The 53,483-nt window shown below is 66.8% G+C and carries 60 protein-coding genes (2 of these 60 running past the window's edge); 34 read left to right on the forward strand and 26 right to left on the reverse strand.

The window, feature by feature from the left end:
- From mutM to G7Y82_RS02735, 6 genes are all read right to left on the reverse strand, one after another.
- Positions 1–160 carry the 5' end (the start) of a bifunctional DNA-formamidopyrimidine glycosylase/DNA-(apurinic or apyrimidinic site) lyase gene (gene mutM, locus G7Y82_RS02710; RefSeq protein WP_168146448.1) on the reverse strand. Its footprint begins 659 nt before the window's first position, so the window shows 160 of its 819 coding nt (coding positions 1–160); the start codon lies at positions 158–160; its stop codon lies beyond the left edge, outside the window.
- Positions 161–265: 105 nt separating this feature from the next.
- Entirely contained in the window at positions 266–1,192 is a 927-nt protein-coding gene (locus G7Y82_RS02715) for a DUF4340 domain-containing protein (RefSeq protein WP_168146449.1), read from the reverse strand.
- A gap of 14 nt (positions 1,193–1,206) precedes the next feature.
- Positions 1,207–2,565, reverse strand: a complete 1,359-nt coding sequence (locus G7Y82_RS02720; protein ID WP_168146450.1) for a GldG family protein — start codon at positions 2,563–2,565, stop codon at positions 1,207–1,209.
- 21 nt (positions 2,566–2,586) lie between these two features.
- Complete coding sequence (locus G7Y82_RS02725) at positions 2,587–3,330, reverse strand: ABC transporter permease (RefSeq protein ID WP_168146451.1); 744 nt, start codon at positions 3,328–3,330, stop codon at positions 2,587–2,589.
- On the reverse strand, positions 3,327–4,283 hold the full coding sequence (locus G7Y82_RS02730; RefSeq protein WP_240954011.1) for an ABC transporter ATP-binding protein: 957 nt from the start codon (positions 4,281–4,283) through the stop codon (positions 3,327–3,329). The genes G7Y82_RS02725 and G7Y82_RS02730 overlap by 4 nt, the downstream gene beginning before the upstream one ends.
- A gap of 147 nt (positions 4,284–4,430) precedes the next feature.
- A complete protein-coding gene (locus tag G7Y82_RS02735) occupies positions 4,431–5,324 on the reverse strand; it encodes a lysophospholipid acyltransferase family protein (RefSeq protein ID WP_168146452.1) in 894 nt (297 codons plus the stop codon).
- Between the two features lie 69 nt (positions 5,325–5,393).
- On the opposite strand from G7Y82_RS02735, the gene dtd reads away from it, so the two are divergent.
- The 3 genes from dtd (at position 5,394) to G7Y82_RS02750 (ending at position 7,139) form a co-directional block, all read left to right on the forward strand.
- The gene (gene dtd / locus G7Y82_RS02740; protein ID WP_168146453.1) at positions 5,394–5,831 is read left to right on the forward strand and encodes a D-aminoacyl-tRNA deacylase; all 438 of its coding nucleotides are present in this window, start codon (positions 5,394–5,396) and stop codon (positions 5,829–5,831) included.
- A gap of 141 nt (positions 5,832–5,972) precedes the next feature.
- Complete coding sequence (locus G7Y82_RS02745; RefSeq protein ID WP_168146454.1) at positions 5,973–6,452, forward strand: c-type cytochrome; 480 nt, start codon at positions 5,973–5,975, stop codon at positions 6,450–6,452.
- A 24-nt stretch (positions 6,453–6,476) separates the two neighbouring features.
- Positions 6,477–7,139 carry a cytochrome b/b6 domain-containing protein gene (locus G7Y82_RS02750; protein WP_206370235.1) on the forward strand — a complete coding sequence of 221 codons (663 nt, stop codon included), beginning with the start codon at positions 6,477–6,479 and terminating at the stop codon, positions 7,137–7,139.
- A gap of 16 nt (positions 7,140–7,155) precedes the next feature.
- Here G7Y82_RS02750 and G7Y82_RS02755 read toward each other — a convergent pair whose 3' ends face one another.
- Positions 7,156–8,142: an LLM class flavin-dependent oxidoreductase gene (locus G7Y82_RS02755; RefSeq protein ID WP_168146455.1), complete on the reverse strand. Its 987-nt coding sequence runs from the start codon at positions 8,140–8,142 to the stop codon at positions 7,156–7,158.
- A 133-nt stretch (positions 8,143–8,275) separates the two neighbouring features.
- Here G7Y82_RS02755 and hisB point away from each other — a divergent pair, with 133 nt between their 5' ends.
- From hisB to G7Y82_RS02820, 13 genes are all read left to right on the forward strand, one after another.
- Positions 8,276–8,869: an imidazoleglycerol-phosphate dehydratase HisB gene (hisB, locus tag G7Y82_RS02760; RefSeq protein WP_168146456.1), complete on the forward strand. Its 594-nt coding sequence runs from the start codon at positions 8,276–8,278 to the stop codon at positions 8,867–8,869.
- 75 nt (positions 8,870–8,944) lie between these two features.
- Positions 8,945–9,586: an imidazole glycerol phosphate synthase subunit HisH gene (gene hisH / locus G7Y82_RS02765; protein WP_168146457.1), complete on the forward strand. Its 642-nt coding sequence runs from the start codon at positions 8,945–8,947 to the stop codon at positions 9,584–9,586.
- A 169-nt stretch (positions 9,587–9,755) separates the two neighbouring features.
- Positions 9,756–10,481, forward strand: coding sequence for a 1-(5-phosphoribosyl)-5-[(5-phosphoribosylamino)methylideneamino]imidazole-4-carboxamide isomerase (hisA, locus tag G7Y82_RS02770; RefSeq protein ID WP_168146458.1), 726 nt, complete (start codon positions 9,756–9,758; stop codon positions 10,479–10,481).
- A 47-nt stretch (positions 10,482–10,528) separates the two neighbouring features.
- A complete protein-coding gene (gene hisF, locus G7Y82_RS02775; RefSeq protein ID WP_168146459.1) occupies positions 10,529–11,299 on the forward strand; it encodes an imidazole glycerol phosphate synthase subunit HisF in 771 nt (256 codons plus the stop codon).
- 65 nt (positions 11,300–11,364) lie between these two features.
- The gene (locus G7Y82_RS02780; RefSeq protein WP_168146460.1) at positions 11,365–11,694 is read left to right on the forward strand and encodes a phosphoribosyl-ATP diphosphatase; all 330 of its coding nucleotides are present in this window, start codon (positions 11,365–11,367) and stop codon (positions 11,692–11,694) included.
- Positions 11,695–11,708: 14 nt separating this feature from the next.
- Positions 11,709–11,936: a Sec-independent protein translocase subunit TatA gene (tatA, locus tag G7Y82_RS02785; protein WP_168146461.1), complete on the forward strand. Its 228-nt coding sequence runs from the start codon at positions 11,709–11,711 to the stop codon at positions 11,934–11,936.
- Between the two features lie 25 nt (positions 11,937–11,961).
- A complete protein-coding gene (tatB, locus tag G7Y82_RS02790) occupies positions 11,962–12,336 on the forward strand; it encodes a Sec-independent protein translocase protein TatB (RefSeq protein ID WP_168146462.1) in 375 nt (124 codons plus the stop codon).
- Entirely contained in the window at positions 12,333–13,097 is a 765-nt protein-coding gene (gene tatC / locus G7Y82_RS02795; RefSeq protein ID WP_366515599.1) for a twin-arginine translocase subunit TatC, read from the forward strand. The genes tatB and tatC overlap by 4 nt, the downstream gene beginning before the upstream one ends.
- 5 nt (positions 13,098–13,102) lie before the next feature.
- Positions 13,103–13,801, forward strand: coding sequence for a response regulator transcription factor (locus tag G7Y82_RS02800; protein ID WP_168146463.1), 699 nt, complete (start codon positions 13,103–13,105; stop codon positions 13,799–13,801).
- Positions 13,785–15,038 (forward strand): sensor histidine kinase, encoded by a 1,254-nt coding sequence (locus G7Y82_RS02805; RefSeq protein WP_168146464.1) that lies wholly within the window; start codon positions 13,785–13,787, stop codon positions 15,036–15,038. The genes G7Y82_RS02800 and G7Y82_RS02805 overlap by 17 nt, the downstream gene beginning before the upstream one ends.
- Before the next feature lie 106 nt (positions 15,039–15,144).
- A complete protein-coding gene (locus G7Y82_RS02810) occupies positions 15,145–15,429 on the forward strand; it encodes a hypothetical protein (protein ID WP_168146465.1) in 285 nt (94 codons plus the stop codon).
- A 6-nt stretch (positions 15,430–15,435) separates the two neighbouring features.
- A complete protein-coding gene (locus G7Y82_RS02815; protein ID WP_168146466.1) occupies positions 15,436–17,031 on the forward strand; it encodes a PepSY-associated TM helix domain-containing protein in 1,596 nt (531 codons plus the stop codon).
- Complete coding sequence (locus G7Y82_RS02820) at positions 17,028–17,315, forward strand: hypothetical protein (protein ID WP_168146467.1); 288 nt, start codon at positions 17,028–17,030, stop codon at positions 17,313–17,315. The genes G7Y82_RS02815 and G7Y82_RS02820 overlap by 4 nt, the downstream gene beginning before the upstream one ends.
- A gap of 3 nt (positions 17,316–17,318) precedes the next feature.
- Here G7Y82_RS02820 and aroE read toward each other — a convergent pair whose 3' ends face one another.
- From aroE to hemB, 3 genes are all read right to left on the reverse strand, one after another.
- Positions 17,319–18,131: a shikimate dehydrogenase gene (gene aroE, locus G7Y82_RS02825; RefSeq protein WP_168146468.1), complete on the reverse strand. Its 813-nt coding sequence runs from the start codon at positions 18,129–18,131 to the stop codon at positions 17,319–17,321.
- Entirely contained in the window at positions 18,128–18,859 is a 732-nt protein-coding gene (locus tag G7Y82_RS02830) for a glutathione S-transferase family protein (RefSeq protein ID WP_168146469.1), read from the reverse strand. Before G7Y82_RS02830 ends, aroE begins: the two co-directional genes overlap by 4 nt.
- A 99-nt stretch (positions 18,860–18,958) precedes the next feature.
- Positions 18,959–19,951 carry a porphobilinogen synthase gene (gene hemB / locus G7Y82_RS02835; protein WP_168146470.1) on the reverse strand — a complete coding sequence of 331 codons (993 nt, stop codon included), beginning with the start codon at positions 19,949–19,951 and terminating at the stop codon, positions 18,959–18,961.
- Between the two features lie 135 nt (positions 19,952–20,086).
- Between hemB and G7Y82_RS02840 the strand changes: the two genes are divergently transcribed.
- Together G7Y82_RS02840 and G7Y82_RS02845 are read left to right on the forward strand one after the other, a co-directional pair.
- Entirely contained in the window at positions 20,087–20,644 is a 558-nt protein-coding gene (locus tag G7Y82_RS02840; protein WP_168146471.1) for a sigma-70 family RNA polymerase sigma factor, read from the forward strand.
- Complete coding sequence (locus G7Y82_RS02845; RefSeq protein WP_168146472.1) at positions 20,641–21,378, forward strand: anti-sigma factor; 738 nt, start codon at positions 20,641–20,643, stop codon at positions 21,376–21,378. The genes G7Y82_RS02840 and G7Y82_RS02845 overlap by 4 nt, the downstream gene beginning before the upstream one ends.
- Positions 21,379–21,385: 7 nt before the next feature.
- On the opposite strand, the gene G7Y82_RS02850 is transcribed toward G7Y82_RS02845, so the two are convergent.
- Complete coding sequence (locus tag G7Y82_RS02850; protein ID WP_168146473.1) at positions 21,386–22,822, reverse strand: MFS transporter; 1,437 nt, start codon at positions 22,820–22,822, stop codon at positions 21,386–21,388.
- Between the two features lie 213 nt (positions 22,823–23,035).
- On the opposite strand from G7Y82_RS02850, the gene glpK reads away from it, so the two are divergent.
- Positions 23,036–24,508, forward strand: a complete 1,473-nt coding sequence (gene glpK, locus G7Y82_RS02855) for a glycerol kinase GlpK (RefSeq protein ID WP_168146474.1) — start codon at positions 23,036–23,038, stop codon at positions 24,506–24,508.
- Between the two features lie 15 nt (positions 24,509–24,523).
- On the opposite strand, the gene G7Y82_RS02860 is transcribed toward glpK, so the two are convergent.
- Entirely contained in the window at positions 24,524–25,150 is a 627-nt protein-coding gene (locus tag G7Y82_RS02860; RefSeq protein ID WP_168146475.1) for a PadR family transcriptional regulator, read from the reverse strand.
- Positions 25,151–25,233: 83 nt separating this feature from the next.
- On the opposite strand from G7Y82_RS02860, the gene G7Y82_RS02865 reads away from it, so the two are divergent.
- Positions 25,234–26,061, forward strand: a complete 828-nt coding sequence (locus G7Y82_RS02865; protein WP_168146476.1) for a siderophore-interacting protein — start codon at positions 25,234–25,236, stop codon at positions 26,059–26,061.
- A 22-nt stretch (positions 26,062–26,083) separates the two neighbouring features.
- Here G7Y82_RS02865 and G7Y82_RS02870 read toward each other — a convergent pair whose 3' ends face one another.
- From G7Y82_RS02870 to G7Y82_RS02885, 4 genes are all read right to left on the reverse strand, one after another.
- Entirely contained in the window at positions 26,084–28,429 is a 2,346-nt protein-coding gene (locus G7Y82_RS02870) for an MMPL family transporter (protein ID WP_168146477.1), read from the reverse strand.
- Positions 28,430–28,437: 8 nt separating this feature from the next.
- Positions 28,438–29,097 (reverse strand): outer membrane lipoprotein carrier protein LolA, encoded by a 660-nt coding sequence (locus G7Y82_RS02875; protein ID WP_168146478.1) that lies wholly within the window; start codon positions 29,095–29,097, stop codon positions 28,438–28,440.
- A 156-nt stretch (positions 29,098–29,253) separates the two neighbouring features.
- Positions 29,254–30,258, reverse strand: a complete 1,005-nt coding sequence (locus G7Y82_RS02880; RefSeq protein ID WP_168146479.1) for a chorismate transformation FkbO/Hyg5 family protein — start codon at positions 30,256–30,258, stop codon at positions 29,254–29,256.
- A gap of 92 nt (positions 30,259–30,350) precedes the next feature.
- A complete protein-coding gene (locus G7Y82_RS02885) occupies positions 30,351–30,920 on the reverse strand; it encodes a hypothetical protein (protein WP_168146480.1) in 570 nt (189 codons plus the stop codon).
- 180 nt (positions 30,921–31,100) lie between these two features.
- On the opposite strand from G7Y82_RS02885, the gene G7Y82_RS02890 reads away from it, so the two are divergent.
- Together G7Y82_RS02890 and G7Y82_RS02895 are read left to right on the forward strand one after the other, a co-directional pair.
- Positions 31,101–31,589, forward strand: coding sequence for a DUF4442 domain-containing protein (locus G7Y82_RS02890; RefSeq protein ID WP_168146481.1), 489 nt, complete (start codon positions 31,101–31,103; stop codon positions 31,587–31,589).
- Positions 31,590–31,673: 84 nt separating this feature from the next.
- Positions 31,674–32,111 (forward strand): DUF3465 domain-containing protein, encoded by a 438-nt coding sequence (locus G7Y82_RS02895; protein ID WP_168146482.1) that lies wholly within the window; start codon positions 31,674–31,676, stop codon positions 32,109–32,111.
- A 9-nt stretch (positions 32,112–32,120) separates the two neighbouring features.
- Here the strand turns inward: G7Y82_RS02895 and G7Y82_RS02900 are convergent, their stop codons facing one another.
- From G7Y82_RS02900 to G7Y82_RS02910, 3 genes are read right to left on the reverse strand one after another with little or no spacing between them, the layout of a single operon-like run.
- A complete protein-coding gene (locus G7Y82_RS02900) occupies positions 32,121–32,807 on the reverse strand; it encodes an RES family NAD+ phosphorylase (protein ID WP_168146483.1) in 687 nt (228 codons plus the stop codon).
- Positions 32,807–33,241 carry an antitoxin Xre/MbcA/ParS toxin-binding domain-containing protein gene (locus tag G7Y82_RS02905; protein ID WP_168146484.1) on the reverse strand — a complete coding sequence of 145 codons (435 nt, stop codon included), beginning with the start codon at positions 33,239–33,241 and terminating at the stop codon, positions 32,807–32,809. The genes G7Y82_RS02900 and G7Y82_RS02905 overlap by 1 nt, the downstream gene beginning before the upstream one ends.
- 55 nt (positions 33,242–33,296) lie before the next feature.
- Complete coding sequence (locus tag G7Y82_RS02910) at positions 33,297–34,259, reverse strand: magnesium transporter CorA family protein (RefSeq protein WP_168146485.1); 963 nt, start codon at positions 34,257–34,259, stop codon at positions 33,297–33,299.
- Between the two features lie 150 nt (positions 34,260–34,409).
- Here G7Y82_RS02910 and G7Y82_RS02915 point away from each other — a divergent pair, with 150 nt between their 5' ends.
- Positions 34,410–35,093: a PadR family transcriptional regulator gene (locus G7Y82_RS02915; protein ID WP_168146486.1), complete on the forward strand. Its 684-nt coding sequence runs from the start codon at positions 34,410–34,412 to the stop codon at positions 35,091–35,093.
- A gap of 163 nt (positions 35,094–35,256) precedes the next feature.
- Here the strand turns inward: G7Y82_RS02915 and G7Y82_RS02920 are convergent, their stop codons facing one another.
- Positions 35,257–36,234 (reverse strand): malate dehydrogenase, encoded by a 978-nt coding sequence (locus tag G7Y82_RS02920; protein ID WP_168146487.1) that lies wholly within the window; start codon positions 36,232–36,234, stop codon positions 35,257–35,259.
- A 261-nt stretch (positions 36,235–36,495) separates the two neighbouring features.
- Here G7Y82_RS02920 and G7Y82_RS02925 point away from each other — a divergent pair, with 261 nt between their 5' ends.
- A complete protein-coding gene (locus tag G7Y82_RS02925) occupies positions 36,496–37,956 on the forward strand; it encodes a DUF4331 domain-containing protein (RefSeq protein ID WP_206370241.1) in 1,461 nt (486 codons plus the stop codon).
- An 11-nt stretch (positions 37,957–37,967) separates the two neighbouring features.
- A complete protein-coding gene (locus G7Y82_RS02930; RefSeq protein WP_168146488.1) occupies positions 37,968–38,222 on the forward strand; it encodes a hypothetical protein in 255 nt (84 codons plus the stop codon).
- An 81-nt stretch (positions 38,223–38,303) separates the two neighbouring features.
- Here G7Y82_RS02930 and G7Y82_RS02935 read toward each other — a convergent pair whose 3' ends face one another.
- The 3 genes from G7Y82_RS02935 to G7Y82_RS02945 form a co-directional block, all read right to left on the reverse strand.
- A complete protein-coding gene (locus G7Y82_RS02935; RefSeq protein WP_168146489.1) occupies positions 38,304–39,437 on the reverse strand; it encodes a HupE/UreJ family protein in 1,134 nt (377 codons plus the stop codon).
- A complete protein-coding gene (locus G7Y82_RS02940) occupies positions 39,434–40,627 on the reverse strand; it encodes a hypothetical protein (RefSeq protein WP_168146490.1) in 1,194 nt (397 codons plus the stop codon). The genes G7Y82_RS02935 and G7Y82_RS02940 overlap by 4 nt, the downstream gene beginning before the upstream one ends.
- 93 nt (positions 40,628–40,720) lie before the next feature.
- A complete protein-coding gene (locus G7Y82_RS02945) occupies positions 40,721–43,207 on the reverse strand; it encodes an ABC transporter permease (RefSeq protein ID WP_168146491.1) in 2,487 nt (828 codons plus the stop codon).
- Between the two features lie 89 nt (positions 43,208–43,296).
- Between G7Y82_RS02945 and opgC the strand changes: the two genes are divergently transcribed.
- Entirely contained in the window at positions 43,297–44,394 is a 1,098-nt protein-coding gene (gene opgC, locus G7Y82_RS02950) for an OpgC domain-containing protein (protein ID WP_168146492.1), read from the forward strand.
- 17 nt (positions 44,395–44,411) lie between these two features.
- On the opposite strand, the gene G7Y82_RS02955 is transcribed toward opgC, so the two are convergent.
- Positions 44,412–45,086: an ABC transporter ATP-binding protein gene (locus G7Y82_RS02955; protein WP_168146493.1), complete on the reverse strand. Its 675-nt coding sequence runs from the start codon at positions 45,084–45,086 to the stop codon at positions 44,412–44,414.
- On the opposite strand from G7Y82_RS02955, the gene G7Y82_RS02960 reads away from it, so the two are divergent.
- From G7Y82_RS02960 to G7Y82_RS02985, 6 genes are all read left to right on the forward strand, one after another.
- Positions 45,085–45,714 carry an arylesterase gene (locus G7Y82_RS02960; protein ID WP_168146494.1) on the forward strand — a complete coding sequence of 210 codons (630 nt, stop codon included), beginning with the start codon at positions 45,085–45,087 and terminating at the stop codon, positions 45,712–45,714. The two genes, G7Y82_RS02955 and G7Y82_RS02960, sit on opposite strands and share 2 nt — an antisense overlap.
- Positions 45,715–45,780: 66 nt before the next feature.
- Positions 45,781–47,058, forward strand: coding sequence for an NAD(P)/FAD-dependent oxidoreductase (locus G7Y82_RS02965; RefSeq protein WP_168146495.1), 1,278 nt, complete (start codon positions 45,781–45,783; stop codon positions 47,056–47,058).
- A 2-nt stretch (positions 47,059–47,060) separates the two neighbouring features.
- Positions 47,061–47,825: a DUF1365 domain-containing protein gene (locus G7Y82_RS02970; RefSeq protein ID WP_168146496.1), complete on the forward strand. Its 765-nt coding sequence runs from the start codon at positions 47,061–47,063 to the stop codon at positions 47,823–47,825.
- 30 nt (positions 47,826–47,855) lie between these two features.
- Entirely contained in the window at positions 47,856–49,115 is a 1,260-nt protein-coding gene (locus tag G7Y82_RS02975) for an SAM-dependent methyltransferase (RefSeq protein ID WP_168146497.1), read from the forward strand.
- A 22-nt stretch (positions 49,116–49,137) separates the two neighbouring features.
- On the forward strand, positions 49,138–49,476 hold the full coding sequence (locus G7Y82_RS02980) for a DUF1475 family protein (protein WP_240954012.1): 339 nt from the start codon (positions 49,138–49,140) through the stop codon (positions 49,474–49,476).
- 8 nt (positions 49,477–49,484) lie between these two features.
- Positions 49,485–49,976 (forward strand): DUF2062 domain-containing protein, encoded by a 492-nt coding sequence (locus G7Y82_RS02985; protein ID WP_168146498.1) that lies wholly within the window; start codon positions 49,485–49,487, stop codon positions 49,974–49,976.
- On the opposite strand, the gene arsC is transcribed toward G7Y82_RS02985, so the two are convergent.
- Complete coding sequence (gene arsC / locus G7Y82_RS02990; protein ID WP_168146499.1) at positions 49,960–50,313, reverse strand: arsenate reductase (glutaredoxin); 354 nt, start codon at positions 50,311–50,313, stop codon at positions 49,960–49,962. The genes G7Y82_RS02985 and arsC overlap by 17 nt on opposite strands.
- Positions 50,314–50,593: 280 nt before the next feature.
- Between arsC and G7Y82_RS02995 the strand changes: the two genes are divergently transcribed.
- The gene (locus G7Y82_RS02995; RefSeq protein WP_206370244.1) at positions 50,594–51,451 is read left to right on the forward strand and encodes a DMT family transporter; all 858 of its coding nucleotides are present in this window, start codon (positions 50,594–50,596) and stop codon (positions 51,449–51,451) included.
- A 16-nt stretch (positions 51,452–51,467) separates the two neighbouring features.
- Here the strand turns inward: G7Y82_RS02995 and G7Y82_RS03000 are convergent, their stop codons facing one another.
- Entirely contained in the window at positions 51,468–52,364 is an 897-nt protein-coding gene (locus G7Y82_RS03000) for a hypothetical protein (protein WP_168146501.1), read from the reverse strand.
- 154 nt (positions 52,365–52,518) lie between these two features.
- On the opposite strand from G7Y82_RS03000, the gene G7Y82_RS03005 reads away from it, so the two are divergent.
- Positions 52,519–53,483: the 5' portion of a GTP-binding protein gene (locus tag G7Y82_RS03005; protein ID WP_168146502.1), read on the forward strand. 229 nt of this gene lie beyond the right edge of the window; 965 of the gene's 1,194 nt are visible here — the first part of the coding sequence; its start codon is at positions 52,519–52,521; its stop codon lies beyond the right edge, outside the window.

A 53,483-nucleotide genomic window follows, 5' to 3' on the forward strand; every position in this document is an offset into this window, starting at 1 on the left:
CGATGGACTCGATGCGCCGCCCTTCGGCATCGCGCGCCAGTGTCGCGGGCACCGGCCAGCGCAGACGCGGATCACGCACCGTGACGCGCGCAATGCGCCGACCGCGCAGATGCGGTTCGAGGCCGCGGCGGACGGTTTCGACTTCGGGAAGTTCAGGCATGCGCGGATTATCGCCGATCGGCCGCGGGCGGCCGATCACGGCGTAGCACCTGCGTGCCAACAAAAAGGCCCGCACGGAGCGGGCCTCTTGCTGTCGCAGTGTCGCTTATAGTTTTGTCGGCGCTTCAGCCGGCTTGGCCAGTGTCGGCGGCGGCGCGGTCGGGGCCTTGGCATCCGGCTTCTTCGGTGCCGGCGGAATCGTCAGCAAGGACTGGTCGTCGGCCTTCGACAGCGAGTAACGGACTTTCAGGTCCGGGCGGTCGATCGTCAGCTGCGGCTTTTCGTTGACGAGCACCAGTTGCACGGTCTTGCCGTCCTTGGTTGTCAGCGTGATCGGCTGGCCCTTGCTGTCCGCATCGGCGCCGTCCGGCATCGCTGCGTTCCACATCGAGCGCGCGCCTTCCCAGCTGCTGACGAAGTGCGAAATCTCGTCCGTCGTCACCCCGTCGGTGGCCGGTGTCTGCGTCCAGGTCTTGCCGTCGGCGCCGAGGCTGACCGTGAAGCCCGGCACCTCGATCTTGGTCAGCTGGGTGCCGGTCGGCAGCAGCTCCTTGGACACGAGGTTCGAGTAGTCGGCGTCGACCGCCGTTTCCGGCGGATCGTCGATCAACGAAACCGTCTTGCCGTTCTTCACGTAACGACGGTGGTCGATCGGATCGGTGTCACCGAATTCGAGCTTCTGGTCGTTGAGCGTGATCGTGTACTGCGGCGGATCGAGCTTGAGCTCGGACAGCTTGACGTCGCTGTCCTTGAGCGTGCGCTGGGTCTGTTGCGTCGCGAGATTGACGACCGAAGCGACCTCGAACGGATCAGCCGGGCTCTGGACCGGCGCGGTCAGCGTCCAGTCCTTGCCCTGCTTGACCAGTTCGATGGTCGGCTTGCCCGGATGCGCGATGCTGACATGCGTCACCGCGTCGGCCTTCAGCGCCGTCAGCGGCGGGCCCTTGTGATCCTTCTTCTGCGTGAAGAAGATCGCCGCGCCGAGGCCGACGACGATGATCAGCAGGACAACGTTCAGGTAGGCACGTTTCATCGTGAACCCCCCGATCAGCGGCGGCGGCGCATGGCCCAACGCACGACACCGAAGCCGAGCAGGCCGAGCGGCAGCAGCGCGATGAAGAAGCCGGCGATGAACATCGTCGCCCAGCCCGGCAGATACAGCGCCGTGTCCTGCGCCTTCGGCACATTGATGTTGAGCTGCGCGTCGCGGCTGGCCAGCCACTGCATCAGGTTCAGGCCCAGCTGCTCGTTGCCGAGCTGTTCGAGATAGCCGTCGGACAGGAAGTCGGCGTCGCCGATCAAGCCGATGCGCTGCGGGTGCGGCTTGTCGGTCTTGTCGTCCGGCCCCGGCTTGAAGTCGCGCGTCAGCGTCGCGCCGATCATCAGCGGACCCTTGATGTCGTTGCCGTCGAACTTCACCGCACCGGCATTGATGTCACCGGTTTCGAGCCAGGCCGATTCCTCGGACTTGAGCAGCGGCTTGGTGTACCAGTCGTTGACCGCCGTCATGGTCAGCGAGCGCACCAGCGGGAACAGCGTCACCATATCCAGGCCTTCGGTCACCGGATTCGGCGGATAGCTGATCGCGGCGAAGAAGCCTGGGTGGCCGGTGCCGAGAATCTGGTAGTCCGGGAAGATCGCGTAACCGTTCTGCCAGGTCACGCCCAGGTCCTTGGCCAGCGGTTCGATGCCTGGCGGATTGTCCGGATCGGCCAGCCACAGCAGGTTGCCGCCGTGGTTGACGTAGTCGGTGATGATCTTCTCTTCGCCCGGCAACAATGGCTTGGTCGGCGAGGCGATCACCAGCACGCTGGTGTTATCCGGGATCTGCGGGTTCTGGATCAGGTTCAGGCCGCGAACCTTGAGGCCCTTGTCCTTCAGCGCCGCGGCGAAGTGCGAGAACGAGGCCTGCGTGCCTTCGGTCAGCGTGCGCTCGCCGTGGCCTTCGAGGAACACGATCCATTTGTCGCCGGCATAGCTGAGGCGCTGCAGTGCCGAGGTGATCGCCGGCTCGGTGGTCGCGTTCAGCGTTTCGCGACGGCCCTGATATTCGACCACCACCTGGCCGATGTACTGAACATTAAAGTCGCGGACCTTCTGCGGGTCGGCGCCCGGATCGACGAACTTGATCTCGATGTTCTTCTTGTCACGCTTGTAGCGCTCGAGATCCTCGCTGATCGTCTGCCGCGACGCCGCGCCGCTCGGCGCGAACACGTAGAACGTGATCGGGTCCTTCATCTGATCGAGCTGCTTGACGCTCGCTTCGGTCAGCGTGTTGCGATGGCCGGCGGTCCAGTCGAGCTCGGTCTTGAAGCGCACGGACAAAAACCCGAGCAGACCGATGACGGCGATGATCAGCAGACCGTTGATGGCCTGCTGCGCAAAGACTTGCTTCTTATCTTTCATGGTGCGTTCGTTCTCGTGTTCTTAGTTGCGCTCGACATCCAGGCGCAGCACGGTCAGCCACAGGAACAGCGCCGAGAACAGCAGGTAGTAAACGACGTCCGCGGTCGCGAACACGCCGCGGCGCAGGCTTTCGAAATGATCGATCAGCGACAGGTACTGGAACGCGTCATGAAACGGAATGCTGTCGTTGTAGGCGACGACATTGATCAGCCAGATCACCAGCAGCAGACCGAAGCTGCCGACCGCGGCGATGGTCGGCTCGCGCGTCAGCGACGAGACGAAGATGCCGGCCGAGGCGAAGGCCATCATCAGCAGGAACAGGCCAAGCAGACCGGCGGCGATGCGGCCCCAGTCCATGTTCGTCGACCAGGCCAGCGCCAGCGGCATCAAGCCCATCAGTACGATCACGGCGAATATGAAGCCGAGCGCACCGACGAACTTGCCGAGCACGATTTCGATCAGCGACACCGGTGCCGAGAACAACAGCGTGATGCTGCCGGTCTTCCGCTCTTCGGAGAACAGACGCATCGTCATCAGCGGCATGATCAACAGCAACAGCACCGTCGAGAAGCCGTACAGCGAACCGGCGACGACGTCGGACACGCCGATGTCCGGGCTCTGCGACGCCGCGTTGGCGTACTGCAGCAGCAGGGTGATGAACACATAGCCGACGATGAACTGCACGACCGCGAGCACCGCCCAGGCCAGCGGCGACAGGAAGATGCGGCGCCATTCGACGCGCGCGATATTGAGGATATTGCTCATGCCGCGGCCCTCACGTCGGTGGAGGTCAGTTCAACGAAGATCTCTTCCAGCGTGCGCTGCTGCGCGTGAAGCTCGATCAGGCCCCAGTCGTTGGTCGCGGCAGCGGCGACGATGGCGTCGCGCGGATCGGCATTCTTCAGGGCGCTGACGATGAAGCGGCCGTCGCCGAGCGGGCTGGCGCCGTCGACGCCTTCGAGGTCGGCCAGATGCACGGCCTGCGGCGGGCGGCGGAAGCCACAGACCACCGACGACTGATTGTTGGTCGCCGAGATCGGCTCGTTGTAGACGACCGTGCCCCGCGCAATGATCATCACGCGGTCACAGACGGCCTGAATCTCCGGCAGGATGTGGCTCGACAGGATGACCGTGTGCGCCTTGCCGAGCTCGGCGATCAGCGTGCGGATTTCACGAATCTGGATCGGGTCGAGGCCGACCGTCGGCTCGTCGAGAATGACCACCGACGGGCGATGAATGATCGCCTGCGCGATGCCGACGCGCTGCTGGTAGCCCTTCGACAGATTGCCGACCAGGCGGCTGCCGACATCGGCCAGACCGCAATCACGCTTGGCCGAGGTCAGCGCATCACCGAGCTGCTTGCCCGGCACGCCATGCAAGTTGGCGCAGAAGCGCAGGTACTCGTCGACGGTCAGTTCGGGATAGACGGGCGGCTGTTCAGGTAGGTAACCGATGTGGCTCTTCGCCGCCTTCGGTTCCGCGCGCAGCGAGATGCCCTTGATCGTCACCTCGCCGGCGCTCGGTGCGAGGTTGCCGGTGAGCATCTTCATCGTCGTCGACTTGCCGGCGCCGTTGGGGCCGAGTAGACCGACGATTTCTCCCTTGCGCAGCGTCAGGTCAAGTTCCTTGACCGCTACCGTGGGGCCGTAACGGCGCGTCAGTCCGCGCGCTTCGATCAACACCTCGGCGGTGCGGATCCCCATGTCTTCTTGTCCCATGCTCTTCTCTTGCGTCCTTCCACTTTGACGTTCTGGTGAGCGTTCAGCGAAAAGCCCGGCATGCGGCCGCCGCGCGTACGGTGGTCGATCGGGACTTTTCCACTGTCGTTACAGCAAAACCGTGCAACTGACCGCAGCGAATTGCGATCAGTTCCGTGATGATTTTTTCAATTTGTACGGATTCGGCCGCCCGTCCGGCTGACGGCGGTAGCGCTCGTACGCCCACCAGTACTGCTCCGGCCAGCGCCTGGCGATCGCCTCGACGCCCTCATTGAGCGCGGTGACGCCGCGCTCCGGATCGGCGATATCGGCCGGCGCCGGCAGGATGTGGAAGCGGAATCCTCGCCCGAAACGCAGTCGTTCGGCGATGAAGAAGTGGACAGGTGCGCCGCTGCGCGCGGCGAGCTTGCTGACCAGCTCGGTGGTATGCGCCGGCATGCCGAACAGCGGCGCGAACCGACCGGAGCCCGGCGGCGGATCGTGATCGGGCAGGATGCCGACCATCTCGCCGCGCTTCAGCGCGCCGAGCAAGGCTTTCACGCCGGCGCCGGTGGTCGGCACCAGCGTCGCGCCGAGCCGGGTCCGGCCCTCGTGCATCAGCGCGTCCATTTCGCCCTTCTGCGGCTTGTACAGCGATGTCAGCGTGCCTTGCACAGACGAGAACAAACCGCTCAGTTCCCAGGCGCCCCAGTGCGGGCAGAGCCAGATCGCGCCACGGCCGGTCGAGCTGATGTCGCGAAAGCGCTGCGCCGTTTGCGGGTCGCTGTCGATCCAGCGGCGCAGCCGCTGCTCAGGGCCGAACCACAGCGCCGGTGCTTCGATCGCGGCCTTCATCATGTGGCCCAGGCTTTGCCGCTCGATGCGCCGCTGAGTGGCGGCGTCGAGTTCCGGCAGACAATGCTGCAGATGCCAGCGCGTCAGCCGGCGCGGCTTGTTCGGCAGCAGCCACAGCAGCCAGCCGGCCAGCGCGCCTAACGCGTGCAGCAGCGGCAGCGGCAGGTAGCCGAGCAGTTTCAGCCCGAGGCGGAGCGGTGATGTCATGGCGCGCGATTGTAAAGTCGTGGGCTGGCGGCCGTCGCCGCATCTCTATCGTCGGAAATCGAGGTTGTCATGATCGGTCTGTTGCAGCGGGTCAGCGAAGCGTCGGTCAGTGTCGACGGCGAAATCGTCGGTGCCATCGGCGCCGGATTGCTGGTGCTGGTGGGCGTGCAGCCGCGCGACGACGAGGCCAGCGCCGTGCGTCTGCTCGACCGCTTGCTCGGTTATCGCGTGTTTGCCGACGAGGCGGGCCGCATGAATCGCGCGCTACGCGATACCGGCGGCGGCCTGCTGCTGGTGCCGCAGTTCACATTGGCTGCCGACACACGCAGCGGTACGCGGGCGGGGTTTTCGACGGCGGCGCCGCCGGGTCAGGCGCGCACCTTGTTCGCGGTGCTGGTCGAGCAGGCACGGGCGCGCCATTCGCAGGTCGGCTGCGGCCGCTTCGGCGCCGACATGAAAGTCGCCCTGATCAACGACGGGCCGGTGACGTTCTGGCTCGAAAGCTGAGTGGCTGCCGGTGACCGGCGTATGAAATTTCTGTCAGACGCGATGCGCAGGCGTGTCTGGCGCAAGACATTGACACGATCCGGCCGTTAAGCTCGGGTTTCCGCCAGATTCCTTTGCGAACCGCCCCAAGGAGCATCCAGCATGAAACCCCGTCACCTGATCGTCCCCTTCGCCGTGGCCAGCGTGTTTGCCATCGCCGCTTGCCACCAGAAGCCGCAGGTCGATCCGGCGATCGAAGCCGCCATCAAGACGCGCCACGACGGGTTCAAACAGATCGGCGGCGCGATGAAGAAGATCGGCGACACGCTCAAGAGCGGCGGCAGCCTCAACCCGGAGCTGACCGAAGCGGCGCACACCATGAATCAGGAAGCGGTCAAGATCAAAGACTGGTTCCCGGCCGGCTCCGGCCCGGAAAGCGGTCTGAAGACCGGCGCCAAGCCGGAGATCTGGGAGAAGCCCGATGAATTCGCGCAGAAGCGCGATGCGCTGGTGACGGAAGTCGGCAAGCTGACGGCCGCCGCCGATGCCGGCGACGCGGCTGGCTTCGCCGAGCAGGTGCCGGCGGTCGGCCAGGCCTGCAAGAGCTGCCACGAAGAGTTCCGCAACAAGGACGAGCACTAAAAGCGCGACATCGGCGCCCGCTGCATGAACGGGGCATCCACGCGTCGCGTCTGGGACCTGCCGACACGGCTGTTCCACCTGGCGTTGATCGCGCTGTTCGCGTTCTCTTGGTGGAGCGCCGAAAACGGTGAGCTGCGTTGGCACCGCTGGTCCGGCTACACGGTGCTGACGCTGCTGCTGTTTCGCCTGTTCTGGGGCTTTGCCGGCAGTACGACCGCGCGCTTCGTCCAGTTCGTCCGCGGCCCGCGCGCATTCGTGATGTATGCGCGCGGGCTGCTGACGCGGGATGCCGCGCCCAGCTTGGGGCACAACCCGATGGGCGGCTGGAGCGTGCTGGCCATGCTGCTGCTGTTGCTGGTACAGACCGGGACCGGCCTGTTCGCGGTCGATACCGACGGTGTCGAATCCGGGCCGTTGTCGCACTTCGTCAGTTTCGATGCCGGCCGCACCCTTGCCGAGTTGCACGAGACCTCGTTCAACCTGTTGCTGGTGCTGATCGGCCTGCACATCGCCGTCGTGCTGTTCTATCTGCTCTACCGTCGCGACAACCTCATCACGCCGATGCTCAGCGGGCGCAAACGCCTCGCTGCCGATCCGGCGCTGCGCTTCGCGTCACCGGCGCTCGCCGCGCTGCTGCTGGTGGTTGCTGCGGCGCTGGTCGCGGCGCTGGTGTTCGGCCTCGGTTGAGCGGCGGCTCCAGGGTCTAATCGGCGAACGCGTCGGCGATCAACGCATAAGAGCGCAGGCGCGCGGCGTGATCGTAGATGTTGCTGGCAATCATCACTTCGTCGGCCTGCGTTTCTTCCGCCATCGCTTCGATGCGCACGCGAATCTGGGCCGGCGTGCCGACCAGCGTGCGGGCGCGCACGTCGGCCAGCGCCTCGAGCTCGAACGCGTTGTACGGATAGGCGAGCGCCTCTTCCGGGCTCGGCAGCGGCAGGAAGCGGCCGCTGTGAATGCGCAGCCAAGCCAGCTCCATCGTCGACGCCAGCCGCTGCGCTTCTTCTTCGCTTGGCGCACAAATCGCGGCGATGCCGAGGATGGCATGCGGCGCCGCGAACTGCGGCGAAGGCTGGAAGGCCCGGCGATACGCCAGCATCGCCGGCGCCGGCGGGGCCGGCGAGAAGTGCGCGGCGAAGCTATAGCCCATGCCGCCCGCGCCGGCCATTTGCGCGCTGGCGCCGCTGGAGCCGAGCAGCCAGATCGGTGGCAGGCTCACGCCGGACGGCTCGGCGTGGACCGCGTCGAAGCGCGACGGCGCCGTGCCGCTCGAATAGCGCTGCAATTCGTCCAGATGCTGCGCGAACAGCTCGCCGCGCGCGGCGCGCAACGCCAGGCTGGCGCCGGGCACGCCGCCCGGCGCGCGGCCGATGCCCAGGTCGATGCGGCCCGGATGCAGGGCTTCGAGCGTATGAAAGTTCTCGGCGACCTTCAGCGGCGAGTGGTTCGGCAGCATGATGCCGCCGGAGCCGAGATGAATCGTCGTCGTCGCAGCGGCGCTGTTGGCGATGAGGATTTCCGGCGCGCTGCTGGCGACGCTGGGCATCGCATGGTGTTCGGCGTACCAGACGCGGCGGTAGCCCAGGCGCTCGCCGTGCTGTGCCAGGTCGACGGTGCGGCGGACGACGACCGGCGCGGCGGTACCCTCTGGAACGGGGGCGAGATCGAGAATGGAGAGGGGGATGCTCATGCCGGTATTGTCGCGCAAAGTTACCGATCGGTCACGTCCCGGCATTGGACGCCGGCACCGGCCAATCGCCGGCTGATTCAAATTTACCCAGTAGCGGAGTATTCTTTGCGCCCTTTTGCCAGCCGCGACCGCGATGGCCGTCCGTACCGCCAGCATCGAACGCCGTACCAGTGAGACGCAGATTCGCGTGGCTATCAATCTCGATGGCAGCGGTGTCGTGCGTCTCGCCAGTGGCGTGCCGTTCCTCGATCACATGCTGGACCAGATCGCACGGCACGGCCTGATCGACCTCGAGGTCGAGGCCAATGGCGACCGTCACATCGACGATCACCACACCGTCGAAGACATTGGCATCACGCTCGGCCAGGCATTCGCCGAGGCGATCGGCGACAAGAAGGGCATCGTCCGTTACGGGCACAGCTACGTGCCGCTCGACGAGGCACTGTCGCGCGTCGTCGTCGATTTCTCCGGACGCCCGGGGCTCGAGTATTTCGTCGAGTTTCCGCGCGCGCGCATCGGCGAGTTCGATGTCGACCTGTTCCGCGAGTTCTTCCAGGGCTTCGTCAATCATGCGCGCGTGACGCTGCATATCGACAACCTGCGCGGCCGCAATGCGCACCACATCATCGAGACCATCTTCAAGGCATTCGGCCGTGCATTGCGCATGGCCGCGAGCCGCGACGAGCGGCTTGGCGACGTGACGCCGTCGACGAAGGGTAGCCTCTAGACGTGATCCACCTCCCGCTTGTTGCCGGCGCTGCGAGCGCCGCCTGACGACGCGCCACCCGACTTTTTATCCGTTATGGCAGCGATCGGCGTCATCGACTACGGCATGGGTAATCTGCACTCGCTCGGCAAGGCGCTGGAGCGCGTGTCCGGTGCGGGCCGCGTCATCATCAGCTACGACCCGGATGAGCTGCTCAAATGCGACCGTCTGGTGCTGCCCGGTGTCGGCGGCGTCCGCGAGTGCATGAAGGAGCTGGAGCGGCTCGAGCTCAACGAGCTGGTCGCCGAGGCCGCGCGCACCAAGCCGCTGCTCGGTATCTGCCTGGGCATGCAGGTCATGCTCGAATGGAGCGACGAGAACGGTGGCGTGCCGGCGCTAGGACTGTTCCCCGGCCGCGTGTCGCGCTTTCCCGACCCGCCGGAAGACGGCTCGCCGAACCGCCTGAAAGTCCCGCACATGGGCTGGAACCGCGTGCGTCAGACGCGCCCGCACCCGCTCTGGGAAGGCATCCCCGATGATGCCTGGTTCTATTTCGTGCACAGCTATCATGCGGTGCCGGCCAATCCCGAACACGTCATCGGCAGCACCGACTACGGCCAGACCTTCGCGTCGGCACTGGCGCGCGACAATATCGCGGCGTTCCAGTTTCACCCGGAAAAGTCGCAGAACCACGGGATGCTGCTGCTCGCCAACTTCACGCAATGGGATCCGAGCTAAGCCCGCGAATCGACTGACATCACGGCCATTGCGCTTGCTATGCCCGCGCGAATTCAGGCAGAGTGTGGCGAACATCAGGTTCGCCCGACCGCCTTTTTTCATACGTTATTCACGCCCAGGCTCGATTCTTTTCTCCGAACCGACTCCACCTGACTACCTGTAGCAGCTCATGCTGTTAATACCCGCGATTGACCTCAAAGGCGGCCAGTGCGTACGTTTGCGCCAAGGCCGGATGGATGATGCGACCGTCTTCTCCGACGATCCGGCATCGATGGCCCGGCGCTGGGCCGACGAAGGTGCCGAGCGCATCCACGTCGTCGATCTCGACGGTGCGTTCAAGGGGCAGCCCGTCAACCTCAAGGTGGTTGAAGACATCGTCAACGCCGTTGACGTGCCGGTGCAGGTCGGTGGTGGCATCCGTGACGAAGAGACGGTGCAGCGCTATCTGAATGCCGGCGTGCAGTACGTCATCATCGGCACCAAGGCGATCAACGCGCCGCACTTTCTGCACGACCTCTGCCTCGAATTCCCGCGTCACGTCATCGTCAGCCTTGATGCCAAGGACGGCCGCGTGGCGCTCAATGGCTGGGCCAAGGTCACCGGCCACGACGTGGTCGAGACCGCCATCCACTGCGAACGCGACGGTGTCGAGGCGATCATCTACACCGATATCTCGCGCGACGGCATGATGCAGGGCTTCAATGCCGAATCGACGAGCCATCTGGCGCGTGCGCTGAAGACGCCGGTGCTGGCGTCGGGTGGCGTGTCCAGCCTCGACGACATTCGTCGTCTCAAGGAGATCGAGGGCGACGGTGTCGCTGGTGCCGTCATCGGCCGCGCGCTCTATGAAGGCAGCCTCGACTTCAAGGAAGCCGTCAAGATCGCCAAGGGCTAAAGCCTGAAAGCGCCCCGACGCATCAGTTTTACCGCGGAATTCTCGATATGCTGGCAAAACGCATCATTCCCTGTCTCGATATCGACCGCGGCCGCGTCGTCAAGGGCATCAAGTTCGAGGACGTGCAGGACGCCGGCGATCCGGTCGAAGTGGCGCGCAAGTACGACGCGCAGGGCGCCGACGAGCTGGTCTTCCTCGATATCACCGCCTCGGTCGACGATCGCCCGACGCTGTTCCAGACCGTCGAGGCCGTCGCCCGGCAGATTTACATCCCGCTGACGGTCGGCGGCGGCGTGCGCAATTGCGCCGACGTTCGCGCCCTGCTGTCGGCCGGTGCCGACAAGGTCAGCATCAACACTTCGGCCGTCGAGAACCCGGACTTCGTCAGTGAAGCCGGCGCGCGTTATGGCGTGCAGTGCATCGTCGTCGCCATCGACGCCAAGCGCGTCAACAAGAAGAAAGAGCCGGTGCGCTGGGAAGTGTTCACGCATGGTGGCCGCAAGTCGACCGGGCTTGACGCCATCGAGTGGGCGCGGCTGATCGTGCAGAAGGGCGCCGGCGAGCTGCTGGTGACCAGCATCGACCGCGACGGCACCAAGGGTGGCTACGACAACGAGCTGCTGCATGCGATTTCCGATGCGGTCAGCGTGCCCGTTATTGCTTCCGGCGGCGTTGGCACGCTTGAGCATCTGTACGACGGCTTCCACGACGGCGGTGTCGATGCGGTGCTGGCGGCGAGCATCTTCCATCAGGGCACGTACAGTGTCGGCGAAGCCAAGCAGTACCTGAGCAACCGGGGCGTGCTGGTCCGCAGCTGACGGCGCACGCCGCATCGCGCGTCCGGCGTACACTGTCGGCCCCGCCCCCTTCACGGATCATCATCGTGTCTTCGCCCTCCGACGTACTGTCACAGCTGTTTGCGACGCTCGAGTCGCGCAAGGGCGCGGATCCCAAGGCTTCTTACGTCGCCAGCCTCTACGCCAAGGGCGTTGACGCAATCGCCAAGAAGGTGGGTGAGGAAGCCGCGGAGACGATCATCGCCGCCAAGAACGACGACGACCACGCCTTCGTCTACGAGCTGGCGGATCTTTGGTTTCACAGTCTGGTGCTGCTCGCGCAGCGCGGGCTGCCGCTTGATACGCTGAGCGACGAACTGGCGCGCCGTTTCGGCACGTCGGGGCATGCCGAGAAGGCTGCCCGCACATCATCCTGAAAGAGGAGTCCGACATGGGTTCACTGAGCATCTGGCACTGGCTGATCGTCCTGGCGATCGTCATCCTCATTTTCGGCACCAAGAAGCTGCGCAACGCCGGCGGCGACATCGGTTCGGCGGTCAAGAACTTCAAGCAGTCGATGAAGGAAGGCGAAGAAAACGCGCCGAAGACGGCCGAGCAGCTCGCGCAGGACAACAAGACCACCAGCGAATCGCGCGAGCGCGAGCAGTCGCGCAACTGATCCGCGCGGCACTCGCCGGTCTGCCATGTTCGATATCGGGTTCTCCGAGCTGCTGCTGTGCTTCCTCGTCGCGCTGGTCGTGCTGGGGCCGGAGAAGTTGCCCAAGCTCGCGCGCACGCTCGGTCGCTGGACCGGGCAGGCCAAGGGCTATCTGCGCAATCTGACCGACGAGCTCGATCGCGAGGCGCAGCTTTCCGAGTTGCGCAAGCAGCTCGACGACGCCAAGCAGGCCATGAAGGAAGGCGCGGACTCGTTTCGCGACACCGTGAAGAAGGAAACGGACTCCTTCCGCGACACGGTGCGCAAGGAGACCGACGAGGTCCACAAGTCCTATCAGGGCGGCGAGCACGACGCGCAGCCGGCGTCGCCGACCCCCGAACCTACTGATCCCAAGCCGTGAGCGAAGAAACCGAGGGCGGCGCCGAACAGCCCTTGATGGCGCATCTGCTCGAGCTGCGATCGCGGCTGCTGCGAGTCGTGGTCGGCGTGCTGGTGCTGTTCATCCCGATGAGCTTTTTCGCCAAGCAGATCTATTCGCTGCTGGCCGAGCCGATGCTCAAGCTGCTGCCGGCCGGCAGCTCGATGATCGCCACCGAAGTCGCCTCGCCGTTTTTCGCGCCGATCAAGCTGTCGGCGGTGGTCGCGTTCGCACTGGCGATGCCGTGGACGCTGTGGCAGGTCTGGTCCTTCGTGGCACCGGGCCTGTACAAGAGCGAGAAGCGCCTGGTCGCGCCGCTGATGGCGTCGAGCACCTTGCTGTTCTACGCCGGCATCTCGTTCGCCTATTTCTTCGTATTGCCGACGGTCTTCCACTTCATGGTCACGGTCGCCCCGCAGGGCGTCGCGGTAATGACCGACATCAGCAAGTACCTGGACTTCGTGCTGACGATCTTCATCGCCTTTGGCCTCGCGTTTGAAACGCCGGTGGCGCTGGTGCTGATCGTCAAGACCGGCTTTGTGACGCCGAAGCAGCTGTCGGCCAACCGCCAGTACGTGCTGGTCGGCGCGTTCGTGGTTGGTGCGATCTTCACGCCACCGGATATCGTCTCGCAGATCATGCTGGCGGTCCCGGTTTACCTGCTGTTCGAACTCGGCATCATCGCCGCGCGCATTCTCGTGCCGGAGTCGGCTGCCGTGGACGAGCAGCGCGAGCAAGGCTGATCGCCATGCGCGTGCTCCTCATCGAGGACAACGCCGATCTCGCCGCCAATGTTGGCGACTATCTCGAAGCACTGGGTCATAGCGTCGACTTCGCTTACGACGGCCCATCCGGCCTGACCGCGGCTGCGGCCGATCAGGCCGATGTGCTGATCCTCGACCGCTTGTTACCGGGCTTCGACGGCGCCACGCTGTGCCGGCGCCTGCGCAGCGAATACGGCATCGCCGTGCCGGTCCTGATGCTGACGGCCATGGACGCCGTCGACGATCGCGTATCGGGTCTCGACAGCGGCGCCGACGACTATCTGGTCAAGCCGTTCGCGCTGGCCGAACTGGTGGCGCGCATGCAGGCCCTGCACCGCCGCGCCAGTGGCGCTGTCGCCGCCGGCGCGCTGCATGTCGCCGATCTCGAATACGACCCGCGCACGATGGAAGCGCGGCGTGCCGGCCAGCTGCTGCAGCTCAATCGCACCATGCGCCGGCTGCTTGATTTTCTGATGCGCCAGGACGGCCGCATCGTGTCGCGCCACGAGCTCGAATACCTGCTGTGGGGCGACGACGTGCCGGACGGCGACGTGCTGAGGGCGCACATGCATGCGCTGCGCAACGTCATCGACAAGCCGTTCCCGGTCAAGTTGCTGCATACCTTGCGCGGTTCCGGCTTTCGTCTGGCGGTGACGGACGTCGCGCATGACGACGACTGCTGACAGCCGGCGCCGACCACGCGGTCGGCTGCGCCGCAGGCTACTGGTCGGGTTCGTGGCACTGTCGCTGTCGACGGCGGCGCTGGCCGGTGTCGCGCTGTGGTTCGCCGACACCTATATCGAAGATGCGGCGGTGCGCGATCTCATGGAACGCGAGATGGCCAACAGGACCGTGCCGCGCACGACGCAGGACCATCTCACCGGTGAGCGCGGCGCGCTGCGCTTCTTCACTGCCGCCGATGCGCCGGTCGAATTACGCGGGCATGCGCCCGGCTACGAAGAGGACTTCGAGCTCGGCGAGCGCACCTACAACCTGCTGGTGCGCGACACGGCCGATGGCCCGGTCTATTTGCTCTACGACATCAGCTTCGTCGAGGAGCGCGAAAACATCCTGGCGTGGATGGCGGCACTGGCGCTGTCGGCGGTGACGATCACCAGCATCTTCGCCGCGCGCTGGCTGGCGCGACGGGCGCTGGCACCGCTCGATCTGCTGGTTGATCAGCTCGCACAGCTAGACCCCGAACGGCGTGGCGAGCGCATCGCGCTGCCGGCCGACGACAGCGAGCTGGCCGTGATCGTCGACGCGATCAACGCCTACATGGAGCAGCTCGACGTGCTCGTCGAGCGCGAGCGTTCGTTTGCCGCATCCGCCAGCCATGAGTTGCGGACCCCGATCGCGGTCATTCAGGGCGCGGCCGAGACGCTGGCCTTGCAGGGCGAGAACGCTCCGCTCAAGCGCATCGCGCGCGCCGTGGCGATCGCCCGCCACGAGCTCGATGCGCTACTGGCCCTGTCGAGAGTGCGCGAGCGTCCGGCGCTGGCATCGGTCCGGCTCGACACCTGGTTGCAGGAGCTGGCCGCCACCTACGCCGAAGCGATTCCGAATGCGCGCATCGTCTGGGACATCGACGCGGCGGAGGCCGTCGTCACCGCGCCCGGCGCGATCGCCGCGATCTTCACCAATCTGCTGCGCAATGCTTTGCGCGCATCGGCCGGCGCGCCGGTACACGTCTACGTACGGCCGACCGAAATCGTCGTCACGGACCGCGGCCCCGGGATTGCCGCCGCCGATCTGCCGCATATCTTCGAGCCGGGCTTCCGGCGCCTCGATGGCGGCTCAGGCATGGGCCTGTACATCGCGCGAACGCTGGCCGCGCGCTTCGGCTGGCAGCTGTCGCTGCGCAACGACGAGCCGCACGGGGTGGTCGCGGCCTTGCGCTTCGGCGAGGTTGATCACTGAGCTGGAAATAAGAGGCATTCTCATATAACGTGAGGGCCTCGTCGCCGTTCCGGTCCCGGTGCGCCGGCGTCCGTCCCCCACGCCGATCCGCGCTTTCGCCATCTTCATGTCTGCTCACCTTCGTCATCGTCGCTGGCTTCGGGTTCTGCTTGCCGGGCCGCTGGTTCTGCTATGCGCGGCACTGGTGATGGCTGGTGGCGCGATCTGGCTGCCGAAGGGCGCCGCGCAAATCAACAATCTGCTGCTGCCGGTGCTGTTGTTCCCGGCCATCTGGGCCGTGCTGTTCTTCTACGCCAGCCTGGCGCTGCGGCTGCGTCGGGCCTATGCGGTGATTGGCATCATCTGCGTGCTGCAGCTGGTGCTGATCGGCGGCCATTTCATGCTGCGCTGAACGACGATGATCCGACTGCCGCAACGTGAGACGAAATCGCTGCTGGCCATCCACGGCTGGTCGGCGGTGTGCCTGGGTCTGCTGCTGTATGTCGTCATCGTCACCGGCGTGGCCTGCGTATTCGCCGACGAAATCGGCGACTGGGCCAGCCCGTTGCCGGAAGCGCCGACCGCGCGCTTTCCGAGCGGTATCGATGCGCCGCTGCGCACGTTCGCCGAGAGCGTCGATCCGTCGCAGCGCGATGCGTTCTTCGCGTTTCCGCGTGCTGGCGGGCGCATGTACGCCCAGTTTCATCATGATGCGCGTGACGCCAGCGGCAAGATGGTCGAGCACGACATTGCCGTCGACATCGATCCGGCGACGATGCAGATCGAGAACCGCCGTGAAGGCGACGACGATGCGCTCGCCGCCGCCGATCGTACCAACGCCATCTCCAACTTCTTCATCAACCTGCACGTGCGCCTGCATGTGCCGGAGCCCTGGGGCCTGCTGCTGACCGGGGTGCTGGGCCTGGCGATGATGGTTGCCGCGGTCAGCGGCTTCCTGATCCACCGCCATCTGATCCGTGAACTGTTCACGCTGCGACGCCGTCGCGATCTGCTCAGCGCCCGCGACGCGCATGTCGTCGCCGGCACCTGGAATCTGCTGTTCAGCTTCCTGCTCGCGTTCACCGGCAGCTTCTTCAGCTTCGCCAGCAGCTTTGGCGTCCCGGTGATGGCGATGGTTGCGTTCAACGGTGATCAGGAAAAAGCGCTGGAGACCATGGTCGGCAACCCGCCGGCCAGCGATCCACGCCCGGCGACGCTGGCCAATCTCGATGCGATGCTTGCCGACGCACGCACGCGCACGCACTCGGAGATCTACTACATCGGCATCGAACACTGGGGCCGCGCCGACGCGCGCGTATCGGTGACGATGCTGCCGCCTGAGGGCGAGTTGCTCGGTACCACCTACGTCTACGACGGTCCGAGCGGAGGCTTCCAGTACGAAAAGCCGGCGCTCGGTCGCGTGCCGTCGGTCGGCGGTGCGCTGTACGGACTGATGGCACCGCTGCACTTCGGCAACTTCGCCGGCGTGCTGTCGAAGGGCGTGTGGTTCGCACTCGGTTTCGCTGCCGCCTACGTGGCCCTGAGCGGCATGCGCTTGTGGACGACGCGCCGCGCCGCCGAACCGGGTTGGCGGCCGCTGACGCGCGCCGTCGCCGGTATCGGACATGGCTTGCCGCTGGCGCTGACGGCGGCGGCCGCTGCCTGTTTCATCGCGCAGATCGCCGACGCCGAGCTGGAGCCGGTGATGATGCGCAGCTTTCTCGCGGTGCTGGCGCTGGCGCTCGCTGCCTGCTGGATGGTTCGCGACGCCGAACGGGTGTCGCGCGCCCTGCTGTTGCTCAATGGGGTGCTGATGCTGGCCTTGCCGGCCTTGCGCCTGCTGGCGGGCGGCCCCGGCTGGGGCGCGATGTTCGCGACCGGACAGTTCGCGGTGCCCGCCATCGACAGTGCGCTGATCATCGCCGGCCTGACCTGCCTGCTGGCCGTCTGGCGCGCAACGGCCGCCGAGCGCGGCGCCCGTCAGGCCTTGCGTTTCGAACAGGTGCGTGGATGACGCTGCTGCTGTCGCTGTCTGCGACGCTGCCGAGCGTGCTGGCGCTACTGTGGCTGGCGTGGCGCGATCCGAAGCGGCGCCGTACCGCCGGTCTCGCTAGCGGTCCTGCCGTCCGCCGGCTGGCGGTGATCGTGCTGCTCCTGCCAGGCGCCGCGCTGATCGCGCTCGGCGCCTGGGCCGAACTGCTGATCTGGGCCGGCCTCAGCAGCGCGGCCGGCTGGCTGTTCACGCAGGGTCTCGCCGTGCCGGGCACGGCGCACCGCAGCGCGCACCACGGACGCTAGGCCTCAGCCAGCGCGCAGCGCCTTCAGCACCGCGTCGGTTTGCGGTCGCACGCCACGCCAGATGTCGAACGACGCTGCCGCCTGCTCGACGAGCATGCCCAGCCCATCCGCGATACGCGTCGCGCCCTGCGTTTCGGTCCAGGTGCGAAACGGCGCGTGCGCCGCACCATAGCTGAGGTCGTAGCAGGCGCCGCCGTCGGCGACCAGGCCGTCCGGCAGGCGCGGCATGCTGCCGCTGTGGCCGACCGACATCGCGTTGATGATCAGATCGTAGCGATCACCTTTGAGCGCCAGATGCGTGCGCGGCGTGATGCTGCCGACGGCCTTGAACTGCTCGGCCAGCGCTTCGGGTTTCCACGGATTGCGGTTCGAGACCACCAGCTGCGACGGCTTGGCCGCCAGCAGCGGGCCGAGGATGCCGCGTACCGCGCCGCCGGCGCCGAGTACCAGGACACGACGACCTTCGACCGTATACCCGAGCCGTGTCAGGTCACGCATCAGGCCTTCGCCGTCGGTGTTGTCGCCGTGCCAGCCGGCGTCGGTGCGGCTCAGCGTATTGACGGCGCCGGCCAGTGCGGCACGCTCGCTGATCAGCTCGCACTGTTCGACGACCGCCGCCTTGTGCGGCATCGTCACGTTGAGGCCGCGCAGGCCGTCGGCGTGCAGTTGCTTCAGCGTCTCGGTCAAGGCCTCGGGGGCGACGTCGATCGCGTCGTAGCGCAGGTCCTGCGACGTGGCCTGCGCGAAGGCGGCGTGGATGGCGGGCGACTGGCTGTGCGAGATGGGCTGGCCTATGACGGCGTAACGGTCGGTCATGTCGGTGAAGTGGCGGGCGGGCGAGGGTCGCGACCGAAGCAGCGCTGTTGCAGGCGCGCGCAGTACGCGACGAGATTCGGGTGTGCGGCGACGAGTGCCTTGAGCGGCGTCTCGACCGGCGCATCGTACAGGTTGGCGATGAAGGCGTAAGCCGACGCGTCGAGGCTGGTGGCGTCGTCGCCCATGAAATACGGTTGGTCGCCGAGCCAGTCGGCCAGCGCCTGCAGGTCCTGTGCCGCGCGGCGCAGAATCTCCTGCGGTGGGTGCCGACCCAGGCCATGGCCCTTGAGCTGCGCGCGCACGCCGCGCCGCGCGACCGGCGCGACGACGAGGCGTAGCGGCAGCGGCATGCGGCCGAGCACCACGCTTTGCATCTGCGCCCAGCCAGCGTCGTCGATCCAGCGGAAATAGACCAGCGCCCAGTACAGGTGTTCGTTGATCAGCCGTTCGAAGGCGCGTGCGGCGGCGCGCTGTCGGGCATCGAGTCCGGCGTCGAGATCGACCCCGGAGACGGCGCTCAGGCGCGCGATGATGCTGTGCGAATCGGCGATCTTTTCGCCGTCGATGATCGCCACCGGCAGCTTGCCCATCGGTCCGTTCGGCAGCGGTTGGGTGACCACGCGATAGTCGACGCCGGCCAGCCGCAGCCAGGTTTCGACCTTCATGCAGAACGGCGACAGGTTCGGCCAGCCGCGCGGTGTGTGGAATTGCTGCAGTTCGACGTTCATCGCATCCCCCGGACGATGAGGGCGCAGGATGCGCCCCCGGATGCCGGCAGTATCCGCCGCTGCTCCTGACGTCGTCCTGTCAGCAGTCGTGGATGCGGCTCAGGCCAGCCACTGTGCGGCGCGTTTGCCGAAGTAGGTCAGGATCATGTCGGCGCCGGCGCGGCGGAAGCACATCAGCGATTCGAGCACGACCTTCTTCTCGTCGAACCAGCCGTGATCGATCGCGCCCTGCAGCATCGAGTACTCGCCGCTGACCTGATAGGCCGCGGTCGGCACGCCGAATTCATCCTTCACGCGGCGAATGATGTCGAGATACGGCATGCCCGGCTTGACCATCACCATGTCGGCGCCTTCGTCGAGATCGAACGCGACTTCGCGCAGCGCCTCGTCGGTATTGGCCGGGTCCATCTGGTAGGTCTCCTTGCCGCCTTTGCCGAGATTGGCGCTGGAGCCCAGCGCATCGCGGAACGGACCGTAGTACGCCGACGCGTATTTGGCGGCGTACGACATGATGATGGTGTTCTTCTGACCGTCGCGCTCGAAGACATCGCGCATCTGGCCGATGCGGCCATCCATCATGTCGCTCGGCGCGACGATGTCGACGCCGGCTCGTGCATACATCAGCGCCTGACGGCGCAGGATTTCGAGGCTGCGGTCGTTGTCGACATAGCCGTGCGCATCGAGCACGCCGTCATGGCCGTGGCTGGTGTAAGGGTCGAGCGCCACGTCGGCGAGTACGCCGATGTTCGGCACGCTCTGCTTGATCGCCTTGATCGCGCGCACCATCAGGCTGTCCGGGTTCAGCGCCTCCTCGCCTTCCGGCGTCTTGCGCTCCGGCGGCGTGACCGGGAACAGCGCGACGCAGCCGACGCCGAGCGCCAGTAGCGCCTCACACTCCTTGATCAGCTCGTCGAGATCCAGGCGCGTCTGGCCCGGCATCGCCGCGATCGGTCCTTTCTGCTTGCCCTCGGCGACGAACAGCGGCTGGATGAACTGCCCCGGCGTCATGCGCGTCTCGCGCACCATTTCACGGACGAAGGGAGCCTGGCGATTGCGGCGCAGGCGCGTGCGGGGGAAGGAACCGAGCGTCACGATGAACTTTCCGGTTGCAGAATCGGGGGCGCCGATTATACCGCTCGACCGCCGTGCGCCCCTGTCTCAGGTCAAGTTCCAGACTGTGTGCGGCTTCCCTTACACTGCCAGCAACTTTCACCGAATTCGTGCGCCATGACCGATGCCGCCGTGTTGGGTCGCCTGCTCGCCGACACGGCGTCCGGCGATCAGCGTGCGTTCCGCGAACTCTACAACGCCACCAGTGCGCATCTGTTTGCGGTCCTGATCCGTATTCTCGAGCGTCGTGACTGGGCGGAAGAAGCGTTGCAGGACTGTTATCTCAAGGTGTGGCAGAAGGCCGAGCAGTACGCCCCGGACAAGGGCGCGCCGCTGACCTGGCTGCAGACGATCGCACGCTATCGCGCGCTCGACCTGCTGCGCGCCAAACGCCCGGAGATCGGCATGCCGGAAGAAGACGAGGCGCCGCCGATGACCTTCGCCGATGGCCAAGCCGTCGACCCGGAAGCGCGCGCGGTCGAAGGTGAAGGCATGGGTCGGCTCACCGAATGTCTCGATGAGCTGGCGCCGGATCCGCGGCGCAGCGTGCTGCTGGCCTACTACGAGGGTTACACGCATCCCGAGCTGGCGACGGTGCTGAAGGCGCCGCTGGGCACGGTCAAGAGCTGGGTGCGCCGGGGGCTCGCGCAATTGCGCGACTGTCTCGACGCATGAAATACGACAACGTCCGCCTCAAGCAGATGCTCGCCGCCGAGTACGCGCTCGGCACGCTGACCGGCGCCGCGCGGCGCCGCTTCACGCGGCTGTTGCAGACGCGCGCCGACCTGCTCATCGAGCTGCGCTACTGGGAAGCGCGTTTCGCGCCGCTGCTGGCCAGCAGTCAGCCGGTGCCGCCGCGCGACATCGTCTGGGCCGAGATCGAGCGCCGCATCCAGCGCGACACCGTCACATCTTTGCCGACCGCGGTGCCGACGGCGCGGCCGCGCAGCTCGCTGTGGATCTGGCAGACCTGGGCAGTGGCCGCCAGCGCGGCGTTCGTCGCAGTGTCGCTGCAACTCTACCAGCGTCAGCATGCGGCGCCGGCCGCGCCGCCGCCGGTGGTGGCGGCCAAGCCACCGTACGTGGCGATGCTGTCGCTGAACCAGGGCGCGGCGGTCTGGACGGTGGCGATGAACCCGGATCAGCGCCGCATCAGCGTGATCGCGCGCGGCGACTTCGGCGCCGACACCCGCAAGGAAAGCATGGAGCTGTGGCTAATCGGCGACGACGGCAAGCCGGTCGCACTCGGCATCATGCCGGTGACCGGCCGGGGGTCGATGCCGATGCCGGCCGGCGTGACGATGCCGGCCAAGCCGGTGATCGCGGTCAGTCGCGAACCGCTGGGCGGCTCGCCGACCGGCCTGCCGACCGGTCCGGTGCTGGCAACCTCGCCGGTCGTCGCGCTGTAGGATCGCTTCAGGACGGGCGGCTGCTGGCTGCTGCCGCGCTGCGTTCCGGGTGGCCGCTGACGGCGCTGCCGGCGTCGGTCGACAGCCGTCTGAACAGCAGGGCTGAAATAGCGGTCAGTGCAGCGATCACATAGAACGCGACGTGAAAGTCGCTGGCGGCGAGCGTTTCGCCGCCGCGCAAGGCGCGCGCCGAATTCAGCAGTTGTGCGCCGATACCGACGCCGATGCTCAGCGATAGTTGCTGGGCGGTGCTCGAAAAGCTGGTCGCGCGGCTCATCTGCGCTTCCGACACGTCGGCGTAACCGAGCGTGTTGATGCAGGTGAACTGCAGCGAGCGGACGAAGCCGTAGGTCAGCAGCCAGCCAAGCATCATCGCCTGTGGCGTTGCGGCGCCGAATTGCGCGCAGCCGACCAGAAACACCGCACTGACCAGGGCGTTGCCGATCAGCAGGGGCCGGAAGCCGAAACGGCGGACGATGCGCGGCGCGGTGGTCTTCATCGCCATCGCGCCGAGTGCCGAGACGAAGGTGGTCGCGCCGGACGCCGCCGGGCTGTAGCCGAAGCCGAGCTGCAGCATCAGTGGCATCAGCAAGGTGTAGGCGCCGATGCCGGCGCGGTACAGCGAGCCGCCGCCGACCGATACTCGGAAGGTCGGAATGCGTAGCAGGCGCAGGTCGAGGATCGGTTGTTCGCGGCGCTTCGACAGCGGCACATACAGCGCCAGCAGCAGCAGGCCGCCGCCGATCATCGCGTACAGCACGGCGTTCGGCACCAGATTCTTGCCGAGCATCTCGAAGGCCATCACCAGCAGCGCCAGGCCGCTGCCGACCACCAGCCAACCGCCGAAATCGAGTGCTTTGCCGTGCTGCGGCGGAGTGTCGTCGATATAGCGCGTCACCAGCCAGAAGCCGAGCATGCCGATCGGCAGGTTGATGAAGAAGATCCAGCGCCACGATGCGTAGGTGACGATCAGACCGCCGACCGGTGGGCCGAGTATCGGGCCGAGCAACGCCGGCACCGTCAGCCACGACATTGCCGCGACCAGCTGCGACTTGGGGATGACGCGCAACACGACCAGGCGCCCGACCGGCACCATCATCGCACCGCCCATGCCCTGCAGGATGCGCGCAGCGACCAGCTGCGGCATCGATTGCGACAACCCGCAGCACACCGAGCCCAGCGTGAAGACGATGATCGCGGCGCGGAACACGCGCTTGGCGCCGTAGCGGTCGGCGACCCAGCCGGACACCGGAATGCAGACCGCAAGGCTGAGCAGATAGGTGGTGATCGCCAGGCTCAGATGCAGCGGATCTTCGTGCATCGCCCGCGCGATCTCCGGCAGCGCGGTGGCGATGATCGTCGAGTCGAGATTCTCCATGAACAGGGCACAGGCCACGATCAGCGGCACGACGCGGGTCTGGAGTCTTGAGGGCAGGCTGGGCATATCGGGTGTCGGGAGCGTCGGCGTGCGTCAAAAAACGCCGCAGGGCGCCGGCGTCGTCGTGCCGGGCGCGACGCACATTATCGCCCGCTTTCGCCGCGGCTTCGCTGAATGTGTGATGCGCGGTCTGCCACCCGTCCAACGTCGGGCGCGGGCTGCGCCCGTTCACCAAAGGCGGGTATAAGAACAGACCAGTGCTTTCATCAGGAGGAGCGCATGAAACATTTGCTGGCGATCGACCAGGGCACGACGAGCACGCGCGCCATCGTGTTCGACCCGGACGGCAACAAGCTCGGCGTGGCGCAGCGCGAGCTGCCGCAGTCGTTCCCGAAGCCGGGTTGGATCGAGCATGACGCGCAGCACATCTGGGACGATACCGTCGCCTGCGTGCAGGGCGCGATGGCCGACGCCGGCCTGGCCGCCGATGAGATCGCCGCGCTCGGCATCACCAATCAGCGCGAGACCGCGGTGCTGTGGGATCGCAAGACCGGCAAGCCGGTGTGCCCGGCCATCTGCTGGCAGGACCGTCGCACCAGCGCGTTCTGCCAGCAGCACCAGGATCGCAACGACTGGATCAACGAAAAGACCGGCTTGCTGCTCGACCCGTATTTCTCGGCGACCAAGCTGGCCTGGATGCTCGACCACACCGAAGGCGCGCGCGAACGCGCCGAGCGCGGCGAACTGGCTTTCGGTACCGTCGACGCCTGGCTGATGTGGAATCTGTCCGGTGGCCAGCTGCACGTGACCGATGCGACCAATGCGTCGCGCACCGCGCTGTTCAACATCGTCACGCACGACTGGGACGACGAGCTGCTCGACTTCTTCAAGGTGCCGCGCAGCCTGCTGCCGGAGGTGCGCGACAGTGCCGCCGACTATGGCCAGACCGAGCCGGAGCTGTTCGGCGGGCCGATTCGCATCGGCGGCATCGCCGGCGACCAGCAGGCAGCGACGATCGGCCAGGCCTGCTTCGAGCCGGGCATGAGCAAGTCGACCTACGGTACCGGCTGCTTCCTGGTGCTCAACACCGGCCGCGAGTTCAAGCGTTCGAAAAATCGCCTGCTATCGACGATCGCCTATCGTCTCAACGGCGAAACGACTTATGCGCTGGAAGGCAGCATTTTCGTCGCCGGCGCGGCCGTGCAATGGCTGCGCGATGCCATGCACCTGATTCGCGCGGCCGGCGAAACGGAGAAACTCGCCCAGTCGATTCCGGACAATGACGGCGTCTATCTGGTGCCGGCGTTCACCGGCCTCGGCGCGCCGTACTGGGACCCGGAAGCGCGCGGCGCGATCTTCGGCCTGACCCGCGATTCCGGCATCGCGCACATCGTCCGCGCGGCGCTCGAGTCGGTGGGTTATCAGACCCGCGATCTGCTCGACGCGATGGCCAAGGATGCGCTGGCGCCAACCGAGCTGCGTGTCGACGGCGGCATGGTCGTCAACGACTGGCTGTCGCAAAGCCTCGCCGATCTGCTGCAGCTGCCAGTGGTGCGGCCGGTGACCGTCGAGACCACGGCGCTTGGCGCCGCGTTTCTGGCCGGACTGACGGTCGGCGTCTACGCGTCGCTCGACGATATCGCCAGCCGCTGGCAGTCCGAAACCCGCTTCGAACCGAAGATGGACCCGGCGCGCGCCAACCAGTTGCTGGTCGGCTGGCGCGATGCCGTGGCTCGCGTGCGGTGTAACTGACGCCGGCGGCCACGTTCAGTCGTCGTTGTCACCCTCGCTACCGATGTCGTGCGCGGCGCGCTCGATGATCGAGCGCACGCGCTCGGTTTCGGCCGGTGTCCAGGCGCCGCGGCGGAACTTCAGCACCGCCTTGAGCGTGTGCATGGCCTGGTAGATCGCTTCCGGTGGTGTGCCGGCGCCCGACATCATGCGCGCGATCAGGCGCATGCGGCTCATTGCGCCATCGACCGCGTTGCGGTTTTCGTCGAGATACGCGCGGCCGGCGTCGGTCACGCTGTAGCGCTTCTTGCTGCCGGTCGACGCGACGCCGCTGACATGGCCTAGCTCTTCGAGCAGGGTCAGGGTCGGATAGACCGAGCCGGGGCTGGGTGCGTAGGCGCCATCGAAGCGCTGCTCGATGTCCTTGATCAACTCGTAGCCGTGCCGCGGCTGCTCGGCGACCAGCGCCAGCAGCACCAGGCGCAGATCGCCGGGGCCGAAGACGCGGCCACCACCACCACCACCTCCGCCAGCGCCGCGGCCGAAGCCTGGTCCGCCGAAACCACCCGACGCGAAATCGCCAAGCCGCGATTTGTCGCGGCCGTGTCGCCCGTGCGCGGCGCGTGGTGCAAACGAAGGGTCGGGGTGGGCAAAAAGTCTCATGGCGGGCTCGGAATGGCTTGCTCGATATTTATAAACGATATATCGTTTGTGGCGTACGAACAACTGACAAGACGACGATCCCCATGAGCCTCTCCGCTTCCGCGCCTGAGCGCGGCGACCGCAAGCCGCAACGTGTGCGGCATGAAATCCGTTTCCGTCACCTGCAGGTCCGCGAGGTGCAGCACCTGACGCCGCATCTGCTACGGGTGACCCTGGCGGGTGCTGACCTCGCCGGCTTCTACAGCCCCGGCTTCGACGACCACGTAAAGCTGTTCTTCCCGGACGACCACGGCGTGTTGAAGGTACCGACGATGGGGCCGAACGGTCCGGATTTCGGCGGTCCGCGACCGCCGATGCGCGACTACACGCCGCGCCACTACGATGCCGCCGCCGGCTCGCTGCAGATCGACTTCGCGCTGCATGAGGCGGGTCCGGCGACGCGCTGGGCCGAACAGGCCAAACCCGGCGACAGCCTCGGCGTCGGCGGGCCGCGCGGCTCGTTCATCATTCCCACGGATTTCGACTGGCACTTGCTGGTCGGTGACGACACTGCGCTGCCGGCGATTGGCCGTCGCCTCGCCGAATTGCCGGCTGGCGCCCGCGCGGTGGTGTTGATTGAGGTCGACGGTCCGGACGACCAGATCGAATTGCCGAGCGCGGCCGATGTGTCCTTGAGCTGGGTGCATCGTCGCGGCGCCGAGGCTGGCGATCCGGCGCCGCTGGCCGACGCCTTGCGTCGCCGCGCGCTGCCGACCGGCGACTACTACGCGTGGGTGGCGGCCGAGGCCCGCGTTGCCAAGGCGCTGCGCCAGCAATTGATCGCCGAACACGGTGCCCAGCCGCAGTGGATGCGCGCCGCAGCGTACTGGCGCCACGGCGATGCCGCCGTGCACGAGAACATCGAAGACTGAGTTGCGTGCCGGCGCCGTGTCGTTACGGCGCCGGCGACGGTTGACGCGGCGCCGCGGTGACCAGCACCGCCAACAGCCAGCTGTAGAGCGTACCGAGCAGCACGCCCAGGCCCAGGCTGTGTACGAACGGCGTCGCCGACGCCGACAGCAGGCCGAAGCCGAACAAAGAGACCAGCGCGGCGATGCTCGTCGCCAGCAACGCCATAGGCCGTGCGTCACGGTTCTCGTAAAGGAACACGGCGTTGTCGACACCGAGGCCGACGACCAGCATCAGCGCCAGCACCGTGAACAGCGTCGCCGGGACGTCGAAGGCGCCCAGCGTGGCCAGCGTCAGCAGCCCGCTGCCGAACGGCACGGCCATCAGCCGCAGGCCGGCGCCCATGCCGTAGCGCATCGTCAGCAGCAGGGCGATCAGCAGCAGCGCACCGCCGAGGCCGAACAGCGCCAGATGGCGATAGTGCTGCAGTACCTGCGAGGCGTCGGCGTCGCGATCGATGAGCCGAACGTCGGGCAGGCCGGCGGCGGCGCTCGACAGCGCGCCGTCGTCGGCGACGCCGCCGATCAGGACCAGGCTCGCCACGCCATGGCCGGTCTTGCCGAGCCACAGGTCCCGCAGTCGCGGCCCCAGCGGCGAGTTCAGCGCTGTCGCCAGATCGATATGTGTCGCCCGCGCGGCCTCGAAGGCCGCCTGCTGTTGGGCAAATGCCTGCGCCGGAAAACCGAGGCGTGCCTGCAGGGTGGCCAGCGGACTGCCGTCGGCATAGACGGTCTTTGCCAGCAGCGCCGCATCGTCACGCTGACGCTGTGCCGACGGCACGAACTGCGACAGCGCGCGGTAGTCACCGAGCACATGGCGTTGCAGCAGCACGTCGAGCCGTCCGCGCAGGGTTTCCTCGTTTTGCAGCAGTGCTTCGATGTCACGTCCTTCGACGAGGAAAAAGCGCGTGTCGGTCACGGTACCGAGCCGCTCGCGGACCAGACTTTCCTCACTGAGCAGCGCCGGCGGCTCGGTGCGCAGCGCACGGACATCGTCGATGAAGCGCAGGCGCTGGCCGCCGACGATCAACAGGATGCCGCCAGCCGCGAACAGCAGGGCCAGCGTCGGCCGACGTGGCGCGCGCAGGCGGCCCAGACGATCGCGCCATGCGGCGATGGCCGGCGCGGCCGGCGCCGGCGTGCCGAGCAATACCGGGTAGATCAAAACGACGGTCAGATAAGCGGCAACGAGGCCGCTGATCGACAGCAGTGCCATTTGCCGCAGCCCGGCCGATGCCGGAACCAGGAACGAAGCGTAGGCGAGCAGCATCGACGCCATCGCCACGCCGATCGAGCGGCCGATGCGGCGCAGTCCGAGGCGGCCGTTCCACGGTTGCGCGTCGCGATAGCGATCGCTGAACAGCAGGATCGAATAATCGGTCGCCAGGCCGACCACGCAGGCCTCGAACACCAGCGCCACGATGTGGATGCGGCCGTAGACGGTGGCGACCGTGGCCAACGACACCAGCATCGCCGCACTCAGCGACAGCAGCACCAGCAGCAGCGGCCGTGGCGAGCGGAAGCAGAACATGAAGACCAGCAGCACGCCGGTCAGCGACAGCCCGCCGATGACGATGATTTCGAGGCGGATGCGTTCGCTGGTGGCGGCGGCGCGACGCAAGACGCCGGAGCCGATCAGCGTCACCGACGGCGACACCGCGCGTGCCGCGTCGATGGCGCTGCGCAGCGGCGGAATCGCTTCTTTCTGCAGATCGAGCCGGTACGGTGAATCGGCCAGGGTGACGCTGACCAGCAGGTCGATGCCGTCGTCGCGCTCGAGCACGAACTTGCCGTCGCGCGCGGTCAGCGCGCCGCCGGCCGGCGCCAGCTGCGCCAGATAGTGTCCGTAGAGCTGCAAGGGGTCGCTGGCAAACGCTTGCGTGCGTGTCAGCACTTCGGGGCTATACAGGCGCTGCCACTCGGCGTCGGCGTAGGCCTGGGCGCCGCGCTGTTCGAGTTGGTGGCGATCGCGGTCGGTCAGCAGCAAACGCTGTGCGTCGCCGTACAGCTGCGCGAATTCGGCATGCGACGGCGCATGGGTGAAACGCGCATCGGCGTAGGCCGGCGACGCGCGCAGGGTGGCGATGAAGGCTTGTGCCGCGGAGTCGGCGGTCGCGAAGTCCGGCGCACCGATCAGATAGAGGCTGCGCCGGCCGAGGATCGCGTCGACCTGCTTCAACGCGTGGCGCGTCACCGCATCGGGCGTGGTCTGCGGCAGCATCGCCTTGATGTCGGTTTCGAACGACAAGCGCGAGCCGGCAGCCCATGCCAGCCACAGACCGGCGACGATCATCATCGCGCTCCATAGCAGCAGTCGCGTGCGATTGTTCATCGTCGGCGCTATTCGAAGCGTGCGCGCTGCGTGGAATCGGCCGGCAACATGGAGCGGCTCACGTCATGAAGGTCGAGCGTGACGCGGTCGCCGCCATGCTCGAACAGTTCGATGTGTTCGAGTTCGTGATGTCCGGCGATAACGATGGCCTTGGTCGCGCCAATGTCTTCGCGTGGCCGCAGGCCGATCTGCCAGCCGCCGTCGGCGGCTTCGTGCAATGACATCGTGAAGTGCCGCGCCAGCTGCTCGACGTCGAGCGACAGGATCGCCGGCAGCACCCGAGTCCAGCTGCGCACGATCGGCTGACGTCGCGTATCGGTGCGCACGCGGGCGCCGAGCGCGCTGCGCTGCACGAGCGCATCGCGCGTCATGATCAGGTCGGACGCCGCCGGCTCGGTCGTGTGCCAGATCACGCCGAGATCGCGAATCAGCAGGAAGCTGCCACGCGCCTGCAGCGGTTTCGGCAGGCCGCGCAAATGCGTCGCCTGCTCGAAGTCGCCGCTGAAGACCTGGGTATCGCCGGGATGCACGGTGGCCGTGGCCAGGGCCCGCGCGACGTGCGCGGCGTCGGTGCCGTGCGCGAACACGGCTTCGGGGCTGACCGGCGTCGGTAGCGCCGAACTCTGTGCCACTGCGAGCAGGGCCAGCGCCAGGCTCGCGGCGATCATCGCGCAGCTCCGCCCCGGCGCTGACCGTGGTGACCACCGGTCCGCCTCACGTGCTGGGGTGCCATCGCAACGCTGGAAACACTCATCGATGCGCTCGAAAATGAACGCTCAGCTTACTGCAGCCGCGTGACGAGGTCGTTCGCACCGCGATACGGCTCATGCACGGTCGATCGCGTAGACCGCCTCGATTTCGAGCAGCAGCTCGCGCCGGCAGATATCGCCGCGCAGCACCATCAACGGCGTGTCGTCCGTGGCGCCGCGCAAATGGCGCAGCAGCGCGCTGGCGTAGACCGGCTCGTGATCGCCGCGCAAATAGAGTTTCAGCGATTCGACGCGGGCGCCGGCGGCGGCACCTGGCAGTGGGTGCTGACGCGCGCTGTCGAGCAGCGCGTCGACGTTGGCGATGATTTCATCGAGTTGCCGCTGCGGGTCGCCGACGTGGCGGCTTTCGTGGCCGACGATGCTGGCGGTGCCGGAGACCAGCAACCGCGCCGCGTCGCCGTCGCCGATCAGCGTGGCACGTGCGAAGCTTGGACTCTTGGGTCCGTATTCGCGCGGATACCGGAAGGCGCTGACCTGTCGCGGGTTCTCCACCTGCAGGCCCGGGTGGCGGCCCGCCAGCAGGTAGAGCACCAGGTCCGGCTCGAGCGTGCCGATGGCGGTGGCCGCCGGCAGGGCCGCTTCAAACGCCGAATCGGCAGCGGCCAGTGCGCGGTGGCGACCGACCGTGAAGCGCCGATAGCGCTCGCCATCGCCTTCGCCGGCATTGATGTCGGACAGGAAATTCCAGATGCGCACGATGTGCGGATAGCCGCTGTCGTGCAGCAGGCGGCCGAGGCGCTGGTACAGCGTCTGCGTTGCGCCCTCGAGGTCGCCCAGCTGGGCTTCCGGCACGCGGATTTGTGCGAACAGCGCCTCGCCGTTTTCGGCGTAACCGAAGCCTTCGTGCCAGCCGCTGCGAACCGGCAGCGTGCTGATCCAGCATTCGCTGGCGCAGGCGTCGCCCAGTGCTTCGAGCCCGACGCGCGCGCGGCGCGGGTCATCGTCTGGCGGCAGTGCCAGACCGAAGTCGATGCGGCCGAGCAGTGCTTCGGAATCGGCGGCGGTGGGGACGGCGTGCAGCAGTCGCAGTGAGCGGCTGTTGAAAATGGGAACGGGCATGATGGGGCGCATCATAACGGTGCGCCGCGCCGGCCGGTCGTGTCGCGGCGATGCGTCCGGTGCGCAGCGGCTGCGGTGTGGCGGTTTCGGCGCTACGGCGCGTTGATGACGCCGCAGACCGACATGTTTTCCGGCGAGCACAGGTCGGCACGCGAGGCGTCGGTGGCCTTGTCCTTGCCGCTTTCGACGGTCGGGTCCGGTGGCGTCGGCAGAAAGCCCTTGCCGACGAACATCAGGCTGCGCGTCACGACGTTGTGATAAATCTTGGCGTCGCTGTCGCAGCCGCCGCACGGCAGTGCGTCGGTCACGGCCTTGAGCTTGCGGTCGCCGTCGGCGATCGCGTCGCGCTTGCCATGCACGATGATTTCCGGGGTGCCGTCGGCATTGTCGATCGGCAAGCGCTTGTCGGCGGCGTGCGCCGGTACGCTGAGATCGAGACGCGCGCGTGGCGCCGCTGCCGATGGTGCGGGCGGCGTCTGCGTCACCGGCGTTGGAGCGCTCGGCGTGCTGGAGGCGGTGGCGGCGGCTGCCGTCGTGTCGCCGGCGTCTTCGGCGGGCGTGGCCGGCGTCTGCGCCGCAATCGCTCCGGCGAAGAACAAGGCCGCCGCTGCGAGCGGGCGACACAACATGCGGCGGCTGCCGATCGCTTGTGCGGGGGTCATAAGCGGGCGGATCAGGGCTTGGGCCAACGATAAGCGATTCCGTGTTGTCGCCGATACCGTGCAGTGGCCCTGCCGCCAAAGACCTTACATATTGATACCGCGCAGACTGGCTGCGCGATGTCGCGCCCGTCGGGTCGCCGCATCGGCTCGTTTAGGAAAAACATTCATCGGAACACGATCATGGCAAACCGATTGGCCAAAGCGGTGGCTTGGCTGGCGCCGCTGCCGGCATCGCTGCGTCGCCGCGCGACGACGCTGCTCTTCAATTCCCAGGTGCGCTTCGCTGGCACCGCCGGCCTGCGCTTTGAGGCCTTGACCGTCGAGCAGGCGGTGGTGGTGGTGGCCAACCGCCGCCGCGTGCAGAACCACATCGGCGGTGTGCACGCTGCGGCGATGGCGCTGCTCGCCGAAACCGCGACCGGTGCGGTGTTCGGCATGAACGTGCCGGACGACAAGCTGCCGTTGCTCAAGTCCATGCACGTCGACTATCAGCGCCGCACCCAGGGCGGCCTGCGCGCGGTGGCGATGCTCGACGCCGCGCAGCGCGCGCGGCTGGTGGATGAGGAGCGCGGCCATCTGGTGGTGCCGGTGCGGATCGTCGATGACAGCGGCGAACCGCCGATCGAGGCGACGATGACCTGGGCCTGGGTGCCGAAAAAGCGCGATTGATCATCGCGTGCGCGCGGTCGCGCCCGGCGGTTCGTCCAGGCTAGGCTCGCGCTACCCTCAGGCCACACGCACCGGGATGCGATCATGAAAAAACTGCTGGTGCTGGCGGCGCTCGTGGCCGGCTTGCTGTTTGCGTTCGCTCGCGGCGGTGAGGGTGGGCGCGGCCATGACGACGGTGCGATGCTGCCGTCCGACGCGACGCTGGCACAGGCGTTCGCCGATCATGCCGAACGTCTGCAGGTGCGCGGCGGCGGCCATGTCGTGGCGATCCTGCGCGACGACACCCAAGGCAGCCGGCACCAGCGCTTCGTGCTTCGCCTCGATTCCGGGCAGACGGTGTTGATCGTCCACAACATCGATCTGGCGCCGCGCATCGACGATCTCGCCGAAGGCGATCTGGTCACGTTCAGCGGCGAATACATCTGGAATCCACAGGGGGGGCTGGTGCATTGGACGCATCACGATCCGGCCGGCCGCCACGCCGACGGCTGGTTGCAGCATGGCAGTCGCATCTACCGCTGAAGCGGGCGTTCAGTCTTCGCGGATGACGACCTTCGGTTTCGGCGAGCCGTCCCAGCGAAACACATAGGTTCTGGCGCGGCGCACGCGCGTCACCAGCGCCGGTCGAAAACATGCCAGGCAGGTGCCGCCGTCGCGGCGCACGCTGGGATAGACGACGCCCAGCGCGCCGGCGTCGAGCAACTGCTCGGCCAGCGCCTGCGACGCGCGATAGTTGTCCGATTTCAGATACGGCGCGCAGCGCCGATCGTCGCGCAGGTCGTGCAGTTCGGCGTCGATGTCGGCGTGATAGTCGTCGTAACTGACTTCGTCGTCGTAGCGGTTGATCTCGGCCAACTGCACGGTCTTGTGGAAGATCACCTCGGCTTGCGAAGTCGCCAGCTCGAATGCCGCATACCAGGCGCCGCGTTCGGGGCCGTTGAAGCGCGCGCCGAGCGGGTGCGGGTGACAGAACGCGGCGTTGATGATGCGATAGTTCGGAATGCCGAACACCAGCTCGCGCACGCCGATGCCCGGTGCCAGATCGTTCTCGGCGAGCAGACGGTCGTTGGTGGCGTGATCGAGATCGAACAGCTCGGCCAGGTGATCGTCGTCATCGGCGATGCGCGCCAGCACGCTATCGCCGCCGGGACGCATGCGCGTCGGAATCAGGCGGTGTGTGCCGCGGCGTTGCACGCGGCGGACAGGCGGCGCGTACATCAGCCGCCGCGCCGACCGTCGAGCAGGCGTCGCACCGTCAGCATCGCCGGCACGCCGCCACGGATCATGTAGTCGAGCGGCCGTGCGCCGCCGAAGATGCGGTTGCTGTTCGGCAGCTGCAGCCACTCATCGGCCAGCGCCTCGCCGTGCAGGATGTTCAGGGCCTTGAAGATGCCGATCAAACAGGAGATCCGCGTCAGCCGGTCGGCATCGAGCACCTTGGCTGCCGGTGCCTTCTTCAGCTGGTAGAAGGGGCCGTTGCTCACCGCCAGGAGCTGGCGCGCATCGTCGTCGCGCAACCGCCAGTGCGCGCAGAGATTGAAGAATGCGCGGGCCGCGCCGCCGCTGAGTCGCTCGCGTTCGGACTTGAGCGACAGGTCGATCAGTGGCGCCGGATCGTAGCGCGTGTTCGGAAAGCTCGATGCGGTTTTCATGAGAACTCCTGATCAGGAGTCTATCAAAATCCGATCCGGACTCTGTGCAACAGGCCTAGAAAAAGTTTCGAGTCTTGAAGTACCAGTACAGCGAACCGGCGATGGTGCCGAGCAGGCCCAGTGCGTAGAAGTAACCGTAGCGCCAATGCAGCTCCGGCATGTTCTCGAAGTTCATGCCGTAGATGCCGACGATCAAGGTCAGGGGGAAGAAGATCGCCGACAGCACCGTCAGCACCTGCATGATCTTGTTGGTGCGGTGCGCGACCGCGGCGAAGTACAGCTGTACTGCGGCTTCGATATCGCGTTCCTGCCCACTCGCGTAGTTGAGCACACGGTTCACGTGCTCGACGAGATCGTGCACGCGGACCTGCAGGGTCTTGTTCCACTCGAACTGTGTGCCGCGACGCCAGGCGTCGAGCGCCTCGACCTGGCTTTCGGTCAAGGCTTCCAGGCGGCGCACCTGCTTGCGTGCGTCGAGCAGTGCGCTCCAGTCGGTGGTGGTGGTATTCGGATCGAGCAGATCGTCCTGCATCTCGGTCAGTTGCTCGGCCATCGGTTCGCGGATTGCCAGGAAGCGGTCGACCATGGTGTCGAGCAGCAGATGCGCGAGCAGCAAAGGCGAGCCCGGCGGCCGCACATGTGTGTCGAACAGCCGAGCGCGGACGCGCTGCACGCTGACGCTGTCGTGGTTGCAGATCGTCACCAGCACGCGCTTGAAGATGAACATCGCCGTGGTTCGCGGCTCGATCGGAAACGGCGCTTCGCCGGGACCCAGGCCCTGGAAGATCAGCATGTCGTAGTCGGCCGTGCCGTCGAAGAACGACGGGTGCCGACTGTTGAGGCTGTCTTCGATGTGCTGGGGGTCGATCGCCGCGCGAACCTTGGGTTCGGCCCAGCACGGCCAATCGGCCGCTTCGTCGCGAAAGAAGTCGGCCCAGAAAAAGCCGTTGGCCGGCAGGGGCTGGTTCGGGTCGATGCGGTGCGGCGGTTTGCCGTCTTCGAAGTGATAGAGCTCCATACGCTAACCATAAGCAGGACGGGCCTCGGCGGCCAAGCCCTCTGCGAACGGCAGCCCGCCGATATGACGGCGGCGCTGCGATATATTTGACGATAGATATATCGTACGATATATTTTCAGTACACAAAGACGACTCAAAAGGATAAAGCCATGCGTGGCATGTACGAACGTTTTCATCAAATCCGCGCGGCCCGCCACGGCGGCCGCCATCACGGTTTCTTCGGCTTCGGTGGTTTCGACAACGGCTTCCCGGAAATGGGCGATGGTCGTTTCCGCTTCGGTGCCGGCCGCAAACTCGGTTCTGCCGACCTGCAGCTGCTGGTGTTGTCGCTGCTCGCCGAAAAGCCGGGCCACGGTTACGAGCTGATCAAGGCCCTCGAAGAAAAATCCAAGGGCTATTACAGCCCGAGCCCCGGTGTGATCTACCCGGCGCTGACCTATCTCGAAGAGATCGGGTATGCGAGCGTCCAGCTCGAGGGCACGAAGAAGCGCTACCACATCACCGACGACGGCCTGACGCAGCTTGAAACGCAGCGCGAGACGGTCGATGCCCTGCTGCAGCAGCTGGCCTGGATCGGCGAGCGCATGGCGCAAATGCGCGAGACGTTTTCGGGCGCCGAGGCCGAGGATGACGGCCTGTTCGCTGGCTTCGGCCCGCGCGGCCGGGGTGGTCGCGGCGGTCGAGAGGGTCGCGGGGCCATGGCGGCCGAGCTGCGCCAGGCGCGACATGCCTTGAAGGCCGCGATGATCGAGAAGGTTCGCGGTTCGGCTGAGCAGCAGAAGCAGATTGCCGAGATTCTGGAGCGCGCTGCGGAGCAGATTCGCGCGCTGTGACGGGCGACGGCCGTTCAAAGAAAAAGGGAGTCTCCGTTGGGAGACTCCCTTTTTTGTGCGCAGGCCGCGTGGCTCGAATCCGCCGCGGTGACCGCCGCACGCCCGACACGCTGCCGGCGATCCCGCGCATTGCGCGCGGCCCTCGCCGGGTGGGTGTCGGGCTTTACTTCAACAGCTCTTCAATCGCCGCACGCTCTTCGCGCAGTTCCTTCTCGGTGGCGTCCATGCGGCCGCGCGAGAATTCGTTGACCGGCAGGCCCTGGACGATTTCGTACTGGCCGTTGGCGCAGATCACCGGATAGCCGTAGACGACGCCCGGCTTGATGCCGTACGAGCCGTCCGACGGGATGCCCATGCTGACCCACTTGCCGTCGGTGCCCAGCGCCCAGTCGCGCATGTGGTCGACAGCCGACGACGCAGCCGAGGCGGCCGACGACAGGCCACGCGCCTTGATGATCGCGGCGCCGCGCTGCTGCACGGTCGGGATGAAGTCCTTTTCCACCCATTCCTGATCGACGAGGTTGACCGCAGCCTTGCCGCCGACCAGCGTGTGGGTGATGTCCGGGTACTGGGTGGCCGAGTGGTTGCCCCAGATGATCATCTTCTCGATGTCGGTGGTCTTGGTGCCGGTCTTGGCGGCGAGCTGGCTCAGCGCGCGGTTGTGGTCGAGACGGACCATGGCCGTGAACTGCTTCGGGTCCAGCGACTTGGCGTTGCTCTGTGCGATCAGCGCATTGGTGTTGGCCGGGTTGCCGACCACCAGCACCTTGACGTCACGGCTGGCCTTGGCGTCGAGTGCCTTGCCCTGCACCGAGAAGATCTTGGCATTGGCTTCGAGCAGATCCTTGCGCTCCATGCCCGGGCCGCGCGGACGCGCACCGACCAGCAGCGCGTAGTCGGTGCCATCGAAGGCTTCCATCGGGTCGGCCGTGGCGATCACTTCCTGAACCAGCGGGAAGGCGCAGTCGTCGACTTCCATCACCGTGCCCTTGAGCTTTTCGAGCGAGTCGGGAATGTCGAGCAGCTGCAGGATGATCGGCTGATCAGGGCCGAGCATCGAACCGCTGGCGATGCGGAAAATGAGCGAATAGGCAATCTGGCCGGCAGCGCCGGTAATGGCGACCTTGACGGGCTTCTTCATGTATTGACTCCGCGTGAGTGAGGGGCGGGACTTCGAAAACGGGGTCGCAATTCTAAACAATCATGCCGCTGAGCGGGAAAAACCCCCAAAACGGTGCGTGAGAGGCCCCGAGATGAAATTAATTTCATGTCGACGCATCCGTGTGCGCCGCGCCGCCGTATTCCCTGTTACCAACCAAGGAAAACGGATCAGGGGAATCTCATGCGGATGCGAAATCAGCTTTGCAGCGTGTTGTGTCTTGCCGTGCTGCCGGCAGCCGCCATGGCATCGAGTCACCGCGAGGCGCCGATGATCGCCGGCATGCCGCGCGTCGATGCCAGCGATTTCTACATGTTTAAGTCGTATGAACAGGGGCGTGGCGACTACGTGACCCTGATCGCCAACTATCTGCCGCTGCAGGACGCCTATGGCGGACCGAACTATTTCAAGCTCGACCCGGCCGCGCTCTACGAAATTCACATCGACAACAACGGTGATTCGGAAGAGGATCTGACCTTTCAGTTCCGCTTCAAGAACACCTACAAGGGGCTCGCGGTTCCGACCGGTGCCGCCGCCGATGTCGCGGTGCCACTCAACAACATCGGCGCCATCGACAAGGACGGCGCCAACCTCAATGTCACCGAGACCTACACCTTGTCGTTGATCCGCGGCGATCGCCGCACCGGCATGAAGTCGGCGATCGCCAGCGACAGCGGTGCGACGACTTTCGACAAGCCGGCCGACAACATCGGCAGCAAGTCGATACCGGACTACGCCAGCTACGCGCAGCAGTTCATCTACAACATTGCCATTCCCGGCTGTTCCGAGCCGGGACGGGTGTTCGTCGGACAGCGGCACGACGGCTTCGTCGTCAACCTCGGTCAGGTTTTCGACCTCGTCAATCTGAATCCGCTCGGGGCCCGCAACTCGGGCAGCAACGCGATCGCCGACAAGAATGTCACCTCGCTGGCGCTGGAAGTCCCGGCGTCATGTCTGACTGCCAACGACGATCCGGTGATCGGCGGCTGGACCACGGCCAGCCTGCCGCAGTCGCGCATCCTCAATCCGACGCCGACCGGGCCGACCGCGAGCAGCGCCGGCAAGGGGCCGGCGGTCGAAGGTGGTGCCTACACCCAGGTGTCGCGCCTCGGCTCGCCGCTGGTCAACGAAGTCGTGATCGGCATCACCGACAAGGACAAGTTCAACGCCAGCGAGCCGAAGAACGACGTCGACAACTTCGGCACCTACGTGCTGTATCCGACGCTGCCGGTACTGGTCAACGCGCTGTTCGGCGTGCCGCCGCCGGCGACGCCGCGCAACGACCTGCTCGCGGCCTTCGTCACCGGCATCACCGCCACCGTCAACGGCAGCGCGTTCAAGTTCACGGCGCCGGCCAACCTGACCGTGCCGGGCGAGATGCTGCGCCTCAACACGGCGATTGCCGCTGAACCGATCGCACAGCAGAAGGACCTCGGTTTTCTTGCTTGCGACCTCGGTGGTTTTCCGAATGGCCGTCGCCCGGTCGACGATGTCGTCGACATCGCGTTGACCGTCGCCGAAGGGGCGATCACCGCCGACAATCCGAACAGCCTGCAGACCTGCGACGTCAGCGGTGCCACGCCGACGGTCGTCAACGAAGGTGCGGTGGTCAACGACGGCGCGCTGCCGGATCCGGCGTCGTATCTGACCGTGTTCCCTTACCTCGGCACGCCGCTGCCGGGCGCCACCACGCCGTCGACCTGAGGAGGCCCGCCATGATCAGGAACGCGATGTGGCTGAGCGTCGGGCTCGTTGCCGCCGGTACGCTGCTCAGCGGTTGCGACGACAACCATCACAACCGTAGCGGCATGATGGCCGGCACGCAGATCAGCGTGCCGGAGTTGGCGGTCGATCAGGTTGCGCGGCGTACCTGTGACGACGTCGAGCCCGATGAAATCAACACCGTGCAGTTTCGCGACAGCGATGCGCTGGTGCAGGTCGCCACACTCACCCCCGGCTGCGCGTACTAGAGGTTACTGCCGCCTCAAGTGTTGTTGGGGGTGCCCTCGTGAGGCCCGTTCGCGGGCCTCTTTTTTTGTAAGCAGGACGGATCAGAACGATAGCAGTCGCAGCGCGAAGGCACGTTCGACGAACCACAGCACGCCGACCGCGGTGACCAGCACCGAGCCCGGCAACAGCACGGCGCGGCGGTACAGCACCGAGCGGCGGAACGCGAAGGTCAGCGGAATCACGACCGCGACCAGCGACAGCTGCGCCGCCTCGACGCCGAAGTTGAACGCCGCCAGTGCCCAGACCCGGCCGGTCACCGGCAGCCCCAGATCGATCAGTGCGCTGGCGATCGCCGAGCCGTGGATCAGTCCGAACGCGGCAGCGATCCACGCCAGACGTCGATGGACCAGCGGCACGAGGTTGTTGAACCCGGCGAACGCCACCGTCGCCGCCACCGCCGCCTCGACCCAGCGCGACGGCCAGTGCACCCAGCCGAGCGCCGCCAGCGTCAGTGTCGTCGCGTGCGCCAGCGTGAATGCCGTGACGATGCCGGCGGTCTGCCAGACGGCGCCGCGCAGGTTCGGCGCCACCTGCCAGCCGCTGCGCGTACGCCACAAGACCGCCGGCAGGAACAGGCCGGCGAGAAACAGCATGTGATCGAGACCGGTCCAGACGTGCCAGACGCCTTCGTGAAAATAGGTACGGAACACGCGCCAGACCGACGGGCCGTCGCCGCCAAAGCGCACCGTACCGCTGTCCGGCGCCAGCACCGATGTGTACAGCGCGTCGTGCAGACGCAGAGTCAGCAAGCCGCGGTGCTGGCGGTCGAGATCGAACAGCAGCTGGTAACGGAGACTCAGTTGCTCGACGGCTTGCGGGCAATGACCCTCGAGATCGAGCGCGGCGTAATGGCCGTCGGCATGTTCGGCGATGCGCAACTGCGTGACGCGCACCGTGCAGTTGCGCGCATCGCCCTGCAATTGCAGACGCGACAGCGCGTAGTCGTCGATGCGCGCCCGGGCGTGACGGACCTCGCCCCAGGTGATGGCGCCGTCGTCGTTGACGTCGAGGCCGATCGCCGAGTCGAGATCGCGCAAGGCGATGTCCCAGCGTCCCTGCAGCGCGGCGCCGTCGACGTCGAGTTGCAGATAGCTGCTGCTCGATGCGTGCGCCGCCGCCGCCGGTGCGGCCAGTGCCAGCAGCAGACCGAGCGCCAGGCGGCTGGCGCGCTTCAAGACGCCAGGCCCTGTAACTGCGCGGCGAGGCGATGCAGGCGTGGATCCTCGATGCCGGTTTGCGCCATCCAGGTCAGCACCGGTGCCGCCGCCGCCGGCTGACGCGCGGCAACGGCACATTCGAGGAAGATGCGCGCGTCCAGCGGTTCGCGCTGCACCTGCCAGTTGGCCGCCGCCAGTTTCAGCGCGGCCTGTGGTCGATGCAGCAGCGCCAGCGTGTAACGCGCTTCCTCGCGGCGATGCGTCGCCTCGCCGCGTGCCCGTGTCGCGGCAAAGCGCTCGCCGAGCATGCGGATGTGCGTAGCCGCGGACTGCTGTGATGCGGCGTCCGGCAGTTGCGCTTCGGCTTCGGTCAGGCGCAGCAAGGCGTTGTTGTCGCGCGTCCGGCTGCGCAGACGCGCGACGACGGTCGCCGGCTCATGCTGGTCGAGCAGAAAGTCCGCTTCGGCAGTGTCGAGGTAGGGATCATGGCTGCCGGCCGCAGCGACGGCACTGCGTGCCCGCTCGAAGGCCGCACGCGCGGCGGCAACATGTTCCATGCGCGCGTTGATTTCGGCCTCCAGGCTCAGCGCCCACGCACGCTGATCGATCGGCAGGTCGTGCGGCGCTTGCGCGTCGAGTGTCGCGAGGGTGTCGAGCGCGGTCTGTGCATGGCCACTGACGCTGGCTGCGGCGGCCGCGCAACTCCCGACCACCAGCGCACCAGTGCGTCCGACCAGCGCCGCACAATCGCGTCGCGCCGCGGTCGGGTCGCCCTGGACCAGATGGATGACGGCACGCGTCAGCAATGCCGGCGCGTAGGCCGGTTCGCGTTGCAGCAGCGCGTCGAGCTCGGCGCGCGCCTGGTCGAAAGCATGGCGCTGTTGATGCAGGACCGCGCGCAGCCACGCGATGTCCAGCGGCGGCGCGGCGATCGCGTCCCAGGCCGACAACGCGGCCTCGGCATTACCGTAAAAGCGCGGATCGGCCTGTTCGCGGCCGAGTTCGATGGCCAGGCGCGCATAGGTCACGGCCGCCTTCGGGTCTTCGGGCGCGGCCTCGGCGGCGGTTCGCGCAGCGCGCAGCGCGCGCAGTTTGGGACTGGAGACGGCGGCGCGCTCAAGCACCGTCGCGTCGCGGTCCGGCACATAGGCGCGGACCGCCTCCAGCGCTGCCGCCGGCGCGGTCACCAGCATCAGGCCCAGCATCATGCTTGCAGTACCGCGGCTCCCCATGCGTATCGTCACTCGTCTGCGTGCGAGTCAGATACGCGGCGAGCGGCGCCGCGGATGCAGGGCGACAGGTCAGCCCTGGCGCAGCACCGTGTTCGGCGGCGTGCGCAAGGTCGAGCGCAGCGACAGCCAGCCGAGCGCGCAGACGATGGCGGCACCACTGGTCATGCCGATCAACCACAGCAGCGGCCGCGGGCCGTAGCCGATGTGAAAGACGTGGTCGGCCAGCGCCCAGGCCAGCATTTGCGCGGCGATCGCTGCAACGCCGCCGGCTAGGGCGCCGAGCACCGCGTATTCGGCGATCAGCCCGCGTGCAATCAAGCCGCTGCGCGCGCCGAGTGTGCGCAGCAGCGCGGTTTCGCGGACCCGCTCGGCGCGCGTGCCCTCGATCGCCGCGAGCAGCACCGCCAGACCGGCGGCCAGCGTGAACGCGAAGATGAATTCGACGGCGCGGACGATGCGCTCGATGATGCTGCGCACCTGATCCATCAGCGCATCGATGTCGAGCACCGAGACGTTGGGGAACTGCGTCACCAGTTCGCGCAGCAGGCCGCGCTGCTCGGGCGGCAGGTAGAAGCTGGTCAGGTACTGGCGCGGCACCAGGTCCGACACTGCGCCGGGCGGCGCGAGCAGGAAGAAGTTCGGATTGAAGCTGTCCCAGTCGACGGTGCGGAAATTGGTGACGGTGAAGGTCTCCTGCTCGCCGGCGAAGTCCAGCGTCATGGTGTCGCCGAGCTTCAGGTGCAGGCGTTCGATCGCATAGGCGTCGGCCGACAGCAGTTTCTTGCCGCGGCCGTCCTCGCCCCACCACTGGCCTTCGGTGATGCGGTTGTCCGGGTTGAGCACGGTGCTCCACGACAGGTTGAAGTCGCGGTTGATCCAGCGCTGCGTCTCCGGGTCGGTGAAGGTCTCGGCGCTGACCGGCTGGCCGTTGAGCGCGACCAGCCGGCCGCGTGCCATCGGCCACAGGTGCAGATCGGGATAGCCGTGCTTGGCGAAGAACGCCTGCAGTGCGTCGCGCTGTTCGGGCTGGATGTTGATGAGGAACTGGTTGGGGGTGTCGGCCGGCAGCTTCTTCTGCCAGGTCGACAGCAGGTCGGTGCGCACCACCGAGACCAGCAGCAGTGCCAGCAAGGCCAGGCCCAGCGCCGTGACCTGGACAATGGTCGCGCCGCGGCGCCGCGCGATGTTGCCGAGACCGAAGCGCCAGGCGAAGCTGCCGCCGGCCGAGCGTCGCAGCGGCGTCAGCGCGCGTACCAGCAGCCAAGCGGTCAGCGCCAGTGCCAGCAACGTCGCCGCGGCGCCGGCCAGCACCCAGGCGGCGAGCGTCACGTCGCCGGTCGCAAACCACAGCAGCGCCGCCGACGTCGCCAGTGCGATGACGGTGATGCTGCGCGTGGCCGCCGATCCGGCCTCCGTTCGTTGGAACACGCGCAGCGGCGGTGTGTTGCGCGCCGCCAGCATCGGCGGCGCGGCGAAGCCGAGCAGCAGCAGCAGGCCGACCGCGATCGCTTCAACCAGCGGCAGCCACGGCGCCGGCGGTAGATCGAGCTTCATCAGTCCGCCGAGCACTGCGGCGAGCACCGCTTGCGCGCCATACGCGACCACGGCACCGACCAAGCCCGAAACCAGGCCGAGCAGCAGCAGCTGCAACAGCAGTGCGCGGGTCAGAAACCTGCGGCGCGCACCCAGACACTTGAGCACCGCGATCTCGTCGCGCAGCTTTTCACCGTACTGGCGCGATGACAGCGCCACGGCCGCACAGGCCAGCAGCGTCGCGGCGAGCACGGCAATGTCGAGAAACTGCCCGGCGCGCTCGATCGAGCGGCGCACTTCCGGCCGTGCATCCTGTGGCGTCGTCAGCTTCACGCCGTCGGGCAGCGCGGCGTCGCGAAGCGCCGCGATTGCATCGCGGTCACCGGCGACGTCGAGCTTGTAGTTGGCGCGGCTGCCGACGCCGAGCAGGCCGCTGGCGTCGAGGTCGGCGGCGTTCATCATCACCCGCGGTGCGAGGTCCGAGAAACCGGCGCCGCGGCCGGGTTCCTGCGCGATGACGGCGCCAACCGTGACGTGCAGGCGGCCGAGTTGCAGCGTCGCGCCGGGTTGCAGACGCAGGTCCTGCCAGAGCTGCGCGTCGACCCAGACCGTGTCGCGCGGCGGGATGCCATGCGCCGCATGGCTGGGCTCGTACGGCTGGTCGGACAGCAGCAGCGTGCCGCGTAGTGGCCAGCCGTCGCCAACCGCCTTGATTGACGCCAGCGACGTGGCGTCGCCGTGAAACACGACGCTACTGAATTCGGTGCTGGTCGTCAGGCGTAGGCCGGCTTGCTGGGCATGCTCGTGTAGGGTCGCCGGCAATGGATCACGCGAGCGGAAGACCAGGTCGGCGCCGAGCGTCTCGCCGCTTTGCTCGCCGATCGCCAGGCGCACGCGCTCGGTGAACAGGTGCACCGAGCCGGCCGCGGCGACGGCGATGGCCAGCGCCAGTGCGACGATCAGCAGCTCTCCGGAGCGCCAGCCACGGCGCAGGCGACGGACGGCGAAAACGAAGGCGTTCATCGGCCGCTCAGCCTCGCGAAACGGTCCTTGTCAGCGCCCCGTATCCGCCGTAATTTGCGATGTCCCACAAAGCGGGTCGGCCGACGCCGATGAAACGAAGACTCGAACTCGATGCCTTGCGTGGCCTGTTGCTGGTGCTGATGACCTTGACGCACCTGCCGACGCGGTTCTCGTTCTACAGCAGCCAGGCGTTCGGCTTCGTCTCGGCCGCCGACGGCTTCGTGTTCCTGTCGGCCTTCCTGACCGGCGCGATCTATGCGCGCAAGCTTGCTGCCGGTCAGCACCGCGCGGTGCGTTCGATCCTGCTGCGCCGCGCCGGTCGTCTGTATCTGTGGCATCTGGGTCTGCTGGCGTTCGCATTCACGGTGATTGCGGCGATCGGCGCCTACGGACACCGGCCGGCGCTGTACAACCTGCTCGACTTCTATTTCACGGCGCCGGAAGTGGCGCTGTGGACGGCGCCGCTGCTGGTTTACCAGCCGCCGCTGCTCGACATCCTGCCGATGTACATCGTCTTCGTGCTCGCCACGCCGTGGGTGCTCGGCGCCGCCCGCCGCGACGGCTGGCGCAAGCTGCTGTTGTTGTCCGGCCTGATCTGGCTGTTCGCGCAGTGTGGCGGGCGCCGCCTGCTGCTCGAAGGCTTCAATGCTGCCACGGGCATCTACGTGCCGATTCCGGAGCAGGCGCTCGGCAGCTTCAATTGGTTTGGCTGGCAGCTGTTGTGGATCGGTGGCCTGTGGGCTGGCGCCGCCAGCAACGACCCAAAGCTGCGCCCGCAGCTCGAGGTCTCGCCGATGATGCGCGCGGCGGCCGCGATCGCGGTGCTCGGCTTCCTCGCCTGGTACCACAACCTCGGCGGCATCTGGCCGCCGCGCGACATGTACTGGTTCGGCAAGCCGACGCTGCGGCCGCTGCGCCTGCTCGACTTCACGATGCTGGCGATCACCGCGTCGTGGCTGGTGCCGATGCTGTTCCGTGGCCTGCGCTGGCTGGCAATGCTCGGCCGCGCGTCGCTGTCCGTATTCGCCGTGCATCTGCTGCTGGTGCTCGGCAGCTTGGCGCTGATCGCCGACGACAGTGTGCCGCTCGACGACGTCCAGCAACTGCTGGTGCTGATCGTCACCTTCACGGTGTTGACCTGGATCGCCTGGCGCTATCAGCAGCGACGCCGCGATGCCGGCGATTGAGGCCGGCGCGGGCGCGCTCATGACTGCAGGCGCCCGGCCGCAAGCGTGACGCGTCGCGCGCAGCGTGCCGCCAGGCCCGGGTCGTGCGTGACCAGAATCAGGGTCGTGCGGCGGTCGCGGTTCATTTCGAACAGCAGCTCGACGATGCGGCCGCCGGTGACGGTGTCGAGATTGCCGGTGGGTTCGTCGGCGAACAGGATGGCCGGCTCGCCGCAGAACGCGCGCGCCAGGGCCACACGCTGCTGCTCGCCGCCCGACAGCTGTCGCGGGTAATGATCGAGGCGTGCCGCCAGACCGACGCGATCGAGCGCCGCCGTTGCTCGTTCGTGCGCATCGGCGAGGCCGGCCAGCTCGGCCGGCAACATCACGTTCTCCAGCGCAGTGAAGCCAGCCAGCAGCTGGAACGACTGGAACACGAAGCCGACACGGCCGGCCCGTAACGCGGCGCGTGCATCTTCGTCCATATCGTTCAAGGATTGCCCGGCCAGTTCGATCGTGCCGCGCGACGGCAGGTCGAGGCCGGCCAGCAGCGACAGCAAGGTGGTCTTGCCGGAGCCGCTGCTCCCGATGATCGCCAGCGATTCGCCGGCGCCGATGTCGAGATCGACGTCGTCGAGAATCGTCAGCGGCTGGCCGCCGCTGCTAACCTGCTTGCTCACACCCACTGCACGAACGGCACTGTTCGAAGCCATGCTCAAGCGATTCCTGTTCTGCGTGCTACTGCTCGGTTGCGCGATCCCGGCGCTGGCCACGGCGGCGGACGGCAAGCCGCCGGTCTGGCTGGTGCTCGGTGACAGCCTCAGTGCGGCCTACGGCATTCCGCAGTCGCAGGGCTGGGTGGCGCTGCTGCAACAGCGCCTGAGCGATCGAGGCTATCGCGCGCAGGTGATCAACGCCAGCGTCAGCGGTGAAACTACCAGCGGGGGGCTGGCGCGACTGCCGGCGCTGCTGGCGCGGCACCAGCCACAAGTGGTGCTGATCGAACTCGGGGGTAACGACGGCCTGCGCGCGCTGCCGATCAAGATCATGCGGCAGAATCTGCAGCGCCTCGTTGACCTATCCAGGCAGGCCGGTGCGCGCACCGCCATCTTCCAGATGCAGCTGCCGCCGAACTACGGGCCGACCTACGTCACCGAGTTCGCCGACAGCTATCCGCTGCTCGCCAAGCGGAACGACATCGCGCTGGTGCCGTTCCTGCTGGCGCCGATCGCCACCGACCGCGACGCGTTTCAGGCTGATGGCATTCACCCGCTGGCCACGTCCGAGCCCAAGGTGCTCGACGCGATCTGGCCGGCACTGGAGAAACTCGCGACGCGGTAGCGTGCGCGCGCATCCAAACGCGGGGCTGGGCCGTATCGGCCGACTCCATATCCAGATCCGCCCCGCATGAAGATCGCCGTTATCGGCGCCGGCATCGCCGGCTTGTCCGCCGCCTATTGCCTGGCCCGCCGCCACGACGTCGTCGTCTACGAGGCCGATCGGCGGCCCGGTGGCCACACCAATACGGTCGACGTGCGCACGGCCGACGGCGTGCTGGCGATCGACACCGGTTTTATCGTCTGCAACCCGATCAACTATCCGAACTTCTATCCGCTGCTCGATGAGCTGGGCGTTGCACGTCAGGACACCGACATGTCGTTGGGCGTGTCGGTATCCGGCGGCCGTGTCGAATGGGCCGGCGACGAGAATTTGCTGAAGGTCTTCGCGCAGCCGTCGCTGCTGGCGTCGCCGACGCACTGGCGCATGCTGTCGGCGATTACCCGTTTCAACGCGCAGATCAAAGCACTGCTGGCGGCCGATGCGCTGCCGGACATCACGCTTGGCGAATTCCTCGAACGCGAGCGCTACCCGATGAGCCTGCGCGTGCGTTATGTCGCGGCGATGGCCGGGCCGATCTGGAGCACCTCGACGGCCGGCGTCATGGACTTTCCGCTGCCGGCGTTCGCGCGCTTCTTCGACTCGCATGGCCTGCTCAATGTCTATGAGCGGCCGCAGTGGCAGACCGTGGTCGGCGGTTCGTGCCGCTACGTCGAGGCGTTGCTGCTGGCCTACGGCGGCGCGTTGCGCTTGTCGACGCCGGTCGAGGCCGTGAGCCGCGATGACCGCGGCGTGTCCGTGCATGCCGGGGGCACCCGCGAGCACTTCGACGCCGTGGTCTGCGCCGTGCATTCGGACCAGGCGCTGCGCCTGCTGCAGGACGCCGACGATGACGAGCGCGGCGTGCTCGGTGACGTGCCGTACGCACGCAATAGTGCCTATCTGCACAGCGACACGACACTGATGCCGCGCCGCCGCTGGGCCTGGTCGAGCTGGAACGCGCTGCTCGCCGACGACGCGCTGAGCGACGCGCCGATCGGCGTCAGCTACTGGATGAACCAGTTGCAGCGCCTGCCGGCCGGCAGCGCCCCGTACATCGTCTCGCTGAACCCGCCGCGCACACCGCTGCCGGGCACCGTGCACTACGAGACCGACTACTGGCATCCGCAGTATTTGCCGAAGACGATCCGCGCGCAGCAGCAGTTGCCGCAAATCCAGGGCCGGCGCGGGATCTGGTGGGCCGGCGCGTGGACCGGCTATGGCTTTCACGAGGACGGCCTGAAGTCCGGCTTGCGCGCCGTCGCGGGCCTCGATCGCGAGTGTCTGCCGCAATGGGCGACACTGTAGGCATGGACACGACGGACGACGCCTGTCTGTACCGCGCGACGGTGATGCATCGCCGCCGCGTCGCGCCGTTCTACCGTTTCGTCTATCGCGTGTTCTACCTGCTCGTCGACGTCGACCGCGTCGACGCGGTGGCCGCGCGGCATCGCTGCTTCTCGCACAACCGCTTCAATCTGCTGGCGCTGCACGATCGCGATCACGGCGACGGCCTCGGCTTGCGGCCCTGGGCCGAGGCGGTGCTGCGCGCGCATGGCGTCGCGCTGGCCGGCGGCCGTATTCGCCTGCTGGCCTTTCCGCGCGTGCTCGGCCGCGTCTTCAATCCGATCAGCCTGTGGTACTGCGAGCACGCCGACGGCACGCTGCGCGCGGTGATCGCCGAGGTCAACAACACCTTTGGCGAAAAGCACAGCTACGTGCTCGCATCCGATGGCGCGCCGCTGCCGTATGGGCAGATGCCGGAGAAGGAAAAATGCTTTCACGTCTCGCCATTCTTTGCCGTTGCAGGCCGCTATCGTTTCGAACTGGGGGAGCCGGGTGCCCGTCTGCGGGTTGCCATTCACCTCAGCGACGCCGGCATGCCGCAGCTCGACGCGACGATCAGCGCCGAACGTCGTGCCTTGCGCGATACGACCATCGCCCGACAGGTGCTCGGCCTGCCGTGGTTGGCGGCCAAGGTCGTCGTGGCGATTCATTGGCAGGCGCTGAAGATCTGGCTGCACGGCGCACGCTTTCATCGCAAGCCGGCACCGCCATCCACCGATATCAGCTGAAGCGGCGCGTCCCCGCGAACGGAGCTTTTCATGAGTGACCCCGAATTGAAGCAGGCCACTTTCGTCAACGACGGCTATGCCGACGAACGCCCGATACTGGCGCGCGCCGGCAAGCGGGTGGGCCTCGGCACGCGGCTGATGCTGTACATGCTGCGCGGCATGCGCGTCGGCAGCTTTGACGTGGTGCTACCGAACGGCAGCACCCAGCATTTCCGCGGCGACGAGCCAGGGCCGCACGGTGTGCTGTTGATTCGCTCGACGCGCCTGCTCGGCTACGTGCTGCGCGGCGGCGAAGTCGGTTTCGGCGACGCTTATATCGACGGACTGTGGGATTCGCCCGATCTCGCCGCCTTGCTCGCCGTGCTGTATCGCAACGAGCCGCACTACAAGGGGCCGTACGAGAAGAACCTGCTCGGCCGCTTCATCGGCTGGATCAAGCACCGCCTGCGCGACAACACCAAGACCACGGCGCGCAAGAACATCGCGCATCACTACGATCTCGGCAACGACTTCTACCGGCTGTGGCTCGACGAGACGCTGGCCTATTCGTCGGCCGTCTTCCGACACGCGCCGAACGAGACGCTGGCCGACGCGCAGCGCAACAAGTTCCGCGAGATGGCCGAGCGCCTGCACTTGAAGCCTGAACATCATCTGCTCGAAATCGGCTCCGGCTGGGGCGGCTTCGCGATTTATGCGGCGCAGACCTATGGTTGCCGGGTGACGTCGATCACGCTGTCGGCCGAGCAGCTTGCCGAAGCGCAGCAGCGCGCCGAAGCGGCCGGTGTCGCCGATCGCGTGACCTTCGCGCTGCGCGACTATCGCGACGTGCACGAAACCTACGACCGCATCGTCTCGATCGAAATGTACGAGGCGGTCGGCGAGGCGTGGTGGCCGACCTATTTCGACGCCATTCGCCGCGCACTCAAGCCCGGCGGCGTCGCCGCCGTGCAGGGCATCACCATCAGTCCGACGATCTTCGAGCAGTACCGGCGCAAGCGCGACTTCATTCAGAAGTACATCTTCCCGGGCGGCATGCTGTGCCCACCGGGTCATTTCCAGGATCTGGCGATCGCCGCCGGCCTGCGTCCGGAGAACGCGCGCTTCTTCGGCATCGACTACGCCGACACGCTGGCGATCTGGCATCGCAACGTGATGGCGGTGCGCGACGCCGTGGTCGAGCAGTTCGACGAGCGCTTCCTGCGCATGTGGCGCTACTACCTCGCTTATTGCGAGTGCGGCTTTCGCGTCGGCAGCATCGACCTGATGCAGATCACGCTGCATCGCAGCTGAGACGCGTGCGAAAATCGCCGGCATGCCGCTGACCGTCTCGCTCCGCATCGTCTTTACGCTCGCACTCGCCGCCATCGTCGCGGCGACCGGCTGGGCGAGTCTGCAGCTGCCGATGTGGGACACGCCGCGCGCGGTGGTCACGCATCCGTGGTTCATCGCGACGCTGGTCGATACCTATCTGGCGTTCTTCACGATCTGGTTGTGGGTGGCCTATCAGCAGCGCTCGAACGTCATGCGCGTGCTGTGGCTGCTGCTGATCTTCGGGCTGGGCAATATCGCCATCGCGGGGTATTTGCTGCTGCGCCTGTGGCGCCTGCCGCGTGACGCGTCGATCGAGATGCTGTTGCTGCGCGACCGATGAGCGCGGTGATGGAGAAGCGGCCGTTGTGGCGGCGCTGGCTGATCGACCCCATCGTCGCGCAACTGCGCCAGGGCATCACGCCGGAGCGCATCGCGCTGACGATCGCGCTGGCCGCGGTCTGCAGCTGTTTTCCGGTGCTGGGTGCGACGACGCTGTTGTGTGGCGTGGTGGCCATCGCCTTCGGCCTCAATCAGCCGGTGATGCAGCTCGCCAACTATCTGTTCTATCCGGCGCAGATTGCGCTGCTGTTGCCGTTCTACCGCGCCGGCGAGACCTTGTTCGACCAGCCGCATGTGCCGATCCTGTCGATCGCCGCGCTGATCGCGCGCTTCAAGGCCGGGCCGTGGCAGTTCGTCGTCGACTACGGCATGGTCGCCGTCTACGGCATCGTCGTCTGGCTGCTGGTCGCGCCGCTCGCGGCGCTGCTGATCTACGTCGTGCTGCGGCCGCTGCTGCGCAGTCTGGCGCGACGCGCCACGCGTCTCAGGCCAGCAGGCTGAGCACGTTTTCCGGTGGCCGACCGATCGCCGCGCGGCCGCGATAGACCACGATCGGCCGTTCCATCAGCTTCGGATGACTGGCGAGCACGTCGATCCACTGTGCGTCGCTGTAGCCGTTGTCCTGGGTCAGCCCCAACTCGTCGAACAGCGCTTCCTTGGTGCGCACGATCTGCAGCGGCTTGACGCCGAGCAGCTTGCAGACCTCGCGCAGCTCCGCCTTCGACAGCGGTTGCTGCAGGTATTCGATGACCGGCAGCTCGACGCCGTGCGACTGCAACAGCTTCAGGGTTTCGCGGCTCTTCGAGCAGCGCGGGTTGTGCAGGATGGCGTCTTTCATGATCGGGTCGGCAAAAAAGGAGCGCATGCATTGTCGCGAACGCGGCGGGCGCCGTACACCGTCGGCCGCCACACCATTGCCATGCCTGATTCAGGAAGGAGTCGCATTCGGATGGCTAAGGTGCGTGGCGCTGGGCGCAGGGAGCGCATCGACGCAGGGAGGCGTCGCCAGCCTGGGTGACAGGGCATTGCCGCCTCGCCAGCCATCGGTGACATTGCCGCGCACGACTACAATCCGCGCCGCATCCGTCAGCCCGAGTTCCATTGTGTCCGAATCCGCCATGACCCATCCGCGCGCCGGTATCGGCGGCCTGGCCTTTGTCGTGCTGTGGAGCACTGGCTACATCGCCGCGGCCGCGGCCTTGCACGGCAGCGGGCCTTACACCCTGGCGGTGGTGCGCTTCGCCGGTTCGGCGGCGCTGATCGGTTTGTGGTTGCTCGTGCAGCGCGCCGCGCCGGCATCGCGCCGGGCCTTGCTGCATGCGGCGGTCGCCGGCGTGTTGCTGCAGGCCGGCTTTTTCGGCTTCACCTATGCCGGCCTGCGCACCGGCGTGTCGCCGGCAGTGGCGGGGCTGATCACCGGCTTGATGCCGCTGACGACCGCGGCCGGTGCGGCGCTGCTGCTCGGCGAGCGCCTCAAACGCGGGGCGGCGCTGGGCCTGGTACTCGGTCTGGCCGGCGTGCTGTTCGTCATCGTGCCCGACCTGCGCATCGCCGGCTCGGTGCTCGGCTATGTGTTCATGCTCTGCGCGCTGCTGGCGCTGAGTGCGGGCACGCTCTACCAGAAGCGTCACGCGACGACGCTCGATCCACGCCTGGCGCTGGTGGTGCAATTGCTCGCCTCGCTGGTCGTGCTGCTGCCGTTCGCCTGGCACTTGGAGCGGCTGCAGATGCACGCGCAGCCGTGGGCGATCGCCGGCATCGTCTGGATCATTCTCTGCAACTCCTGCGCCGGCCTGCTGTTGTATCTGTGGTTGCTGCGCCATGGCGGCGCCGGCCGCGTTTCCGGTTTGTTCTATCTGGTGCCGCCGGTGACGGCCGTGCTGGCGGCGCTGTTGCTCGGCGCGCGCTTCGGCTGGCATGACGCGGTCGGCTTCGGCCTGGCCGCGGCCGGGGTCTGGCTCGGGCAGCGCGGCTGAGCGCCGCCGCAGACCGTCAGTCGAGCGCGAGGTGCGCGGCCGGCGTCGGCGAGCCTTCCGACGTCACCAGCAGCTCTTGGCCGTCGGCGCTGAACGCGATCGCCTCGATCTGCGGATCGTCGGGCAGCGCATAGGCGCTCGGTGCACGCTGGAAGGCGTCGGCCCAGCTTTCGCCATCGCCGCGCGTATAGACGTAGGCCTGTGTCAGCGTCACCACCGCGGCACGCCGCCGTTCGGCGTCGAAGTCCATCGACGTTACCCAGTTGATGCGCTCGGGGCTTTCGGCGTCGGCTGGCGCGCGCGGAATATTGATTTCGCCGAGCGCCTCGGCGCTGACGATCAGGCTGGTTGGATGCAGCGGCACCCGGTACAGGTGCGGTACGGCGTCGCGCTTGCTGAGCAGATAGACCATGCCTTCGTCGGCATCGACCGCGATCGACTCGCAATCGCGGGCGCCGTCCGGATAGCGGACGATCGTGGTCTGCGTCGGTGCCGCATTGACCGTCGCCGCGCTGTCGTCGAGGGCCGGCTCGCCGACGATGTAGAAACGCACCGACGGCCGGATCGCGCTGTTGTCGCCGATGTCGCCGACCAGCAGGTAGGGCTCGCCGCCTTCGCTGAACGAGCTGACGTCCTCCCAGTCGAGATTGAGCGTCGGCGCCAGGTGCAGCACGCCGCGCGTATTGCCGGCGCCGTCGAAGGCGTAGACGTCGGTCGGACCGCCGCTGTCATTGTGGCTCCAGTACAGATCGTCGGCGCGCTGCGAGCGCGCCAGGCCGGACGATTCGGTGAGATCGGCCTGTTCGACCGTGAAGCGCGTGATCGAGCCGTTGTCGCCGTCGGCGCCACCGCCACCGCCGCAGGCGGTCAAGGCGATGGCCAGCAACAGCGTCGGCAGGGTGGCGTTGTGCATCGGCGTCTCTGGGCGAGCAAAAGCGGAACGCTAGCCGCGGTGGGTGACGCTGTCATGAAACACGCGACATCGTGCAACGGCGATACGGCCGGCTACGGCGCTATAGTTCGAAAACGTTATGTTATAAAGTAACGTTTTTGAAGAGGACTCAGTGATGTCGACCAACAAGTTGCCGGTGACCGTGCTGTCTGGTTTTCTCGGTGCCGGCAAGACCAGCGTGCTCAATCATGTGCTCGGCAATCGCGAGGGGCGGCGCGTCGCCGTCATCGTCAACGACATGAGCGAGGTCAACATCGACGCAGCGCTCGTCGAGGATGGCGCACGCTTGTCGCGGACCGACGAAAAACTGGTCGAGTTTTCCAATGGCTGCATCTGCTGCACCTTGCGCGACGATCTGCTGAAGGAAGTCACGATGCTGGCGCGGGAGAACCGTTTCGACTACCTGCTGATCGAGTCGACCGGCATTTCCGAGCCGATGCCGGTCGCGGCGACGTTTGCGGTGCGTGACGAGGCGGGCTTCTCGCTGTCCGACCTGACGCGCCTGGACTCCATGGTGACGGTCGTCGATGCCATGCACCTGTTGCAGGACTATGCGTCCGAGGACTTCCTGCGCCAGCGCGGCGAGGCGCTCGGCGACGAAGACGAGCGCAGCGTCGTCGACCTGCTCGTCGACCAGATCGAATTCGCCGATACGGTCGTCGTCAACAAGTTTTCGGATGTCGGCCCGGCGCGGCAGCGTGAAGTACTGGCCCTGATCCGCGCGCTCAATCCGGCGGCGCGGGTCGTGACCGCCGATCACGGTCGCGTCGCCACGCACGAGCTGTTCGATACCCAGCGCTTCGACTTCGAGCGTGCCGAACGCAATCCGCGCTGGGTTCGCGAACTGGCCGGCGAGCACGTGCCGGAGACCGAGGAATACGGCATCGGCAGTTTCGTCTACCGTGCGCGTCGGCCGTTTCACCCGCAGCGCCTCCACGATATGTTTCACTCGTCGTGGCCGGGCGTCGTGCGTGCCAAGGGTTGGTTCTGGATCGCCAGCCGCCCGGACTTCGTCGGCCAGATGTCGCAGGCCGGCAGTTGCCTGCAGACCGGCGTCGCCGGCATGTGGTGGGCCAGCCC

The organism is Solimonas marina (assembly GCF_012241385.1).
In the GTDB taxonomy this organism is placed as follows: domain Bacteria; phylum Pseudomonadota; class Gammaproteobacteria; order Nevskiales; family Nevskiaceae; genus Solimonas; species Solimonas marina.

Excerpts from the sequence above, each read along its gene's own strand:
- G7Y82_RS02715 (WP_168146449.1), bottom strand. The coding sequence starts at position 1,192 with ATGAAACGTGCCTACCTGAACGTTGTCCTGCTGATCATCGTCGTCGGC.
- G7Y82_RS02720 (WP_168146450.1), bottom strand. The coding sequence starts at position 2,565 with ATGAAAGATAAGAAGCAAGTCTTTGCGCAGCAGGCCATCAACGGTCTG.
- G7Y82_RS02725 (WP_168146451.1), bottom strand. The coding sequence starts at position 3,330 with ATGAGCAATATCCTCAATATCGCGCGCGTCGAATGGCGCCGCATCTTC.
- G7Y82_RS02730 (WP_240954011.1), bottom strand. The coding sequence starts at position 4,283 with ATGGGACAAGAAGACATGGGGATCCGCACCGCCGAGGTGTTGATCGAA.
- G7Y82_RS02735 (WP_168146452.1), bottom strand. The coding sequence starts at position 5,324 with ATGACATCACCGCTCCGCCTCGGGCTGAAACTGCTCGGCTACCTGCCG.
- dtd (WP_168146453.1), top strand. The coding sequence starts at position 5,394 with ATGATCGGTCTGTTGCAGCGGGTCAGCGAAGCGTCGGTCAGTGTCGAC.
- G7Y82_RS02745 (WP_168146454.1), top strand. The coding sequence starts at position 5,973 with ATGAAACCCCGTCACCTGATCGTCCCCTTCGCCGTGGCCAGCGTGTTT.
- G7Y82_RS02750 (WP_206370235.1), top strand. The coding sequence starts at position 6,477 with ATGAACGGGGCATCCACGCGTCGCGTCTGGGACCTGCCGACACGGCTG.
- G7Y82_RS02755 (WP_168146455.1), bottom strand. The coding sequence starts at position 8,142 with ATGAGCATCCCCCTCTCCATTCTCGATCTCGCCCCCGTTCCAGAGGGT.
- hisB (WP_168146456.1), top strand. The coding sequence starts at position 8,276 with ATGGCCGTCCGTACCGCCAGCATCGAACGCCGTACCAGTGAGACGCAG.
- hisH (WP_168146457.1), top strand. The coding sequence starts at position 8,945 with ATGGCAGCGATCGGCGTCATCGACTACGGCATGGGTAATCTGCACTCG.
- hisA (WP_168146458.1), top strand. The coding sequence starts at position 9,756 with ATGCTGTTAATACCCGCGATTGACCTCAAAGGCGGCCAGTGCGTACGT.
- hisF (WP_168146459.1), top strand. The coding sequence starts at position 10,529 with ATGCTGGCAAAACGCATCATTCCCTGTCTCGATATCGACCGCGGCCGC.
- tatA (WP_168146461.1), top strand. The coding sequence starts at position 11,709 with ATGGGTTCACTGAGCATCTGGCACTGGCTGATCGTCCTGGCGATCGTC.
- tatB (WP_168146462.1), top strand. The coding sequence starts at position 11,962 with ATGTTCGATATCGGGTTCTCCGAGCTGCTGCTGTGCTTCCTCGTCGCG.
- G7Y82_RS02800 (WP_168146463.1), top strand. The coding sequence starts at position 13,103 with ATGCGCGTGCTCCTCATCGAGGACAACGCCGATCTCGCCGCCAATGTT.
- G7Y82_RS02805 (WP_168146464.1), top strand. The coding sequence starts at position 13,785 with ATGACGACGACTGCTGACAGCCGGCGCCGACCACGCGGTCGGCTGCGC.
- G7Y82_RS02810 (WP_168146465.1), top strand. The coding sequence starts at position 15,145 with ATGTCTGCTCACCTTCGTCATCGTCGCTGGCTTCGGGTTCTGCTTGCC.
- G7Y82_RS02815 (WP_168146466.1), top strand. The coding sequence starts at position 15,436 with ATGATCCGACTGCCGCAACGTGAGACGAAATCGCTGCTGGCCATCCAC.
- G7Y82_RS02820 (WP_168146467.1), top strand. The coding sequence starts at position 17,028 with ATGACGCTGCTGCTGTCGCTGTCTGCGACGCTGCCGAGCGTGCTGGCG.
- aroE (WP_168146468.1), bottom strand. The coding sequence starts at position 18,131 with ATGACCGACCGTTACGCCGTCATAGGCCAGCCCATCTCGCACAGCCAG.
- G7Y82_RS02830 (WP_168146469.1), bottom strand. The coding sequence starts at position 18,859 with ATGAACGTCGAACTGCAGCAATTCCACACACCGCGCGGCTGGCCGAAC.
- G7Y82_RS02840 (WP_168146471.1), top strand. The coding sequence starts at position 20,087 with ATGACCGATGCCGCCGTGTTGGGTCGCCTGCTCGCCGACACGGCGTCC.
- G7Y82_RS02845 (WP_168146472.1), top strand. The coding sequence starts at position 20,641 with ATGAAATACGACAACGTCCGCCTCAAGCAGATGCTCGCCGCCGAGTAC.
- G7Y82_RS02850 (WP_168146473.1), bottom strand. The coding sequence starts at position 22,822 with ATGCCCAGCCTGCCCTCAAGACTCCAGACCCGCGTCGTGCCGCTGATC.
- glpK (WP_168146474.1), top strand. The coding sequence starts at position 23,036 with ATGAAACATTTGCTGGCGATCGACCAGGGCACGACGAGCACGCGCGCC.
- G7Y82_RS02860 (WP_168146475.1), bottom strand. The coding sequence starts at position 25,150 with ATGAGACTTTTTGCCCACCCCGACCCTTCGTTTGCACCACGCGCCGCG.
- G7Y82_RS02865 (WP_168146476.1), top strand. The coding sequence starts at position 25,234 with ATGAGCCTCTCCGCTTCCGCGCCTGAGCGCGGCGACCGCAAGCCGCAA.
- G7Y82_RS02870 (WP_168146477.1), bottom strand. The coding sequence starts at position 28,429 with ATGAACAATCGCACGCGACTGCTGCTATGGAGCGCGATGATGATCGTC.
- G7Y82_RS02875 (WP_168146478.1), bottom strand. The coding sequence starts at position 29,097 with ATGATCGCCGCGAGCCTGGCGCTGGCCCTGCTCGCAGTGGCACAGAGT.
- G7Y82_RS02880 (WP_168146479.1), bottom strand. The coding sequence starts at position 30,258 with ATGCCCGTTCCCATTTTCAACAGCCGCTCACTGCGACTGCTGCACGCC.
- G7Y82_RS02885 (WP_168146480.1), bottom strand. The coding sequence starts at position 30,920 with ATGACCCCCGCACAAGCGATCGGCAGCCGCCGCATGTTGTGTCGCCCG.
- G7Y82_RS02890 (WP_168146481.1), top strand. The coding sequence starts at position 31,101 with ATGGCAAACCGATTGGCCAAAGCGGTGGCTTGGCTGGCGCCGCTGCCG.
- G7Y82_RS02895 (WP_168146482.1), top strand. The coding sequence starts at position 31,674 with ATGAAAAAACTGCTGGTGCTGGCGGCGCTCGTGGCCGGCTTGCTGTTT.
- G7Y82_RS02900 (WP_168146483.1), bottom strand. The coding sequence starts at position 32,807 with ATGTACGCGCCGCCTGTCCGCCGCGTGCAACGCCGCGGCACACACCGC.
- G7Y82_RS02905 (WP_168146484.1), bottom strand. The coding sequence starts at position 33,241 with ATGAAAACCGCATCGAGCTTTCCGAACACGCGCTACGATCCGGCGCCA.
- G7Y82_RS02910 (WP_168146485.1), bottom strand. The coding sequence starts at position 34,259 with ATGGAGCTCTATCACTTCGAAGACGGCAAACCGCCGCACCGCATCGAC.
- G7Y82_RS02915 (WP_168146486.1), top strand. The coding sequence starts at position 34,410 with ATGCGTGGCATGTACGAACGTTTTCATCAAATCCGCGCGGCCCGCCAC.
- G7Y82_RS02920 (WP_168146487.1), bottom strand. The coding sequence starts at position 36,234 with ATGAAGAAGCCCGTCAAGGTCGCCATTACCGGCGCTGCCGGCCAGATT.
- G7Y82_RS02925 (WP_206370241.1), top strand. The coding sequence starts at position 36,496 with ATGGCATCGAGTCACCGCGAGGCGCCGATGATCGCCGGCATGCCGCGC.
- G7Y82_RS02930 (WP_168146488.1), top strand. The coding sequence starts at position 37,968 with ATGATCAGGAACGCGATGTGGCTGAGCGTCGGGCTCGTTGCCGCCGGT.
- G7Y82_RS02940 (WP_168146490.1), bottom strand. The coding sequence starts at position 40,627 with ATGATGCTGGGCCTGATGCTGGTGACCGCGCCGGCGGCAGCGCTGGAG.
- G7Y82_RS02945 (WP_168146491.1), bottom strand. The coding sequence starts at position 43,207 with ATGAACGCCTTCGTTTTCGCCGTCCGTCGCCTGCGCCGTGGCTGGCGC.
- opgC (WP_168146492.1), top strand. The coding sequence starts at position 43,297 with ATGAAACGAAGACTCGAACTCGATGCCTTGCGTGGCCTGTTGCTGGTG.
- G7Y82_RS02960 (WP_168146494.1), top strand. The coding sequence starts at position 45,085 with ATGCTCAAGCGATTCCTGTTCTGCGTGCTACTGCTCGGTTGCGCGATC.
- G7Y82_RS02955 (WP_168146493.1), bottom strand. The coding sequence starts at position 45,086 with ATGGCTTCGAACAGTGCCGTTCGTGCAGTGGGTGTGAGCAAGCAGGTT.
- G7Y82_RS02965 (WP_168146495.1), top strand. The coding sequence starts at position 45,781 with ATGAAGATCGCCGTTATCGGCGCCGGCATCGCCGGCTTGTCCGCCGCC.
- G7Y82_RS02970 (WP_168146496.1), top strand. The coding sequence starts at position 47,061 with ATGGACACGACGGACGACGCCTGTCTGTACCGCGCGACGGTGATGCAT.
- G7Y82_RS02975 (WP_168146497.1), top strand. The coding sequence starts at position 47,856 with ATGAGTGACCCCGAATTGAAGCAGGCCACTTTCGTCAACGACGGCTAT.
- G7Y82_RS02980 (WP_240954012.1), top strand. The coding sequence starts at position 49,138 with ATGCCGCTGACCGTCTCGCTCCGCATCGTCTTTACGCTCGCACTCGCC.
- G7Y82_RS02985 (WP_168146498.1), top strand. The coding sequence starts at position 49,485 with ATGGAGAAGCGGCCGTTGTGGCGGCGCTGGCTGATCGACCCCATCGTC.
- arsC (WP_168146499.1), bottom strand. The coding sequence starts at position 50,313 with ATGAAAGACGCCATCCTGCACAACCCGCGCTGCTCGAAGAGCCGCGAA.
- G7Y82_RS02995 (WP_206370244.1), top strand. The coding sequence starts at position 50,594 with ATGACCCATCCGCGCGCCGGTATCGGCGGCCTGGCCTTTGTCGTGCTG.
- G7Y82_RS03000 (WP_168146501.1), bottom strand. The coding sequence starts at position 52,364 with ATGCACAACGCCACCCTGCCGACGCTGTTGCTGGCCATCGCCTTGACC.